This is a genomic window from Rufibacter latericius, assembly GCF_003721515.1.
Lineage (GTDB): Bacteria > Bacteroidota > Bacteroidia > Cytophagales > Hymenobacteraceae > Nibribacter > Nibribacter latericius.
Map to the genome: position 1 here is coordinate 230,687 of NZ_RJJD01000001.1, position 57,671 is coordinate 288,357.

Below are 57,671 nucleotides of genomic sequence, written 5' to 3' on the forward strand. Positions count from 1 at the left end.
CTCTCCTGTTTTGGACCCATTCTGTAGAAAACGGCAATAAAACGATTTACTGCTTGTACACCATCCCATCCTTCATCACGAAACTCACCTGCTGCAACAGCTTAATATCCTGCAAAGGGTTCCCGCTTACGGCAACAAAGTCGGCGAACTTGCCCTTTTCAATGGTGCCCAGTCTAGCTGACATACCCAATAGATCAGCGGCGTAGACGGTGGCGGCTTTAATGGCTTCCATGGCGGGCATGCCTGCTTCTACCATGTATTCAAATTCTTTCGCGTTCCTTCCGTGCATGAACACTCCGGCATCGGTGCCGAAGGCGATCTTCACGCCTTTTTTGTACGCTTTCGCGAAAGTGCCCTGTAACTGAGGTCCGATGGCCAAAGCTTTGGGTGTCACCAAGGCTGGGTAGTAGCCTTTGATCTTTGCTGAATCGGCCACTGATTTTCCGGCGGTGAGGGTGGGTACGTACCAGGTGCCATTCTTTTTCATCAGGTTCATGGTTTCCTCATCCATCAGGGTGCCGTGCTCTACTGAGGTCACGCCCGCCCGCACGGCTCGTTTCATTCCTTCAGCTCCGTGGGCGTGCACCGCCACTTTCAGGCCCAGATCATTAGCCGTTTGCACAATGGCCCTGATTTCCTCCTCGGTGAACTGCGGGGCAGAGCCGTCTTTGGCTACGCTCAACACTCCGCCCGTGGACGCTATTTTAATCAAATCGGCTCCGTTCTTGTATTGGTAGCGCACGGCTTTCCGGCATTCATCAGGGCCGTTGGCTACGCCATGCGCCGGACCCGGATCGCCCTGGAGGTCAGCTCGGTAGCCGTTGGTGGGATCCATATGGCCGCCAGTGGCCGAGATGGCTTTGCCTACCACAAACATCCTCGGACCTTTTACCAGCCCCTGGTTAATGGCGTTGCGCAACTGCACATTCACGCCGCTTCCGCCCAAATCCCGAACGGTGGTAAAGCCCGCCATCAGGGTTTTCTCGGCGTAGTTGATGGACCGGAATGCAATGGTCCCTTGATTTAAGGAAAGCGCCTCGGCGTAGGCGGTGGGGCTGGTTTCACTTTCAAAGTGCACGTGCATGTCCATGAATCCTGGCATCACGGTTCTGTTTTTCAGATCGATGACCTTGGCCCCGGCAGTTGGAGTGGTGTAGCCTTTCTCCACGCTTACGATCTGGTTTCCGTCAATGATGATCGTCATCTCTGTTTGGGGCTGGTTTTTTACGCCGTCAATCAGGTTGCCGCAGTGCAGATACGTTCTTTGGGCCAGGGCCTCCATACTAGAAAAAACTACCAACGCAAAGGCAGCCACCGAGTAGAAATATTTCTTCATAGGGTAATAATCAGGGTAGGTTTAGATAGCCTAAAGTACTAAAATTCAGGAGAACTAGAGCGAAACCTGCCACTGCCGTTCGTGGCTCTATTTTATGGCCATTTTACACAAGTCAGGGTAAAACCAATTCTTACCGGGCTTTGCTTATCCCCTTGAAAATGGTTATCTTGACTACATAAAACACAGAAATTCATGGACCTAGCATTTTGGTGGTTTTGGCTCATTGCGGGCATCCTGCTGCTGGTGGCGGAGATGTTGACCGGAACCTTTTACCTCCTGTGGCTGGGCATTGCTGCACTGGTAGCTGCCGTGCTGGCCTACTTTTTCCCGGAAAACCTGTGGCTCCCGCCAGTTGGGGCCAGCTCCAGCGCCTTGCTGCTCCTGCTTTTGACCAAACCCCTGACTGCCCGGGCAAGACTGGCCCGCGGATACCATGACCCTTCTCACCAGCTGGTTAACCTGCATGGCGAGGTGGTGGAGAAAATAGCTCCCGGCCGGTTGGGCATTGTGCGGGTTGGGAACGAGGTCTGGTCCGCTAAGGCGCAGGAAGAGTTGGACATGGGGCAACGGGTTCTGGTGGTAAGCCAGAGCAGCACCGTTCTACAGGTAGTGCCCATCAAATAACCTCTGCCAGCTTTCCTCTGGCCAGGCAAAACCGTCATTTACTCACTTACACAATCCATTTCCTACAATTATGACCACCTCTCTTATTATTCTGGCCGCTGTTATTGTGCTATTGGCGCTTTCTGTCCGCATTATTCCGCAGCAGCGGGTGGGTGTGGTAGAACGGTTGGGCAAATTTCAGCGCCTCATGCACCCGGGACTGAACCTGTTCATTCCCATTGTGGACCGGGTGCGGGTGTACCATGACCTGCGCATCCAGCAGACGAACGTTCCGCCACAGTCGGTGATCACCCGGGACAACGTACAGGTGCTCATTGACACCATTGTGTTCTACCAGGTAGTGGGTCCCGAACAGGCGACTTACGGCATCTTTGACTACGTACTGGGCGTGCGGAACATCACTACGGCCACCATGCGCCAGATCATCGGGAATCTGGAACTGGACGAGACGCTTTCGGGCCGCGAGCGGATTTCCGCGGAAATCAGGACGGCGCTGGATGAGGCCACCGAAAAATGGGGCGTACGCATTGAACGCGTGGAGGTCATCGACATAAAACCGCCGCTGGACATCCAGGAAGCCATGGACAAACAGATGAAAGCCGAACGGAACCGCCGCGCCACCATTCTGGAGGCCGAGGCTGCCAAACAAGACATGATCCTACGGGCCGAGGGAGATAGGGCCAGTAAAATACTTCGGGCCGAGGGGGAACGGGCTGCCATGGAATTGGATGCTTTAGGCCAGGCCAAAGCCATCTCTGACATCGCCGAGGCCGAGAAAGCCCGTATTCGGTTGCTGATTGAGGCAGGGTTGGATGAACGGGTCCTCACCTATCGGTCCTTTGAGGCTTTGGAGAAAATGTCTATGGGACCAGCCAATAAAATCTTCCTGCCTACTGCCGCGGTAGAAACCTTGGGCAATATCGGGGCAATCGGAGACATGCTGAGAAGCAGCAAAGAGAAACCTGATTCCAGCCTCGTTTCGTTAAAACCAGCCCAAAACGGAGACAAGGTTTCCTGAAATGAGAACGCCTCCCTGATCAACTCAGGGAGGCGTTCTCATTTTAAGCAAAGGTGAATTTACTTCTGGCTGGCCTTAAAGAGCTTCTGCTTTTCTTCCTTGGTCAGGCTTTCATACCCCGATACCGAAATTTTATCCAGGATCTGGTCAATCTCCAACTGCGAAGGATTGCCGGGAGTACCAATAGAAGAAGACATGGAAGAACCGGCCGAGGCCGTGTAAGGCCGATTGGGGTTTTTATAAGCTACTTTCAACGGAGAACGGCGCTGGAACAACCCTCTGAAGAAGCCCAGAAAAGCCTGCAAGGGTCGTCCCATGTCAGAGCCCCGCTGCAACTGGCGTACGTAGAAAAAGCCCAGGATAGCCCCGCCCAAGTGGGCAATGTTTCCCCCCGCGTTTCCGCCGGTTGCCCCTGAAATGGAGAGCAGCACCATCACCAAGGCAATGTATTTGATCCGGATAGGCCCGATCAGAATGAGGTTGAAGGTGTAGTTAGGCAACAAAGTGGCAGCAGCCACCATAATAGCGATTACGCTGCCCGAAGCCCCCATCATGAAAGACCCCTCGGCCCGCAACTGCAGGTACGGAATGGTGTTGTAGCTCAGCAGGTAAATGAGTCCGCCGGCTAAACCGCCCAGCACGTACAGGTTCACCAGCCGTTTGTCTCCCAGGTACTCCCTTATCAACATCCCAAACCAGTACAGGTTGAGCATGTTGAACAGGATGTGGAAGAACTCCAGATGGGTGAAGAAATAGGTGATGATGGTCCAGAACCGGAACGCGAAGAGCTGCAGGTTAGAGGGCATGCTCAGGAACGTCATCAGGTACCCGAACGTGCCACCCGAGCCACTCAACGTCATGACCGTGCGCAGGATAATGAGTACCGCAAACACCACCACATTGAGGAAAATGAGTTGGTGCAGCGCATTATTCCCCCGGCTGAACGCTGAACGGATATCGTCAAAAATACTGGTCATAGGTTAATAGAAGTTGTTGCGTTGCCGCTCCCAAAGTTTCAATAATATATACGCAAAAAGCATCCCGCCCAAATGCGCAAAGTGCGCCACGTTGTCGCCCGGGTTCCGGTTAAAGCCAGAGTACAACTCAAACGCCCCATACATAAGCACAAAGTACTTGGCCTTGATGGGAATAGGGAAAAATAGCAGCATGAGCTCGGTGTTAGGAAACAGCATGCCAAACGCCATCAGAATGCCAAACACCGCGCCCGAGGCTCCCAGCATGGGGCTGTTCAAAATCACCTCTGAGAGACGGGTCGCGTAGGCCTTGGCCTGCAGAATCAACTGGCCGTCAGTGGCGTTGCGGTTGAAATCAATCAGGAAAGACTCCAGGCTTCTTGGGTCTACCCCGGCTTTCTCCAGCAAATTCCGGAAATCAATAGGATCTGGGTTTTGCATGAACGCCGAGGCCCCTTCCAACACTTGGCTTATCTCATAGTAATGAACCGCCGAGTACAGAAAACTGGCCCCAAGCCCGGTGATCAGGTAAAAGGTAAGGAAGCGCATCTCGCCCCAGTACCTTTCCAGCATGGGTCCGAAGATAAACAAACTGAACATGTTGCTGAACAAGTGACCTAGGTTCCCGTGCATGAACATGTGGGTGACAAATTGATGCGGCCGGAAAGCCTCTGAGCGGATATCATGCAAGGCAAACAGTTCCGTAGGAAAAAGCCGATCGCTTAAAAAGAACATCAGCACGTTCAGAATAAGCAGGTTACGCACCATGGGCGTGATGGGTGGCATAGCAGGAGGTTAAGTATATATGGTTTAAAGGAAACGAAAAAGCCGGGCAAAACCATACCGCCCGGACTTTTTCTCCTTCTGTAACAGCGAACGAAAGTAATGGTTCTGATACAAACAGTACGGCAAAACACCCGCTATTGGTACCTTCGGCTGCCGAATTTATCTGCCTTCTGCCTGTTTTCTGGCCTAAATCCAGAAAAGCGCCTTAAAACTAGTTGCGAAGAAACAAGTCCTGAAGCTGTTCAGTTTGCAGAATCACCAGCGTCTTCTGGCCGCTGGGCGTGTAATTAGGTACCTGGCACCCAAACAGGCGATCTACCAGCGCGTTCATCTCCTGATCACTCAGGCGGCCGGTAAGCCGCGAAGCCACGCGTTTGGCCATGGCTCGGGCCAGGTTCTCCTGCCGGTCTACTTTCAGCGAACTCAGGTTGTTTTTGTATTGCTCCAGCAGCCCTTCTATCAGCTCTTTTTCATCGCGCAGCGGGATCTCCGCCGGAATGCCGTTTACCACCAGCGTATTGTTCCCGAAATCATTGAACACGAAGCCCAGCGCCGTGAATTCCTCAGACAACTCCATCACCAGCGAGAAATCGGCGGGCGAGAGTTGGAGGGTCTGTGGGAAGAGCAGTTGCTGCGAGGCACCAGTGCGTTTGCCCAGAGCCTGGCTGTATTTCTCATAAAGGATGCGTTCCTGCGCCGCCTGCTGGTCTACCACCATCAAACCAGACTTTACTTGTACCATCAAATACTTCTGGTGCACCTGCAGGGTCTTGGAGCCGCCGGTTACGCCCGCCTTGGCCGGTGCGAAAGAATCTTCCTCTTCCTCGGGGAACAGGGTAGTGTCTTCTGAGTTGGCGCGGGAAACCTCGCGGGTAGGGGCAAAATCTGAATAGCTCTCTCCCCTGCCACCGCCCGAAGCCCGGGAAGGAAAAGTAGTAGGTTGGTGGTGACTTGACGATGACCTGGGTGCCTGCGCGGGAGCGGTCTCAAAATCCATGGAGGCCGGGAATTTCATGGGCTGCAGCGGCATGTAGTTCACATCAGCCCCAAAGTCCAGCGACGGCGCGATGTTGTGCAATCCCAGGCTCTGTTTCACGGCCGCCCGCACAATGGCGTACACGGTTTTCTCGTCCTCGAACTTGATCTCGGTCTTGGTGGGGTGCACGTTAATGTCTATCGTTTCCGGCGCGATTTCCAGAAAAAGCACGTAAAACGGAAAACTGTCCTTTGGCAGCAGGCCTTCGAAGGCGGTGAGCACCGCGTGGTTCAGGTACTGGCTTTTAATGTAGCGGTTGTTCACGAAGAAAAACTGCTCTCCGCGGCTCTTGCGGGCAAACTCCGGTTTCCCGATGTAGCCTTTGACGGTCAGGAAGGGCGTGGTTTCCTCACAGGAGGCCATCTGCTCTTTATAGTCCTTCCCGAACATGCTCACAATGCGCTGGCTTAGTTTGCCGGCGGGCAGGTTCATGACCTCCACCTCGTTTTGGTACAAAGCGAAAGCGATCTCAGGGTTTGCGAGGGCCACGCGCTGGAACTCGTCCAGAATATGGCGCATCTCCACGGGGTTACTTTTCAGGAAGTTTCGGCGGGCGGGCACGTTGAAGAATAGGTTCTTCACGCTTACCACCGTTCCCTCGCCCATGGCCACAGGCTCCTGCTTGATGACCTCGTTTCCTTCAATGGTCAGGCAGGTGCCTAGTTCCGCCCCCCGGGCGCGGGTTTTCATCTCCACCTGGGCTACGGCTGCAATGGAAGCCATCGCCTCGCCCCGGAACCCCATCGTCTTGATGCGGAACAGGTCTTCGGTGGTTTTTATTTTAGAGGTGGCGTGGCGCTCAAAACACATGCGGGCATCGGTCTCCGTCATGCCTACGCCGTCGTCCACTACTTGAATGAGCTGTTTGCCTGCATCTTTGATAATCAAGGTTACGCTGCTGCTGCGCGCGTCTACGCTATTCTCCAACAACTCCTTTACCACGGAGGCCGGGCGCTGCACCACCTCGCCGGCGGCGATCTGGTTGGCCAGGTACTCGGGTAACAATCGGATAATATCTGCCATAAATCTTCCCTGCGTAGTGTGATTTGAACTGTCTTTGCACCGCTTTTCCCAAGGCCAAACCATGTGGCCCGGGTATTTTTTACCGCGCAAAAGCAAAATTTTCAGTAATATTACGAGCTTAAACGGCGGCCTAACCTCCCTCACCTTCTGGCTTTTCGCTTCTTTCCCGCTCCTTTTGCCCGGCCTTTTGGCGCGGGTTTTATGGAAACGGGCCTGAAACCGAATCATAGAGGGGGCGGCCCTGAACAAATCCGCTTTACAGCCGTTTTCACAGATTCCGGCCTAAAACGGATCAGAGCCAGCAAAGCCGCGGCTAGTTTTCCTCTGCGAAATTAGCCCTATGAAACAGTTATTCAAATTAAATTACGCGTTGCGAAATGCTAAAGCGATATAGCCTGTGGCTACTGACCGTAGTAATGGGCGCCTGGATGGCTTTATCGGGGTTCGGCCCTAAAGGCCGGGGCAACATTTCTGAACAGGAGCAACACTGGGTAGACAGTGTCTATCAATCCCTTACCCCTGACCAACGCCTTGGTCAGCTCTTCATGGTAGCGGCGTACTCCAACAAACCGCAGAGCCACATTCGGGAAATCGAAAACCTGATCACCCAATACGGCATTGGCGGCGTCATGTTCATGCAGGGCGGTCCCGTGCGCCAGGCTAAACTCACCAACCGCTACCAAAGCTTGGCCAAGGTTCCTTTACTGGTATCCACCGATGCCGAGTGGGGCCTGGACATGCGCTTGGACAGCAGCATGCACTTTGCCAAACAGATGACCTTGGGCGCGCTTCCCGATGACCGCTATGTGTACCTCATGGGCCGCGAGATCGCGCTCAAACTGAAGCGCCTGGGCATCCACGTAAGCTTCTCCCCGGTGATAGACGTAAACAGCAACCCCCGCAATCCCGTGATAGGGAACCGGTCTTTTGGCGAAAGCAAGGAAAAAGTGACGGCCCGCGGCATCGCTTATATTAAAGGGTTACAGGACCACGGCATCATTGCGGTAGCCAAGCACTTCCCCGGCCACGGCGACACCGACGCTGATTCCCATTTCACCTTGCCGGTCCTTTCCCACGACATGGCCCGCCTTACCGAGGTGGAGCTGTACCCCTTCAAACGCTCTTTTGATGCCGGCGTCATGGGCGTAATGGTGGCGCACCTGCACGTACCCAAGCTGGATTCCATCGCGAACCGCGCCGCCACTTTATCGCCTTATTTGGTAAACGACCTCTTAAAAGGCCAGATGCAGTACGAAGGTCTGGTGTTCACCGATGCCCTGAACATGAAAGGCGTGACCCGCTACCATGAGCCCGGCGAGGTAGACGCCCTGGCCTTGAAAGCCGGCAACGATGTGCTCTTGTTTTCCGAAAACGTGCCCAAAGCGTTCGCCAGCATCAAAAAAGCCATCGCGGACAGCACCATTTCTGAGCGGGATATTGAAATCAGGGTGAGAAAGATGCTGCACGCCAAATACTGGGCCGGCCTGAACCAATACACACCCATCAACCTGGAGAACCTTTCGCAGGATTTGAGCCGCCCGGTGAGTCAGGTGTTGCAGCAGCAGCTCTACGAGCAGGCGGTAACCGTTGTCGCCAACAAGAATGATCTGCTTCCGTTCCGGGTGCTGGACACTACTGAATTTGCCTCGGTTTCGGTTGGGGCCGGGTTGAACAACATCCTGACGCAGACCTTAGACAAATACGCGCCTTTCAAGAAGTTTGCGGTCACTAGCCGAATGGCCCCAGACAGCGTATACGCCAAAATCCAACGCGAACTAGCCGGTACCGATGTGGTGGTGGTGTCGCTGCACAACCTCAACAACAATCCCGGCAACAACTACAACCTATCTGGTAACGCCTTAGGGTTTATAAGGGAACTGCAGCGCGATCCTACCAAAAAGGTAGTGGTGCTGGTGATGGGCAATGCCTACAGCCTGAAGAACTTCGAGAACAGCGACTGGCTTGTGTGCGGCTACGAAGACAACGAGATCACCCGCAAGGTTATCCCGCAGGTATTGTTTGGAGCACTTCCCGCCGAAGGGAGGCTGCCCGTCACGGCTTCGCCGAAGTTCAAAGTAGGTACCGGCATCTCTACCCCTTCGCTCAACCGTCTGAGGTACTCGGTGCCCGAGAGTGTGGGCATGAACTCCGGCATCCTGCAGCAGATCGATAACATCGCGCTGGAGGCCATTGCCTACGCCGCCACGCCAGGTTGCCAGGTGCTGGTGGTGAAAGACGGCACGGTGGTGCTGGAGAAAGCCTACGGCTATTACACCTATGACCGTACCCAGCCGGTAACCGAGAAAACCATTTATGACCTGGCTTCCATCACAAAGGTAGCCGCCACGCTGCAGGCCGTGATGTTCCTGAAAGACCAAGGCCGCCTAAAACTGGATGATAAACTCATTACCTATTTACCCGAGCTCAAAGGTTCCAACAAAGCCAACCTCATCGTGCGTGACGTGTTGCTGCACCAGGCAGGCCTGGAGGCTTACGTCCCGTTTTACACAAAAACGTTGAAAGACGGCAAACTGAATCCGCTTTACTATGACAGCCTGCCCTCCGAGACTTACCATAACCTGGTGGTGCCCGGCGTGTACAGCAGCAAAAAACTGGAAGACGCGGTATGGAAGTGGATCGTGAAGTCTGATCTGGTGGGAAAACGCACCCCCAACGGTAAATTTGAGTACCGCTACTCAGACCTGGGACTGCACCTCATGAAACGCATTGTGGAGCGCACCCTGAACCAACCCCTCCCCGATTTCCTGGCCCAGAACTTCTACGCCCCCCTGGGCGCCAGTACGCTTACCTTTAACCCGCTGGATAAATTCCTGAAGGAGCAGATTGCCCCTACCGCCCCCGGTTCTTCGTTCAAGCCCGGCGTTCCGCTGCAAGGAACCGTGCATGACAGCAACGCAGCCATGTTAGGCGGCAAGGCCGGTCACGCGGGTCTTTTCTCCAATGCCAATGACCTGGCCATTCTCATGCAGATGGATTTGCAGAACGGCAAGTACGGCGGACAGCAGTATTTCAAATCACCGGTTGTGACCGAGTTTACCCAAAACGGCTCCAAAACCAGCCGCCGCGGCCTAGGGTGGGACAAACCAGATCCCGAGGGCAACGGCCCTACTTCTGACCTGGCACCTTTGAGCACGTTCGGGCACACGGGTTTCACCGGCACCGGCACCTGGGTAGACCCCGAGAACAACCTGATTTATATTTTCCTCTCTAACCGCGTCTATCCAGATTCTGAGAACGATAAACTTCTCAAATACAACATCCGCACCCGGATTCATGACGTAGTATATCAATCGTTAGAGCCGAAACCGTAACTTCGCGGCAAACACATACGCGCATGAAGATTGGAATTGTATGCTACCCTACGTTTGGCGGTAGCGGAGTGGTGGCCACAGAGTTGGGTAAAGCCTTGGCGCAGAAAGGGCATAAGGTGCATTTTATCACCTACAGCCAACCCGCCCGTCTGGACCACTTCAACGAGAACCTGTTTTACCACGAAGTCAACATTCCCAATTACCCGCTGTTCCAGTATCCGCCGTATGAACTGGCTTTGGCCAGCAAGATGGTAGACATCGTGCAGTATGAGAAACTGGACGTGTTGCACGTGCACTATGCCATTCCCCACGCTTCGGCAGCGTATATGGCTAAACAGATTCTGCTCACCAAAGGCATCCAGATTCCGGTTATCACTACCCTGCACGGCACCGATATCACCCTGGTGGGCAAAGACGCGTCTTACGAGCCGGTGGTGACCTTCAGCATCAACCAGTCAGACGCAGTCACCTCCGTGTCTGAAGACCTCAAGAAAGAAACCTACGAGTATTTCCCCATTGACAAGGAGATTGTGGTCATCCCCAACTTCATCAACCTGGAACGGTTCCAGAAACAGCGTAAAGACCATTTCAAGTCAGCCATTGCACCGTTCGGCGAGAAACTGCTGGTGCACACCTCCAACTTCAGGGGCGTGAAACGGATAGGCGACATCATTAAGATATTTGCCAAGGTACGCGAGCAGATGCCGTCAAAGCTGATTCTGGTAGGGGACGGACCGGAGCGCCCTAAAATGGAGAACCTCTGCCGCAAGCTGGGCATCTGGCCCGATGTGCGTTTCCTGGGCAAGCTGGAAGCCGTGGAAGAACTCCTTTCCATTGCCGATGTCTTCCTGATGCCCTCCGAGAAAGAGAGTTTCGGGTTGGCGGCTTTGGAAGCAATGGCCTGCGAGGTTCCCGTGATCTCTTCCAACGCCGGCGGATTGCCTGAGCTGAACGTGCACGGCGTAACTGGATTCGTGAGCAACGTGGGCGACGTGAAAGACATGGTCAAAAACACGCTCTTCCTCCTGCAAGACGATCAGTTGCCTACTTTCAAAGCCAACGCCCTGGCTCGTGCCAAGGAGTTTGAGATAGGCAAGATCGTGCCCATGTACGAGGAAGTCTACCAACAGGCCGCCGAGGCCGTGCGCACGCACGTTTAAAGAACCTTTTCCCTTTTAAGAAAGATATTCAAAAGCTGTTTCGGGGCTGTTTTACCTGAAACAGCCCCGAAACAGCGGTTACACTACGGCCATTAACGAGAACGCCATGCACTTTGAAAAACCACACCACTCAGAAGAGAACCCCTGGAAAACGTTAGAGTCTAAACCCATCTACAGCAATCCCTGGATCAGCGTGCGCGAGGAGCAGGTGATCAACCCGGGGGGTGGCAGGGGCATCTACGGCGTGGTTTCCATGAAAAACAAGGCAATCGGGATTATCCCGATCGATGACGAGGGCAATACCTGGCTCGTGGGACAGTACCGCTACACGGTGAACGAGTATTCCTGGGAGATTCCCATGGGCGGAGGTCCGGTTGGGATTGATCCGCTGGAATCCGCGAAGCGCGAGCTGAAGGAGGAAACCGGCTTCACTGCCGCCGAGTGGACGAACATAGGCCGCATCCATACCTCCAACTCGGTGACCGATGAGGAAGGCTTTATTTTCCTGGCCGAGGAACTGACCGCCGGCGAGACCGAGTTTGAAGAAACTGAAGATCTGAAAATCTGGAAGTTACCCCTGCACGAGGCGGTGCGCATGGCCATGGACAGCGAGATCACGGATGCCATCAGCATTGCCGGTCTGCTTAAAGCCGAGAAGATCCTTTTAACCCGCCGGCCTAAATAACCACCCCTAATTGGCACTAAGTCAAGGCAGAACGCGTTTGCCGTTTTGAAGCCGTTTTCCTGGAAACAGGGCCAAAACGGCTTTACGGTAGGCACGTGTGGTGCTTTTCTTATTAATTCGTAATTTTGGAAAAGATGAACAGGTTAAAAGGAATCGGCAAAAAGGCATATTCGGTGTGGTGTACCGCTTGGTTTGTATTACCGTTTCTCACCTCGTACCCTTTGTTCCGGGTGCTGATCGCCAAACCCAACCGCCTGAAGCATGCCCACCACCTGAACCGCCTTTGGTCCAAGTTCCAGCTGCGTATGTACCTGATGCCGGTGACGGTAAAAGGCCTGGAGCAACTGAACCCCAACCAGAAATACGTGTTCGCGCCGAACCACAGCTCGTACATTGACATCCCCATGATCCTGGCCGCCGTACCGGGCTTCCTCAATTTCGTGGGCAAGAAATCATTGACCAAAGTGCCGCTGTGGGGAAGGATCTATGACGCGCTGTACATCTCGGTGGACCGCGACAGCCCCATCAGCAGTGCCAAAGCCTATATTGCCAGCAAGCAAAGTCTGGAGGCGGGCCGCAGTATCGTGATTTTCCCCGAAGGCAAGATTTCGCCGGAATCGGGCCGCAAACTGTTGCCGTTCAAGGACGGTCCGTTCAAGCTGGCCATTGAGAAACAGGTGCCCATTGTGCCCATTACCATGCCGTACAACCACCTGTTCCTGCCCGATGTAAAGGGCAAACTCATCATCCGGTACCATCCGCTGGAGATGATTATCCATCCACCTATTTCCACTGAAGGATTGACCATGCAGGACCTGGAGTTCCTGAAAAACCAAACCTTCACCATCATTCAAGAGACCTTAGATCAGAAAAACCATGAGCACCAACATAGAAACCTTACGCCAGCTGGCGCACTTAGCCCGGCTTGAGTTTGACGAGACCAAAGAGCAGGAAATGCTCAAAGACCTGAACAACATCCTGGACTGGGTAGACCAACTGCGCCAGCTAGACACTCAAAATGTGGAACCTCTCATCCATATCTCCGAGGAGTTGAACGTGATGCGCGAAGATGCCGCCCAGAACACTGTGCGCCACGAAGATGCCTTAAAGCTGGCTCCGCGGAAAGATTCAGATTATTTCCGGGTTCCTAAAGTACTGGAGTAAGCCTGGATGAAGCTTTTTTCGTTCTGGCCCCAGGTGGAACCTGGCCGCCGATTCCTGTATTCCCTTCTTGTTCTATTAGCGCTGATTGCCGTCGCCTTTGGGGTGTACGGCTTTTTGCATGGGCAGCAAACCGTATTCCCGCTGGAGAAACAGGCTGAGCTATTCCCTGCTGAAGCCCATCTGGATTCTGCCACTCCCTTGCTCACGCCCATGCGGGTGGAGGTGAATGCCTACCTGGTCACGGAGCGCTACGCCATTGGCGACATGCAGCTTCCGCTGTGGGCCACCTTGGTCTATTTTGCGGGTTTGGCCGTGGCTCTCACCTTCTTCTGGACGCTAGCCAGCACCTTGAAACGGATTCCGTATTACGCAGCCGTAACGTTGGGCATGCTCTGGCTCTCTACCTTCAACCTGGATTTACTGGGCATTTTCTCAGAAACGAGCCGAATCCTGCTCATCATCGCCCTGGGTACTTTGGGTGCCGGGAGCTTCCTGTTTCAGGCATTCTGGACGCGGGTTTCTTTCCTGGGTCGGTTTCTGTTCTTCAGCATCCTGATCACAGTCATGTGCCTGGCACTTTTCCATTTCTCCCCGCTGCCGGCACCGCTTACCGCCTTACACGTGGTAAATTACAGCACCTTGGCCAGCTTTGTGGCAGCCGTCCTGTTCATGGTCTTGGTGGCCTACGAGAACCTGCACGGGTTGCTTTGGTTCAACACGCAGGCCCAGCAGCCGCAGCGCAGGTTTGGACTGGTGCAGTTTGTGCTCATCAGTGCCTTGTATCTGGGCAACCTGTTGCTGTTGTATCTGCGCCAGACGGGCATGATCCAATTTGAGTTCACCGGCCTGGATGCCCTGCTCGTGTTCCTGATCTCCGCTTTGGTAGGACTTTGGGGCCTGAAACAGCGGCAAGGGCAATACACCCGTTTTTTCCGGTTCGAGACGGAGGCAGCACCGCTGTACCTGGTACTGGCTTTGCTCACGTTCCTGAACCTGGGCTACGCGCTTATGATGGCCAATGACCCGTTGGTGCAAGCCTATAGAAGTGCCGTCATTCTGACCCATCTGGCCTACGGTGTGGCCTTCTTTATCTACGTCCTGGTGAATTTCGGGCCGTTGATCAAGCAGAAGTTACGGGTGTTCAAAGTAGTGTATGACCCACGCCAGTTGCCGTACTTCACCGTGTACCTGATGGGAACGGTGCTCCTGGTGGTTATGCTGATTCGGAGCCAGTACGCCTTATATTTTCAGCACCAGGCGGGTTACTTTAACTACTTGGGCGACCTCTACCGGCAAACGGAGGAGCAGCCGCTGCTGGCTGAGCAGTTCTACAACGAGGCTAGCATCCAGTCCCGAAACAACCAACGCTCCAGCTTCTCCTTAGCTGATATGTACCACCAAGGCGGCAGCCGTACCCTGGAGATGCACCGCTTGCAGGAAGCATTGGATAGAAGACCTTCACCGGAAGGCTACCTTCGCCTAGCCAATCTTTTCACGTCCTCGTCTGATCTGTTTGACCACTTGAAAGTGATGCAGGAAGCGGTAAAAGCTTTCCCTACCAACGCTCCGCTTCTCAACAACCTGGGGTTGCTGTACGGCACCACCGCCTTCACCGATTCGGCCGGCTTCTACCTAGATGCCGCCTTAGCCCAGAGCCAGGAACCTGAAGTCATTCAAGCAAACCAATTGGCATTCTTAGCTAGCCACAAATTCCCGAAGCAAGCGAAAGAGTTTGCCAGTCAATACGCCACAGGCACTTACGGCCCTTTACTCACGAACCGGCTAGCCATTTCACTGACGCTGGGAGGACCTAAACCGCAAAATCTTCCGGCCCTGCCGCAGGACAGTGCTCTGAGTACCCAAACCTTTGCGCACTTTTACAACCGTCAGCTTTTCGCGGACAGTCCTAAAGACAGCACTGCCACATTTTCTCGTTTGAACACCTTGCTCCGCCAAGAGGAAAACCAACCGTTCCTGGATGACCTGACTCTGACCAAAGCATTGTTGCTCAAGCAAGGCAATATTTCTGTACCTCAACCGGGGCAAGCCAAAACCGTCCTTGAGACCTTAGCGGCCAATAGCGGAGGTGCAGCCGGGTATTATTATGACATTTTGGGCCAGTGGATGATGCAGGGCAAACTGTACCCTTTGGCAGCCGACTATTTTCAGAAGGCCCGTCAGGCTGGCTACCGCGATGCCCACTTGCATGCGGTGATCGCCTCAGCTTTGGCAGGGAATTACGGGCAAGCCACCGAAGTTGCTTTAGGCGCTTCTGATTTCCCGGATGTAGGCCAGCGGAAAGCCGCTACCCAGATTGCCATTGTCACGCAAATGTCTGCGGAGCAAGCCGTCAACTCCCCTGATTCTCTCAAAGTACAGTTTCTGCAATTGAAAGCGGCAACGTTGCCCCTGGACCAGGTTGAGAAAGTTGCCAACGCCATCACCACCCCGGCTTTGGCGCCGGTAGCAGCTTTGCCGCTGGTGGCCCGGTATCTCCAGGAAAACAATTTCAACACGGCCCAGAACCTGCTGAGCATCCATTTTCCGGCTGATTTCGCGAAAAACGGCCTAAAATCGGAGGCGAATACGTTGCAAGCGGAACTGTGGTGGAGAACCCAGAAAGGGGAGCAGCTAAGCAACGAATTGTCCAGACTCTATTTCACCAAGGCAGAAGCGGGCACCAGACTTTATTACCAGGCTTTGCTGGCCCAGCGTAATAATAATGCCAAAGCCGCGACTAATCTATTCAACCAGCTCCTGCAGCGGGCACCGTGGTCTGAAAGTGGGCAATTGGCTGCCGCCGATTTCTTTGTAGCCCAGAAGCAGCCCATGCGGGCATATGACCTTCTGCTGGAAGGCATCGGGTACAATCCTACCTCGGTGGCGTTGCGAAAAGCGTACGTGAAAGTGGCCTTGAACCAAGGGCTGCGCGACTACGCCCTACAGGGTCTGGAGCAATTGCAACCTTTGGTAAGTCCTCAGGAATACCTTACTTTTAGAAAAGAAATAGAGCCCCAATTGCAGGCCAGCGAGGCGCTTCTGCAGGAATGGCAATAACCTCAGCCATATGAGCACCATCATCAAAACCGAAGATATTTCCAGGATGTACCAGATGGGGACTGAAACCATTCATGCCCTTCGGTCTATTTCCATTGAAATTAAAAGAGGCGAGTATGTGGCGTTCATGGGGCCATCGGGGTCGGGTAAATCCACGCTCATGAATATCGTGGGTTGCCTGGACACGCCTACCTCTGGCACGTACATCCTCAATGGAAACGATGTCAGCAACATGGCAGACAATGAGCTGGCTACGGTGCGTAACAAGGAGATTGGGTTCGTGTTCCAGACGTTCAACCTGCTGCCTCGCTCTTCTTCGTTAGACAATGTGGCGCTGCCGCTGGTGTATGCCGGTTACGGAAAATCTGAGCGCGAAGAACGGGCCATGGCTGCTTTAGACAGCGTAGGCCTGGGCTCCAGGGCCAAACACAAACCCAACGAACTCTCGGGCGGTCAGCGTCAACGTGTGGCCATCGCCCGTGCCCTGGTGAACGACCCAAGTATTATCCTGGCAGATGAACCCACCGGTAACCTGGACACCAAAACTTCCTACGAGATCATGGGGTTATTTGAGGCCCTGCACGCCAAAGGAAACACCATCATCATGGTTACCCACGAGGACGACATCGCGCATTATGCCCACCGTATTGTGCGCCTGCGTGACGGCCTCATTGAATCTGATGAACTAAACCAGAACATTACGGTTCCTGCCCTGAAAGCGGCCGCTTTGAATATCTCCGAATGAAAATCTACACCAAAACCGGTGATAAAGGTGAGACATCCCTTATTGGCGGTACCCGCGTAAAGAAATCACATCTGCGTATTGAGGCTTACGGCACCGTAGACGAGCTGAACTCCTTCATAGGGGTGGTCCGGGACCAGGAGGTAAACCAGAAACGCCAGCCACTTTTCTCCGAGATCCAGGACCGTTTGTTCACCATCGGGTCTACCTTGGCCACTGATCCGGTGAAAGAAGGAAAAGTCCACACCCCAGACCTGCACCAAAGTGACATTCAACTGCTGGAAGACCAGATGGACGTTTTAGACGAAATGTTACCCCCGCTGCGTAACTTCATTCTACCCGGTGGCCATCCGGCGGTCTCGTTCTGCCACGTAGCCCGTACTGTCTGTCGGCGGGCCGAGCGCCTGGTCATTGCCTTGCAGGAAGAGTCGCACGTAGATGACCTGGTGGTGCAGTACCTCAACCGGCTCTCAGATTTCCTCTTTGTGCTGAGCCGCGCCAACGGTTTTGAATTAGGAGTAAAAGAAATAACTTGGAAGCCTCGTATGTGAGGCTTTTTTTATTCAGAATTGCCAGAATTGCGTATAATCCTTAGTCATATCACCAAACCTATGCAAACCGAATCCATTTCTATCCATACCACCGTTACCACCGCTAGTCAATTAGCCGATCTTGACCTTGAGAACCTGCAGTTCGGGAAAGTTTTCGCCGATCACATGTTGGAGGTTGATTTCAAGGACGGTGCCTGGCAACAGCCACGAATTCTCCCCTACGGTCCCATTGAGTTGAGTCCGGCTACCGCCGCGCTGCACTATGGCCAAGCCATGTTTGAAGGGATGAAAGCCTATAAAACCCCTGAAGGGAAAGTGGTGCTGTTCCGGCCGCAGGACAACTGGGCCAGGATGAACAAATCGGCTGTTCGGTTGTGCATGCCGGAGATCCCCGAAGACATTTTCATGGATGGCCTGAAACAACTCGTCGCCCTGGATGCTGATTGGGTTCCGCAGCGCCCCGGTTATTCTTTGTACATCCGTCCGTTCATGTTCGGGTCTGAAGGGTTGTTGGGGGTTCGTCCGGCCACGGAATACAAGTTCATTATCTTCTGCAGCCCCGCCAGCGGCTATTACGCTGAGCCGGTGCGCGTGAAGATTGAAGAACACTACACCCGCGCCGTAGAAGGCGGATTTGGTTTCGCGAAAGCAGCTGGTAACTACGGAGGTTCTTTGCTGCCCGCCAAACTGGCCCACGAAGAAGGCTACCACCAAATAATCTGGACCGATGGCCGCGAGCACAACTACATAGAGGAATCTGGCACCATGAACGTGATGTTCGTGATTGACGGCACCTTGGTAACGCCAGCCCTAAGCACCTCCATCCTGGCTGGTATCACCCGCGACAGCGTGCTGCAACTGGCCCGCGACTGGGGCGTTCCCGTAGAAGAAAGACGCATCAAAGTGCAGGAGATCGCCGATGCCTACAAAGCTGGTAAACTGCAGGACGCCTTCGGGACCGGTACCGCTGCCACCATCGCCCACATTAAATCCATCACCTTCAGAGGAGAGGAAATGATGTTACCACCGGTGGCTGATCGTACGCTTTCAAACAAGATTGCCACTGAGCTGGATAACATCCGCTACGGATTGTCGCCTGATCCACATGGATGGGTAGTTCCCGTGGTGTAATCTTTGAGTTAAATTTCTTTGATCCGTTTCGGGGTTGTTTTCTGTAAAACGGCCTTGAAACGGATTTTTTTTGATGTTTGTGCATGCAGTTGGCTTGTTCTGGCGAAAGTCCGTTCTTTTCGTGAGTGCATGAATTTTAATGTTTCATAGCTAGGCTCCGAGCGTTCACAGCTGCGAGACCCCGCCTTCCGCCCTCGCGCTGTGCCAGCTTCCTTTGCTCCTTGCAGTCGCAATGCCTATCGGCACCGGAACCTGCCTAGGCGCTCACCCGAAAGTTTAGAAACAGAGGGGTGCAGGAGAAAGGCAATCCTTTTCTGTTCCTTATAATATGATAATATGGTTCAAGTCTGCGACCTGGACCTAAATGACCTGCGGTTAGCAAAGCTGTGAGGCAAGAGTCTCAAATATGCGTCCCTGTAATTTTACGATGCCTAATTATGCCCTTAGCCTTATCACCAATAACATAAACGGCACCTACTTTCTACAATAAAACATCGTTCATAGGCTACTCGGCTACCACTTTACCAACCTTTTCAGCCTTCTTTCCTTATAACTAGTATCTTTGCAAAAACGGCTAATTCCCCAAATTAAGATTAGCACATCCTGATATGACCCAAGAACAAATCAAAGAATTGAAAGGCCGGGTAGAGGCGTTGAGGAGGTATCTTTGACTACGATGCCAAGAAAGAACAAGTAACTGCCATTGAGGCCCAATCTGCTGCCCCTGATTTCTGGGACGATCCTAAAAAAGCCGAAACCGTTTTAAAAGAGGCCAAAAGCCTCAAAACCTGGACCGATGATTTTGAGAACACGTCCAAGGCGGTGGAAGACGTAGAAGTACTATTTGATTTCTATAAAGAGGGCGACGTCTCAGAGGAAGATATATCCACTGAGTTTAAGGCCGCTGAGGAAACTGTGGAGGGACTGGAATTCAAGCGGATGCTCAGCAACGAAGAAGATCAGTTAGGCGCTGTTTTGGAGGTAAACTCCGGGGCCGGTGGTACCGAAAGCCAGGACTGGGCCGAGATGCTCTACCGCATGTACCTCATGTGGGGCGAACGCAAAGGCTACACTGTCAAACAAATCGACTTTCAACCGGGCGAGGGCGCGGGCATCAAATCGGCGACCCTCCAGTTTGAGGGAGACTTCGCCTATGGTTACCTGAAGGCAGAGATTGGCGTGCACCGTTTGGTGCGCATCTCACCTTTTGACTCCGGCGGACGCCGACATACCTCTTTTGCCTCGGTGTTTGCCTACCCCATTGTGGATGACACCATTGAGATCACCGTAAATCCCGGCGATATTGAGTGGGACACTTACCGCGCCGGTGGAGCTGGTGGCCAGAACGTAAACAAAGTAGAAACGGCGGTACGGCTCCGGCACAAACCAACGGGCATCACTATTGCAGTGCAGATTGAGCGCTCGCAGCTCATGAACAAGGAACACGCCATTAGAATGCTGAAATCGCAGCTCTACCAGATTGAGATCAACAAGCGGAACGAGGAGCGCGACAAGGTGGAGAGCACCAAAAAACGCATCGATTTCGGTTCTCAGATCCGGAACTATGTGCTGCACCCGTACAAGCTTATCAAAGACATCAGAACCGGCGTTGAGCGCACTGATGTCCAAAACGTGCTAGACGGAGACTTGGATGACTATATAAAAGCGTTCCTGATGCAGGCCTAAAAGCCTCTTCTGACTTCCTTAAAACTGAAAAGCCTTTCCGCAGCAATTGCAGAAAGGCTTTTCAGTTTTAAGGAAGTTTTCGGGAAACTGGTTCAAAAACCCAATACTCCGGTAAAAGAACGAACCTTACTGAGCGGGCTTCTCAGGAGTGTTGGGTAGAGGCAGTACCTTATAGCGTTTCTTCAGCAGGTGGTACTTGGTAGAGGACTCATCTGCTTTAACCGAGGGCATGGGCTCCTGCTTGTTTTGGAACTTAGCCATGGGCATGTTGCTGTAAAACGGGGTTACTTCTTCCCGAGCCAAATCTTGGGGCTCCCTCCTATTCCAGAAACTTTCCCCTTTGTTTTGCCGGGGCAACTCAAATTTATGTCCAAATTTACCTTCCCGTTGTGGAGAAGAGAGCGGCGGCAACAAACCAGGGCTTTCTGATGTTTTGGTACTATCCGGTGATGTCTGCGCGAAGGCTGCCCCTGCCCAAAAGATCAGCACAAACATCCCTACAATTTTCTTTTCCATCTCTATGGATTTTTAAAGTCTCAGGGAAACAACCTTAATGTAAGTTTAGCATAGTAAACTGGTTGCATCCCGCTGAAGGTAGTTTCCTTCTAATATACGATTTTGGGGCTAAAAATGCTTAGTACGTCGCATCACCTACGGCAAGCCCAATCAGTACCAGTACAAAGAAAATGGCTCCTAACACCACCACTACAATCTCACCGCCGGAGAAAGCCGAAGACGTTTTGCCCTGTGGGTTTGCCTTCCGGAAAAAGTAGTTTCTGGCTTGTAGCACCGGAATCATAGGCACAAATGAAACGAGTGAGATCAGCCACATGGGATCTGGCAGGTTAGACAAAAGAGAAATCAACAGAAACGCCACAAACAACCACCCAGGAGAGTAACTCTGCTCATACCCCACTGACTTAGCCCGACCTAAGACATTCTTGTTCAATTCATACCCGAAGAAAATAACGAAGATGGATCGCCAGATGGGCATGATTTCCTCCCGCTCCTCCATCTCCTTGATGAAATACCAGTTCTTATACCACCAGTAAATCAGGTATAGGCTGAAGGAAAGAAAGCAAAGCATACTGAATTTCCAGACAGGTAGCACTTGATGGTATTCTTCAATTATATCCTGCTCTTCTTTACTGAAAGTAATGGTTGGGTTAGGAGACAGGTTTTCTTCGTTGGCGGGTAAATCTAATTCCATATAGAAGGTCAAATAATATATAAATGGTAGGTAGGATTGAAAACTTGGCTTGCCTATACAACCTGTAAGGAGAAGCCATCTTCAAAAATCGACTACTTCATTCCTGAGCAACGGAAAACCTTTTTTGATTGCTCTCCTTCGTTAAATACAAGGATTATAGAAGGTTAAAACCCGTTCTTCTAAAGTAGAATAATTTCCCTTCTCTACAAAACCGAACACCAACCCCAAGCCGGTTTCCTTTTCCTTTGGCGTTGAACCGTTCCCATTCCCAACATGTTCATAAGGGGCCGTTCCTTTGTCTCTGAAGGAACAGATCCTCAAAATCTTAGACATGAACCTGCATTCTTCGGCACCCCTGTTTTTCAGGGGGAAACCTATAGCATCTGCTTCCCAATGGCTTCTGCTTTTGGGCTTGTCGCTTCTCGCGCTTTTAGTACTGGGCGGGGCGGGGCAATCTACGGCCAAACAAGAAACCTTGGTGCTGAAATCTGAGCAGCTCCCTTTCCAGACGAAGGAGTTTTACATAGCCGATGTCATTGATGAACGGCAAAACCCCAAGGCCATGGGATCACTGGTAGCGGCGGTGACTCCGGCGTCCGTCTCAAAGCCCGTGGATTTCCAGGGAGGCAGCGTGCCGGCTATCAAGAAATACATCAACGAAAGCTTCTCCCATAACCCCAAAGCCCGTCCTATTCTCATGCGCCTGAAGGAATACCAGGTGACGGAAAAAACCGTGGCGGGCGGGCGTGTGGAAGGTCAGATCCAGATTTCGGCGGCGTTTGAGGTGCAGCGCGAAGGCAAAAAACTGCACTTATTCGATTACAAAAGCGGGGCCCGGTACGCCCGCCCGGCCACCAACCTCACCATGGTAGAGCCAACTCTTAGAAAGACCTTGTCTGAGTCCTTGCGTTATCTTACCGGCTGGATGGACAAGGAAGTTCCGCATAACGAGAAGCTGGCCCGAAAAATCCAGGTGCACTTTGAGGATTACAAGCAGCACTCAGACGATGATACCCTGTTCTATGACCCCGCCCGCCCTCTGAATTGGAGCGATTTCCAGGGAGGCTCCAGCCTAAGGGGCAATTATGCGGCGTCCATTTTCCCGGGTTTATCCAATGACATCCAGTCTACGGTAGAGAATGGGGTCATTCACATTCGGGTGGCTACTAAGCCCTATATTTTGCGCAGCCTGTCTAAGGTTCTGCCCGATGCCCGAAACGAGTACGCCCTCAACCACGAGCAGCGCCACTTTGACATCCTGAAACTGGTGTCTGAGCACTACAAGCAGCGGTTACGCCCCGAAAAGCTGAACCTGGAGGATTACGAAAGCATTATCCGGTATCAGTACCTGGAGGCGCTTTGGGAATTAGATCGCCTACAGAAACAATACGACGGGGAAACCAGCCACGGCCTCAACCGCATGGCCCAGGAAAAATGGAACCAGAAGATAGACCAGGAACTGCGTGAGTTTAAAGTAAAACCCTAATTCATAATTTAGTAGCCATAAAAAAGGTGGCCACTCTGCAACAGAGTGGCCACCTTTTTTATGACCGTTTTAAGGAAAACAGCCCCAAAGCGATTGCTTACCCGAAAATCTCTTCCAAGACCCCGGCCAGACGCACGCCACCTTTCAGGAGCTGGTCGTTCAGGGTCTGCACATAGTCAAAGTTGTAGCGGTAGCTCAGTTTTTCCTCGGGCTTGGTGATGCCTTTGTACAGCTGCTGCGCAATCTGGTACGATTCAAAAAACCAAACCGGAGCCAATTGCTTTTGCCAGGTCTTCACCTGGTCCTTAGAGGCGAAGTTGATGGCGGTGGCGTACTCAGTATAGCTCAGTTGCTGGTATTCTATCAATTGGGAATCCCAAAGGAGGTGCAGGTTGGTAGGCTGATTGAACCATTCCAGGCGCACCCGGTTTCCCCCTAAATCCTCCGGACGGCCAACGTGCATGGGTTGGTGTACATCGCCTACTATGTGAATCAAAAGACGCAGGTTCATTTGCTTTTTCTCGGGCGCCAAGTCTTTCTTTTTCAGCTCGGTAATCAGGTAGTTCAGGCGGGTATAGGCATCGGTGGCGGTATCGGCATGAAGATGCTTCTCTACCTGCTCAAAGCTGAGGCCTTCCTTCAGGTTCACGTAATGCCAGGTATCCAGATAGTTAAAATTGGGGTCAGATTTGATGAAATCGGGCCAGTTGCTGGCCATGGCGATGGACTCGTTGCCCAGTATTTTGCGGATGTTCTTCCTTGCTTTGTTAGAGATATGGCGATCAGCGATTTCGCCTACAATACGGTGACCAATCATACCCCAACCCATGGATTGGAACGGCAGGTAAAGAAGGAAACAAAGGAAAATCAGTTTTTTAAAAGCGTTCATGCAGGTGTTTGATGGTTGGCAAATGAAAGGTGCAAAAGTAGGCAAAAAAGCCGGCAGGCGAACTTTCCTTTCGGTTTCTGCTTTGTTTTCAGGAAAACGGCCGCTAAACGGGTTAGAACTCACGCACCGAGCACACCACACCCTGGGCCAAGCCAGGTTCCTTCATTAGCTGAATTACCTTCCGGGCTACTTCCTCAGGCGAAACCAAGGCTCCGGCGTCTTTGTAGTCCCTGAACTGCTGTACGCTGCTGAACTGGTTTACATCGGTTTCCCTGATCTGCTCCTGCATTTCAGTATCTATCAGTCCCGGCGACAAAGAGAACACCCGTACGCCGGTGCCCATCTGCTCCTGCTCCAGTTGCGCAGTCTGGGAAAGCATGTCTAGGGCGGCTTTGGAGGCACAGTAAGCCGCCCAGCCATCAATGGGTCTCTGTCCGGCTCCCGAGCTGATGTTCACGATCATTTTCTCGCAGTTCTGCCGGTGCTGATAGCTTTGCAGATACATGTTCATGAGCATGGCCGGCACAATCACGTTCACGTCAAACACGAACTCAAAATGCTCGCTTTGGCTCTGCCCGATGTACCCTATCTCGCCAATTACCCCGGCATTGTTCACCAACACTATTTTCTGTGCATCATCGAACGGAGAGAAGACTTTGTGGAGGTTGTGCTCCACCCCTGCTATGTCTGAAAAATCCAGCGGCTGATGCCGATACCTTGGGTGACTGATGGTGCTGTTGCGGGATACGCCCACTACGCAGTTGTTCTCGTCTTCTAACAAGGCCTCGGCAAGGGCTTTTCCCAACCCCCGGCTGGCTCCGGTGATGATGTAGTGGTTCATATGTTCAATTAGGAATTAGGGATGACAGAAAACCAATCTACCTCTGCATACGAAAGAATGGGATGGTAGAGTTGGGGTAAGGATATGGACATAGACCCTCGGGGTGTCCAGAGGAAATGCAAGTGTCTCCGCCAACTACGTTTCTACCCTATTTTCCATAAAACGGGCAAAAAACAGAAAGAGCCGCTTCTTGCAAGGAGCAGCTCTTTCTTGTTGTCATCCTGAAAGGATCTTGGTTGCAAACGGTATTAGCAGTTAAGTAAGGTATTCCTAGTTTGCCCACAAGATCCTTTCAGGATGACAAAGAAGGATGGGTTAAGGGAAAACTAAATCCTAGATTCCTAATCAAAGAATATACTGGCTCAGGTCACGGTTTTTGACCATGTCACGGAGGCGTTCCTCTACCAGTTCCGGCGTGATCATGAGGTGCGCGTTGGGTGGAATGGTATCCGGTACCTCAAACAGGATGTCGTTGAGCAGGCGGCTCATGACGGTTTGCAGCCGGCGGGCGCCTATGTTCTCTACCTCTGAGTTCACCTCAAAGGAGATCTCAGCAAGTTTATGCAGGGACTCATCGGTGAAGTTGAGTTCCACACCTTCGGCCCGAAGAAGCTCCTCGTACTGTTTGGTAAGCGCGTTTTTAGGGTACTTCAGAATCTGGTAGAAATCATCGGTGCTCAGGCTCTGCAGTTCCACTCTGATGGGGAAACGGCCCTGTAACTCAGGAATCAAATCTGAGGGCTTTGCCACGTGAAACGCCCCCGCCGCGATGAACAGGATATGATCGGTTTTGATGACGCCGTACTTGGTGTTAACGGTACTACCTTCCACAATGGGGAGCAAGTCACGCTGTACGCCTTCACGGCTCACGTCTGGACCACCCCCGCCTTTGTTGCTGGAACTGGCTACTTTGTCAATCTCGTCAATGAAGATGATGCCCGCGTTCTCGGCTTTCTGGATGGCCTCTTCTTTGACTTCGTCCATGTCAATGAGCTTGGCAGCTTCTTCCTCCAACAGGATTTTACGCGCCTCAGCGATGGTCACTTTCCGTTTCTTGGTTTTCTTGGGCATCATGTTCCCGATCATCTCCTGGATGTTCATCATGGACATCTCGTCCATGCCCGGGCTCACCACGCCCACGCCAGACGAAGGATGTTGCGATACCTTGATATCAATCTTACGGTCTTCCAACTCACCGTTCCTGATTTTCTCCCGGAACCGCTCGCGGGTGCGCTCGTTCAGTTCCTGGTCAGTGTCAGGGATATCAGCGGAAGACGACGTATGATTGCCGCCGAAACCTACCATGTCACGGCTGCCGGGTTGGTTGATAGGCGGAATAAGCGCATCCAAGATCACCTCCTCCACTACCAGAGCAGCCTGTTGTTTTACTTCTTCTTTTTTGCGGGTTTTCACCATGTTCACGGCCTGCTCTACCAGGTCACGCACCATGCTTTCCACGTCGCGGCCCACGTAGCCCACTTCGGTGAACTTGGAGGCCTCAACTTTGGTGAAGGGCGCATCGGCAATGCTGGCCAGGCGGCGGGCGATCTCGGTTTTACCTACCCCGGTGGCCCCAATCATGAGAATGTTGTTGGGAACAATCTCTTTCTGCATTTCGGGCGCGGCGTGCATCCGGCGCCAGCGGTTCCGCAACGCAATAGCTACGTTGCGTTTAGCGTCTTGCTGGCCAATAATATATTTATCTAACTCGGCTACAATCTGGCTAGGGGTTAAATACTTGGTTGGATCTAACATAAATATGGAGTGATTGAGAGAAGGAGTGCCTGCATGAATCAAAGCTGCTCCTTCTTTGAACTGAATTATCTTTCTTTAAAGCGGTGAAACACCGTTTGTTTCATTTAAACTGCTGTTGACGGGCTTTCACTTGCCTTAACGTCCTATGCAAAAAGTTGTTGGTTAGAACCCAACCAGCAGCCTAAGGTTTACGGCATCTTTGCCTAAAATAGCCTTAAAACGGCTAACACCTTCTCAAACCGTCAGTCCAGTTTCTTTTTCAGGAACCGGTTCAGGTCTGTGTTGAGGGTAAGGTAATTGCTGGCCCCGGCTACGTGGTACTTGGCGTAGGTGTACTCAAACCGAAACGCGTGCACTTTCACCGAGGCTCCAAAGGAAAATCCGGCCATGCCGCCTACGTTCTCCACCACCAATTCTTTCCGCCGGAGGTGGTTGTAGCCGCCCCGCACCTGAAAACCCGGCCCCAGGATAAACTCTCCACCCACCACAAAGTGCCGCGCCAGCTTATCCCCGAAGGTCTTTTCCTCTTTTACTTCCTGGTTGTTCTCGTCTATGGTACCAGGCTTGTCAGGGTCAAGGTACACGATGTCAAAGCGTTGCAATTGGTGCGCCGTCAGCGATAGCCGGAACGGGGCGTGTTCTGGTTTATAACTCGCCCCCAACTGGATGTCCAGCGGCACGTCCTCGCGTTCGCCGTTGGCATAGGTATTTACCATCACGCCAAGGTTTTTGATGGCTAAACCCACCACAAAATCCCGCTCAGGGTGCTTGAAAGTTCCACCCAGGTCTACTAACACCCCCAACGCCTGGTCACCGGCAATGCTGGAAACCGCTACTTTGGCCGTAGCACCCAGGGTAAAAACCTCAATGGTAGCCGCATGCGACAGCGACAACGCATAATCCCGGACCTTGAAACTTCCTTCCTCTACCCCGGCATCATTGGTCTGGGTAAACGAACCATAATCCAAGTACTGAATCCCGATGGCGTTGCGGCCCCAGCGGCTGCTCTCAAACGTGTAGTTCAGGTTGTTTTGGCTCACATCGGCCAGGTAGTTGAGGTAGGTAAGCCCAAGGTGGTTATTTGTTTTGCCGTGCATGAGCGCCGGGTTCGCCGCCACCGCGTTCACATCCTCCAAACCCGAGGAAACGTTCACCCCTCCCAACCCTGCTACGCGGGCATGCGTGGGCACGTCCAGGAACCGAAAAACAGAACGCCCTCCCACTTGGGCGGAAGCCAGCTGCCCAATGGCTACCAGCAAAAGACCCAATAGGAAAAGGCGTTTCTGCATCGTTTTTCAATAAACAGGCTTAAATCAGCTTTCGGCTTTGGCCGGAACGGCTTCCTCACGTACCCGCAGGTCCAGTGGTTTCTTCACTTTCTCCGGCAACAGGGCAAATTCCAACACCTCGTCTACGTAATCTACATAGTGGATATTGAGCCCCTCAATATAGTGCGCCGAGATCTCGTTCACATCTTTCCGGTTCTTGTAGCACAAGATCACATCTTTGATACCCGCGCGCTTGGCCGCCAAGATTTTCTCCTTGATGCCACCCACCGGCAACACCTTGCCACGAAGCGTGATCTCACCAGTCATGGCCAAATGCGACCGTACCTTGCGCTGAGTAAACACCGAGGCGATAGAAGTAAAGATAGCGATTCCGGCACTTGGTCCATCTTTTGGTACGGCCCCTTCGGGGAAGTGGATGTGCAGGTCGTATTGGTCGAAGAGACGGTAGTCGATGCCTAGTTCCTCAGCGTGGGCCCGCAGGTAAGAAACCGCCGTGATGGCTGATTCCTTCATCACATCGCCCAACTGGCCCGACAAGGTCAGTTTGCCTTTGCCACGGCTCAGCAACGACTCAATAAACAGGATATCACCGCCCACCGAGGTCCAGGCCAGACCTGTTACCACCCCTGCGGTTTCGTTGTCCTGGTACAGTTCCTTGTCGAAAATCTCCGGACCCAGGATACGCACCACGTCTTTTGGCTCCAACTTGGCTGGCCACTCCTCCTCCATCGCCTTAGATTTAGCAATGTTCCGAATCACCGCGCCCAACTTGCGCTCCAGGTTCCGCACACCCGACTCGCGGGAATAGTCTTCAATCACTTTCTGGATAGCGGCCGTAGAAAACGCCACATCCTTGGGTTGCAAGCCATGATCTTCCTTCTGCTTCGGGATCAAATGACGTTTCGCGATTTCGGTTTTCTCCTCCACCGTGTAGCCCGTCACTTCAATGATCTCCATCCGGTCACGCAGAGCTGGGTGAATGGTCTCCAGGGAGTTGGCCGTGGCGATGAACAGGACTTTAGACAAGTCATATTCCACCTCCAGGTAATTGTCCACGAAGGTGTGGTTCTGCTCCGGGTCCAGTACCTCTAGCAAAGCCGAAGATGGATCTCCGCGGAAATCAGAGGTCAATTTATCTACCTCATCCAGGATCATCACCGGGTTAGACGAAGACACTTTCTTGATCTGGCTGATGATACGGCCCGGCATAGCGCCCACGTAAGTTTTACGGTGCCCTCTTATCTCGGCTTCATCACGTACGCCTCCTAGGGCAATGCGCACGTATTTCCGACCCAATGCTTTGGCTACCGAACGGCCCAGGGAAGTTTTACCCACGCCCGGAGGTCCGTACAAGCACAGGATAGGCGCCTTCATGTCGTTTTTCAACTTGAGCACGGCCAGGTACTCTAGAATCCGCTCTTTTACCTTTTCCAGACCGTAATGATCGGCATCCAGGATCTTTTTGGTGCGCTTTAGGTTGAAGTTATCTTTGGTATAGTCGTTCCAAGGCAAATCAAGGAGGAATTCACAGTAATTCAAAGAAATGGGGTACTCGGCGGCCTGCGGATTCAGGCGGCTAAGTTTATCGAGCTCCTTGCTGAAGTGCTTGGCGACGGTCTCGGGCCATTTCTTTTTAGCGGCCGTAGCGCGCATCTTCTCCACTTCCTGCTCTGGGCCGTCCATGCCCAGTTCATCCTGAAGCACTTTGATTTGCTGGCGCAGGAAATAGTCACGCTGCTGCTCGTCAATATCTGTGTGCACCTTGGAGTGGATTTCCTGCTTGATTTCCAGCATCTGGATTTCGCGCATCATCAACTGCAGCAAGGTGGTGCCCCGCTCTACGCCATCGTTGATCTCCAGCAGCTTTTGCTTCTGAGCTACTTCGGCGTTGATGTTAGAAGACAGAAAATGGGTCAGAAACGAAGGGCTATCGATGTTGTCCAACGCCACCTGAGCCTCCTGGGGAATCTCAGGGTTCAGTTTTAGGATTTTAGCGGCCGCCTCCTGCAATGACTCCACCAAGGCCTTTACCTCTTTGCTTTTCTGTTTAGGAAAAGTCTCAGGGCAATAAGAGACTTTGGCCACCATGAACGGCTCTTCCTGGGTTACTTCCTCAATCTGGAAGCGGCTCTGGCCCTGGATGATGATGGTGGTATTGCCGTCTGGCAGCACCAACATTTTCAGAATCTTGGCCATGGTGCCCACCTGGAATAAATCGTCTGGCGAGGGATCTTCGGCTGACATGTTCTTTTGAGCCACTACGCCCACCGTTTTATCGCCGCGGTAGGCTTTACGCACCAGCCGCACCGACTTTTTCCGGCTCACGGTTATGGGAAGCACCACTCCCGGAAACAAAACGGTGTTTCTGACTGGCAATAGAGCAAGTGTATCTGGGTTATTTTTTTCAGCGCCCTCCGCGTCGTCCAGTTCCGAGGTGATGATGGAGATGATGTCTCCATTGCCATCGTCAGATAAATCGGACAACATGAGCTGCTGTAGTAGGTTCTCTTGGGTATTGTTCATACGTCGTGTCTCAGAGGATGCCAAATTGGCAGCAATCCTCCCGTCGGTTCTGTTGTTTGTCTTTAATATATATACTTGTCAAGACCTGTGCCAATATATCACCTGTTTTCTATAGAATAGGGATAATTTCACCCCAGAAAAAGCTACATTTGGAACTGCATATTGAAATAATGCTTTTCAGATGCCCCTTCTGTTATGTTGCGTACTGGATCTTTTCTGATTTTCCTGCTCTCTCTGTTCCTGAGCTTATCTGCTACGGGCCAAAACAAACCCGCCTTGCGCCTGAAACAACGGCCTGTTACTGACTCACTTCGGAAAAAAGCTCCCGAAGCCGAGGTGGTGCTGAATTTCCCCAACATCAACCGCACTCCCTATTACTATCAAAAATCCAAGTACGAGGCCATTCTTAAACTGGAAAAGAAGAAGGACTGGAACAAGGTGCTTCCGCTGCTGGCCGAGTACGTGGGCAACTTCGGGATTGATAATTTCTATAAAGATACGAAACTTCTCTGGCGTTTGGGGCAACTCTATGAGCGCTTAGGCCAGCGCGAGAAAGCCGTGGCGTACTACCGCCTGGTTCTGAAACACCACCGCACCGACATCAGGCAGGTACAGCAATACTATGACTCCCTGGAGCAGAAAAACAAAGATCTATATGTGCCCCTACAGTATTACTATGAACTGGTGGAGTACCGCAAATCAGTGGCTACGTTCAAGCCGCCGCGTGGGGTGTACACCAACATGGGCGACGCTATCAACTCCAAGGCCGAAGATTACGGCCCCGCAGTTAGATCAGACGAGGAACTGTTCATCTACACCTCCCGCCGTAAGGGCGTGAAAGCCACCGGCACCGACGAAGACCTGTACTTTTCCCGTTTCGAGAACGGTTTCTGGCACGAAGGCGAATCCTTTGGCAAACCCATCAACAGCATTTATAACGAAGGCTCCGCTTGCCTCAGCCGCGACGGCAACACCCTGTACTTTGCCCGCTGCGAAAGCCCCGACGGGATGGGCAACTGCGACCTATACTCGGCCACTCGCCAAGCCGATGGTTCCTGGGGTCAGCTCAAAAATCTGGGAGCCAACGTGAACAGCAAATCATGGGACTCGCAACCCACCTTATCACCACAGGAAGACACGCTCTACTTTGCCTCTGACCGGTTGGGAGGGTTTGGTATGAGTGACATCTATTTCACCCATAAACAAAAAAGTGGTCAGTGGGCGCCGGCGCAGAACCTAGGCCCCATCATCAATACCCGCGAGAGTGAGGTGAGCCCATATTTCCACCCTTTGTACCAGGTGCTGTACTTCAGCTCGCGCGGGCAGTTGCTTAACTTTGGGGATTTTGACATCTACAAGGCCTACCGCATCAAGGGCAACTGGCAGGAGCCCCGCAACATCGGGCCGCTGGTGAACGGCAAAGGAAGCGAGTACTACTTCACCATCAACGCCAACTCTACCAACCTGTACTACGCCCGCTCTGAACCCACCGACCTCAAGAACCTGGACCTGTATTCGTTCCCACTTCCGATGGAGGCCCACCCCTTAGCGGTGACTAAGCTCACCGGCGTTTTGATGGATTCTGTCACAAACAGGCCCCTAAACGGCATCATCTCTATCATTGACCTGGACAACGGCATTGAAGTAGCCTCCAAATACCTGCGTGAGGACGGTTCCTTTGACTTTGACCTCATTGACAACAGCCGCTACATGATGCTCATCCAGAGCTCCGATTTTTTCTCCATTGAAAAGGAAATCAACCTGAAGGAAGACACCGTGATGAAGATCATGACCAGCCTCATTGACTACAGCATCCCGCTCATCTTCAAAAACCTGGAGTTTGACGAAGGCAAGGCCGAGATTAAAGATGCCATGAAACCCACCTTGGACCGCATTGTGCTGTTTCTGGTAGACCACCCGCAGGTACGCCTCAGCATTGAAGGCCACACCGACAGCAGCGGTGACCCCGATGCCAACCTTGAACTCTCCCAATGGCGGGCCGTCTCCATCCAAAAGTACTTGGAAAGCAAAGGCAACCTAGCCTCGGGCCGCATTGATGCTGTAGGCAAAGGCAGCTCAGAACCCATCAAGCCGGAACTCACCATTGAAGACCGTGCCGTGAACCGCCGGGTAGAATTCAAGCTGATTAAACCCAAAGACGCAGGAACCGGCGACGGAGATTGGTAAGAGAATTATTTAACGAGTTTATATCCTGTACGTTTTAGGGGTATTTTCTAGAAAACGGTACTATAATAAAACAGCCCTATTCCTTGAAGGAGTAGGGCTGATTAGCGTTTAGTAATTGCTTTTTTGAGGTTATTCTGCTCTGCTAATGTAAGCTGAGGCTGTTGTCTCACTGAAGTTGCAAACTTCAGATCATGGAAGGTCCAAGTTGCAAACTTCAGATCATGGAAGGTCCAAGTCGCAGACTTGAACCATGGTAAAATTTACCCAAGAAAAAAATATCAGCAGAAGAAGTCATCCCCCTACCTCCTTAACAGGAGGACGTGCTCTTTGGGTACGCTTTTTCAAAATGGGAAGCAAAACGGAATAGAACCAATCTTGAACCGTAGAAAGAACACATTATTCCCTTTTAAAACAGTAATTAAATCTAAACAACCTCTAAGACCAACAAACAAAAAAGTGTTTCAAGGCCATTTTAGAGAAAACAGCCCTGAAACACTTTTCGTGAATATCGCCATCAAAGCTTGATGGTATTCCCTTTCTTATTCCATTTTGGCAACGGCGGAATTGCCGGAGTTCTGTCTTCTGGCCGTATGGCATCCTTCTTCAGGTTTTTACCACCTACATTCACAATGAACCCGATGCTGAAAACAGAGTTGCCGGCGGTCATGAAATCGCGGTTTTTCAACCCGAAATTGCTGCCGCTGGTGTACTGCAACTGAATGGAAGGAGTCAAAGACATGCGGGTGTAGAAGATGGGCTCAAAGAAGATGTTATCCTCGGTGGGCTGCTTGATGTCGTTCCGGACGAACTCACTCATGTTGAGGTAACTCAAACGGAGGGCGGTGCCGTAGTTAAGGAAATGCTCATTCCCGAACAGTTTGAGCATGCGTTTTTTCTTGGAGGAGTAGTTTACTTGCAGGAAGACTTTGTTGAAGGAAGTCTCCTGGCGGTCATAGGTGGTGAGTCCTTCGGAGGATTTGTCTTTGAAGGTGCGGTCGCTGCTGCCGCGGCCAAGGCCTGCGTATACTTCCAGCACCCGGTTCTGGTTCGGCCCGAAGGTGGTGAAGTAGCCTCCACCGGCCTCCAATAGGTTATGGCGGAAATCCTTCTTGCTGTTATTGTTGTTCATCATAGCTCCGCTGAGCAGCACGCCCACATGGTCTGTGACGGCATAGGCAGAGTTGAAACTGGCATTCCCTTTCAAGGTGATGTGCCCACTGGTACTCAATTCCCCTTTAGACGTTAACATAGGCGTATTTGGCACATTGGGCATGTACACAGAGGAACAGCTTGTGGCTCCCAAACTTACCAATAAACCCACTACCCGTAAAAAGCTTTTTCTCATAAAGTAATCCTAAAATTTACATTCAACTGTCTCTTCGCGCGTTCTCCAATCCTGCTCCTCTGCGAGACAAAACAGCAACATTCAATCAACAAAACTTCCCTGGCTCAATTGCAAATACCTGTTGCTTGCCTATTACCGGGAAGTCTAACCTGGTTCCAATATACTTAAATGCAATACTCCCCTTCACCCAAAGCAAGCCCCGGCATTTGCCTCTGGGCTTTCGGCCTATTTCTGTAAAAGGATACCGAAAACAGCCTCTACCCCTACCCTGTCACTTGTTAAATTCTTTGCAGCCCTTAGAGAGAAAGCGTTTGCTGGGATTCTCCCGAACGGCAGAGCACTGAGCGCTTCTTGCCGGCAATCTCCAGGTTCAGGATATTGGTCTGATCATCGAACACCTCCATCAGCAAAGCGTTCTGTACCCAAACCTGGCCAACCGGTGCTTTCCCCGCTGGAATCTCCAGGTGAACCCAGATGGCATCGGCTTCTTCCTGGGCTCCTATGAACCGTTGGGCAGCCCGCGTGCCCTTCACCGTGGAGATGGCCAGGTGCGTTTGCAGGTACTCAGCCATTAACTTATTTACCCGCTCAGAACGGTCTAACCGAACGGTGGTTTTGTGCCGACGGGTCAGGGCCTCTTCCAAGTCATCGGCGAAAAGCCGCACCGAGAGTTCGTAGGTCTGGTTTCTAGGGTTATAGCGAGCCTCTGTGATGCTGGTGTGGAACTCATGGGCCCACCCCGCTAGGGGCAGGAAGGTTCCTAGAAAAAGGACCAGCCAAAACGAGATACCCACAACTCTTTTCATAATCGTTCTCATACTACTCTCCCTACAAACAGAGAAAGACGCAGTTATCTTGCGTCTTCTCCGGCAATTTTTTATCAACAGAATCTGTACTCAGATGTTAACTACTTGAACAGCAACTTAAAGAAGTCGTTAAAGATAGCGAATCCCATCAAGCCCAACAAAAGAACCATGCCTACTTTCTGGGCATTCTCCAGGAACTTGTCTGAAGGCTTACGGCCCGAGATGATCTCGTACGTCAGGAACATCACGTGGCCGCCGTCCAGGGCCGGAATAGGCAGGAAGTTCATGAAGGCCAGCACCATGGACAGCATGGCCGTGATGGCCCAGAAGTTCACCCAAGAGAAGTTACCGCCAAAGATTTGGGCAATGCCTATAGGGCCGCTCAACGCTTTGGAAGGGGAAACTTCGGCCCGGAAAATCTTGGCGAAACCTTTGATGTTGGTGGTGATCACCGAAAAGGCCTTCTCTGCGCCAACCGGGATAGAAGCCAGCAACCCGTACTCGCGGGTAGCACGGGGCAATAACGGATCTGGGTAAAACCCGATGGTTCCGTCCTCGTCAACCGTCAATTTAAGGGTTTTGGGCTGGCCTGCGCGTTCAATCTGAAGGACGATGGTTTTGCCTTTGTTTTTCTGCAACTCCTGAGTAGCCTCATGGTAGAACTGGATAGGCTGGTTCCCGATTTTGGTGATACGGTCACCTGGCTGCAGCCCGGCAGCAGCGGCCGGGGTTTTCGCCTTGATGGCTTTCACCGCGAAAGGCTCCCGCGCGTTGATGAAGCCTACCTTGTCGTTGTCTGCTAGTTTATCAATCAGGTTAGAAGGTACGGGAACAACTACTTGCTGTCCGCTGCGGTCTACCGTGTAAGAACCATTCTGGCCCAGCAACACATCGGGGCTGTACACGTCGTTGAACTCCACCAGCGGCTTTCCGTTGATGCCTACAATCTTGTCGCCGTCCCGTAGGCCCATCTGTTTGCCTATTTCGTTGGTGACAATGCCGTACTGTACGTCTTTGGCCAACAAATAGCTCTCACCATAGATATAGGTCAGGGCCGCGAAGATGAGGATACCGGTGATCACGTTGAAGATAATTCCGCCCATCATCACAATGAGGCGTTGCCAGGCTGGTTTTGCCCGGAACTCCCAAGGTTCTGGTTCCTGGTTCAGGGTGGCTGTGTCCAATGACTCATCAATCATCCCCGAGATTTTCACAAAACCGCCCAGCGGAATCATGCCAATCATGTACTCGGTCTCTCCTACCTGTTTGCCCACCAGTTTGGGCGGAAACCCGATAGCGTATTTCTCCACACGCATTCCAAACCATTTGGCCGTGAGCATGTGGCCTAATTCATGTATCCCTACCAAGATGGTCAGGCCCAGAATCAACTGGCCGGCCATTACTAATGCTTCCATCTACTATGTTTATAAGTTCTATACAAAGGCTTTTGCAAAGAGCTGCCTCTGTATTTTATCTGTCGAAAATTTGGGGTAAAGATTACGCCTGCATGAGGCTTAACGCTACCTGACGGGCCTCTTTATCGGTTTGCACGAAGTCATCCAAAGAAGGCTCGGCAATATACGCAACTTTAGCGAGACAGTCAGAGATGAGGTCAGACATCTCCAAAAAGCCTACCTCTTCGCGTAGAAAGGCCGCCACTGCCACTTCATTGGCCGCATTCAGAATACAAGGCGCGTTACCGCCCCTTTCCATGGCCTCGAAGGCTAAGCTAAGGTTCCGGAATGTCTCCAGGTCTGGCTTCTCGAAGGTAAGCTGCGGATAGTCCAGGAAATTAAACCTGGGGAATGATGATTTCAAGCGGTGCGGATAATGTAAGGCATACTGGATAGGCAGTTTCATATCTGGCAGGCCCATCTGGGCCTTCAGGGAACCGTCTTCGAACTGAACGAGCGAATGCACAATAGATTGCGGGTGCACCACTACTTCTATCTGATCGTTCCGCAGCCCGAAGAGCCATTTCGCCTCAATCACCTCCAGGCCTTTGTTCATAAGGGACGCCGAGTCAATAGTGATTTTGGCGCCCATTTCCCAGTTAGGATGCTTCAGGGCCTGCGCTTTGGTGACAGTTTGCAAAAACGAGCGGTCTTTCCCCCGGAACGGTCCACCCGATGCCGTTAAAACGATTTTCTCTATTGGGTTATGGAACTCGCCCGCCAGGCACTGGAAAATAGCGCTGTGCTCTGAGTCTACGGGATAGATGTTCACGCCTTTTTCCCGAGCCAGTTGTGTGATCAGTTGCCCGGCCACCACCAGGGTTTCTTTGTTCGCCAAGGCGATGGCTTTGCCCGCCTCAATGGCTTTGATGGTGGGCTGCAAGCCCGCATAGCCCACCATAGCAGTGAGCACGATGTCCACGGTATCCATCTGTACCACGCTGTTCACCGCGTTCATGCCGGCATACACCTTGATAGGATAGGTTTCCAGCGCATCGCGCACGTCCTCGTACAGGTCTTCCTGCGTGATGACAACAGCGTTAGGCTGAAAAGCGATGGCTTGGGCAATCAATAGATTGGCATTGGAATGGGCAGTGAGCACCTCCACCTCAAACGCCTGCGGCTGTGCCTGTATCACCTCCAGCGCCTGCGTGCCTATGGAGCCCGTAGAGCCAAGAATGGCTACTCGTTTCTTCATGTAATCTCTTTAACGCCGTTTTGGGGCGGTTAATACAAAAATAGGTTAAAAACCGGAGTATGCGGCGGCAAACCGGTTGAATAAGCTTCCGGTTGAGCTTATATCTACCTCGAAAGCCTTTTACTTCGGTTTAGAGGTTTCTTTTCTTATTCTGTCTTAAAAACGCAAGGGCCCTCTCCAGCACTACATCAGTTCTAGGTTCTGGCTTTTCTTTGCTGAAGTCAATCAGGATGTTCGGAGTATAGGTTTCCCGGGGCGAGCCGTTGAGGTGAAACAGCTTCTCCACCGGAAAAGAAAAGCTGATACGGGTGTTGGGCATTTGATAAGAGTAAATGGCACCGTTCAACCCGGCCATCTTAGTCCCGATGGTGGTGGCCCGTTTCATGCCATCAAACGCGATGACTATGCCCTCTCCCACGCTGCCCGTCCAGTGCCCGGCCAAGACAGCCATGGGTTTCCTATAGATTTTTCCTTTTGGTGATACCATCTCCACCCAACTGCGCTTCACCCCGTATTGCCGTTCCTCAGCGGTAAGTTCATGCTTCTGGTAGAACTGCTCCTTGGTGATGAACCTCCCCAGAATGGCCCGGGCTACGGTGGTGTTTCCGCCGCTGGGCGTCTCCCGCAAATCCAGGATGAGGGCACTGGTCTGTTCCAAAGATGCCAAAACGCTGTCAAAAGCTTGAATCAGGCTGTTATCACCCAGGTAATTATTGATTTTGATGTACCCAATCCCGTTCAGGTTTCGGCCTTCCACTTTGGCAGGGTACTTAATGTCCTCCAGCCACATGGTAGGAACATCGGGCTGAAACGTACGCAGTTGCCCCTTTTCCCGCACCGTAATTTTACGAGGCTGCACATGGTTTCCCGCCAGAAGCATGCGTAAAGCATAGTTCCTAGCCTCGAGATCCACGTTTTGCAGGGATTTTCCTAAAAACGGCTTTAAAGCGTCTGCCACTGCCACTTCGTTCACTGAGACAATTTCCATTCCCGCCCGAAAGCCTGCAGTCTCAGCCCCCGAACCTCTCCTCACTTCCAACACCACCGGTTTCCCTTGCACGAACTCCGCCCAGATGTCGGTACCGGAAGGAACCAACCGGGGCGACAGACGGGTGTTGGTGTTCAAAGAAGCATGGTGGTCATACAGTTCGTTGAAGGCCCGCTCCAGCAAAGACACAAACTGCCCACGGGCAGAAATAGTGTCCAACTGACGGAGGTAAATCTCCCGAACTTTCTCCCAATCGGTCTGCTTCTTATCAAAGTAACAATAGTCTTCCTGGATGGTTTTCCAGAAGTAAGTAAAATCTGCTTCGTACTGTTCTTTGGTGAGCGCAGGATCTTGAGCGAAGACCAGCGTCGTGGAAAAAAACCATAACCAAACAAAAAGGGCCTTTTTCATGCCGGACACGAAGATCACGGTTGTACTACTTCCAAGAGGCCGTCTGCCAGGGTGCGGTCATTGCTCAGGCGGGGCACTTTGTTCTGGCCGCCCAGCTTGCCTTGCCGCTTCATGTACTGCTGGAAGGCATCTGCCGGCAAAGCGGTCACTTTCAGGTTGGCCAGGATGTTGCCCGAGATCAGGTCATCATAATAGCTGTTGCGGCGGCGCAGGTGCCAATTCAGGGCTTTGGCGAAGCGCTCCGGGTCATGCGGCGGGGTGTCATAGGCGATAAACCACTCGTGGTACGAGGCGCCCTCGCCCTGACTCACGTAAGGAGCCACGGTGAACTCGGTCACGGCCACCTCGGGGAACTCCTTCATGGCATCGTGCAAGGCTCCTTCCACTTCCTCGCCTATCACGTGCTCGCCAAACGCGGAGATAAAATGCTTGAGTCTGCCGCTTACCACCAGTTTATGCGGAAACAGCGAAGTAAATTTCACCGTGTCCCCGATGGAGTAACCCCAAAGTCCGGCGTTGCTGTTGATGATGAGCGCGTAATTTACCCCGGTCTTCACCTCGGCTAAGCTAAGTCTACGCGGGTTGGGCTGGTGGTATTCCTCTGCGGGGATGAACTCGTAGTAAATGCCACTGTCGGCGAGTAAAAGTAGGCTTGGGTCATCCTGGGCGTTTTGGAAGGCGATGAAGCCCTCGGAGGCCGGGAAGGTCTCAATGGAATCAATCTTCCGGCCGATGCTCTCGTACAGTTTGGCCTTGTAGGGAGCAAAATTCACGCCTCCGTAGACAAACAGGTTGAAGTCAGGAAAAACGTCTTTGATCTGCTTGCCGGTACGCGACATGATTTTGTCAAAGTACATCTGCACCCACGGCGGAATACCCGAGATGAGTGTCATGCGCTCCTGCAAAGTCTCGTTCACGATGGCGTCCAGCTTGGTTTCCCAGTCCTCAATGCAATTGGTCTCGTAACTGGGCAGTTGGTTTGTGCGCAAATACCCCGGCACATGGTGGTTCACAATACCCGATAACCGACCGGTGTTAATGCCAGCCACTTGCTCCAGCACCGGACTGCCACTCAGGAAAATCAGCTTCCCGTCCAGGAACTGGGCGCGGCCAGTTTCGTGAATATAATTGAGCAGTGCATTCTTGGCCCCGTTGATGTGGTTTGGGATGGAATCTTGGGTGATGGGGATGTACTTGGTGCCGGAAGTAGTGCCCGATGTTTTGGCAAAATATAGCGGAAGGCCGGGCCAGAGCACATCTTTCTCGCCTCGCTTCAGGCAATCAAAATACGGGCGCAGGGCCTCGTAGTCGCGGATGGGTACGGCTTGGGCAAAATCCTTGGGGGTTTGGATGTCCTTGAAGAAGTGGTCTTTCCCGAAAGCGGTGTTCGCGGCTTTCCGGATGATCGTCTGAAATACCTGTTCCTGGGCTTGGGCGGGCCTTTCCATCCAGCTTTGCTGCTGTGAATGCACCCATGCCGCCAACGGTTTACTCAAGAACGCTTTTATACCCATGTAGATGCTTTGTTAGTGAGAACCAATGCCAAAAAAAAAGCCGGAAAACAAAGCAAAGCTCCGTAATTCCCACAACTGAAATCGGGTAAATATAGCAATCTTACTCAAGTTCTTTTCCACCACCTTTCCACTTGCCTTTTGAAGGCGTTTTCTGAAAAGCTGGCTTAAAACAGAAACTTACGACCGGTACATTCCTGGATTTTCGTTTCGGCCCACACTTAGCCATAAGGGTCAGTTTCCTGGTTGACACCCCTCTTTTATAACCCAAAGCCGAATTTTTTAGTATTTTAAGGTTAAACATTTCCAAACTCACAAAGCTATGGCAAATAACACAGGTACAGGCGTCTGGGAAGGCGGCCTGAAAGACGGTAAAGGAACGGTATCTACCCAAAGCGGCACCCTGGACGCCCGCTACTCCTTCGGCTCCCGTTTTGAAGAAGATGTTACCGGCACCAATCCCGAGGAACTCGTGGGTGCGGCCCACGCCGGCTGTTTCTCTATGTTCCTGAGCAGCCTTCTGGAAGGTGCAGGCAAGAAAGCTACCTCGGTAAGAACCCAAGCCAAAGTACACCTGGGCCAAGACAACGGCCCTTACATCAGAAAAATTGACCTGACCACCGAAGTAGAAGCCTCGGGCCTCTCTAACGATGAGCTGCAGGAACTGGCCCAGAAAGCCAAAGAAGGCTGCCCTATTTCAAGAGCCCTGGCCTCTGTACCTGAGATGACCCTGACTGCAACGCTGAAAGGCGCCTAGGCCAAAATTCGGGTTTCCGGCCGGTATTAAATTTTCACTATCTTTGCCCAATACTTTTATTGCATGAGATCATTGGCTAGAGTTGGGTTGCGGCCGTCGCGTGACCACAAAATTTCTTTCGGGGTGCAGTTGGCCCTGGTTTTACTGTGGATGACCTACGGGTTGTTTCTTATTTTCACGGAACCCACAACCTCTACCAACGACCGGCACTTCATCCACTATGTCTTCCTGATTCTGGCTTTTGGCTACTTGCTTTTCATTCTGGCGCAGAACACGTCATTGTTCGGCCAACAGTCATATCTGGAGATCACCCCGGCTTACGTGGTGGAGAAAAGAGGGCACTTCAAGAAGAAAGTAGCCATTCACCTGCAGGATGTGCTGGGCATCAGCCTGAACAACGCTCAGGCCCGTTTTGCCATGCGCGACGGCAGCAAGTGCCTGGTGAACCTCAAACTGATCAGTACCCGCAAAGGGCAGCAGGTAGCGAAAGCCAAACTTCTGGAGGTCGCCGATAAACACGCTATTCCGGTGACAGATACGTCTGTTCCAACCCGTAGATAAAAAAGAAAAGATTTAGGCTTTCTTTACTGAAAACGGGCATAAAACAGAAGCGGCCATTCTTTGCAGAATGGCCGCTTCTGTTTTATGCCCGTTTCTCGGGTACTTCTAAAGAATCTTAGTTGAGGTTAGGTTGCGGAGTAAGGCGCAGGTAAGGCTTCACCACCACGTGTCCTTTCGGGAACTTGGCTTCTACTTCTTCCTGCTTCACCGACGGTAAAATCACGCAATCCTGCCCGTTTTCCCAGTTAGCCGGCGTAGCCACGCTGTGGTTCGCGGTTAACTGCAAAGAATCAATCACGCGCAAAATCTCGGCGAAATTACGACCAGTAGAGGCCGGATACGTGAAGATCAGCTTCACTTTCTTGTCTGGCCCGATGATGAACACCGAACGCACCGTGAAGGTATCGCTGGCGTTGGGGTGAATCATGTCATACAGGTCAGACACTTTTCTGTCTGCATCCGCGATGATGGGGAAGTTGACCGTGGTGTTCTGGGTTTCGTTGATGTCCTGAATCCAGCCGTGGTGCGAGTCAATGGGGTCTACGCTCAGCGCCGCCACTTTCACGCCCCGCCGATCAAACTCATCTTTGATGCGGGCAACCGCGCCCAGTTCCGTTGTACAAACCGGAGTATAGTCCCGCGGATGCGAGAACAATACCGCCCAGCCATCGCCAATCCATTCGTGGAAGTGAATGGTGCCTTCTGAAGTTTCTGCCGTGAAATCAGGAGCGATGTCGCCTAATCGTAATGCCATGGTCTTGCTTTTTGATTTGAAAATTAGATACCAATTGATTTCTCCATCCTCTCCTGCCAGACAAGTTAAATCACGTCAAAACAGCAGCAGAGTTCAAGAAACTCTATAGATGAAGTAGACAAATAAAGAGACCAATTGCTGCAAATCCAACTAATCAGCTAGAAATTTGTGAAGGTTCAAAGAAAATGCCTCTAAAAGCAAAATATTTATAGCCTGAAAATAAATGATATGGTATGCATTGTTTGAAAGAATTATGAAGCAAAAACAAGCATTGCAGTGTCTCAACTAGAACCAGTCACCTTGCGCCAATCGGAGGAACGGTTCAAGTGGCAGTGGCCTACGTCAGCGATGAAACAGAGAACGTCAGTGGGGTGGTACGAAGAGGTGAAGAAAAGACTGTCTGAGCGTCAGTTAGTATCTTTTCTTCTTGATTCTTTTGGTTAGGTTGAGCATCAAGGATCAACTTGACAAACGCGGGCAGAGCGCGACTTCAGCCTTGGGCTTGGTAAGATAGGAATGAAAGGTAAAGGCTCCTTAAGAGAATAAATCAGCAGAAGAAGTCATCCCCCTACCCCCTTCGAAGGGGGACATGCGGTTAGGAAGCGCTTAGGAGGTCGTTGGTGAGAACACCAACGACGGAGACGTGGCAGCACCTTGGCCCATTAGGGTAGCATTTGTTCTTTGCGGAGAAAACGTTGGAGACAAGGCAGTGCCTGGCCTCTACAGAAACAACAAACATAGGGAACGCCATAATCTGCGTGTATAAACATCCCCTAAAGTGCGCTTTGGAAAGGCTGTTAGCTAGGAAAATCCTAAAAGCAAGAGGAAACAGCTGTTGGAATTTTAGATTGAAACCCGCAACAGCGTGGTTGATCTGGTGAAAAGAAACTGCCGTTTCAGTACTGCTTTCTGTAAAACAGCCCTAAAACGGCAGAAACCTATATCTATAAAATTCTTTAAATCTGATTCGCTTCTTCCTCTACCACCAACGCCGTTACTTTAGAGAAATCGGCCAGGTAGGTAGTGTCCAGAATATCACAGGTAGCGTCACGCACGCGTTTCATGAGCAAACGAATCTCACAGGTAGCTTCATCCACGCATTCCTCGCATTTGCGGTAATACAGGTGGCTCACACAGTGCACAGGGGCCAATGGTCCATCTACCATCCGGATGACGTTGCCTACGGAAATCTGCGCTGGGTCTTTGACCAGGGTGTAGCCGCCGTTCTTGCCGCGGGTGCTCTGCACAATCTGCTGCACCTTCAAATCCACCAGAATGGCTTCCAGGAACTTGCGCGGAATACGCTCGGCGGCGGCAATCTCAGAGATGAGCACCAGACCGCGGTCATGCTGCTTCGCCAAATAAAGAAGTGCTTTGAGGGCGTACTTGGCCTTTTTTGAAATCATATAGGGGTAGAGAAAACGCGTTATTAAACCGCCTTCACCTTGAACTTCTTCTGTAGCTCCTGAATGGAAGCCTTGAATTTTTTATCGGTATCGATCAGGTCTGAAACCGTCTGCACCGAGTGAATCACTGTTGAATGGTCGCGGCCCCCAAAATGGTACCCGATGGACTTAAGCGAATGGCTGGTGTACTCCTTCGCGAAATACATGGCCACTTGGCGTGCCGTCACAATCTCTTTCTTGCGGGTTTTAGCTTTCAGTGAATCTAAACTCACCTGGAAATACTCAGCTACGGTTTTCTGGATAAAATCCAGGTTCACCTCGGTCTCCACATCCTCAATGATGTGTTTCAGGGCCGCTTTCGCTAATTCCAGGTCAATCTCTTTGCGGTTCAAGGAGGACTGTGCAATTAACGAAATTAATACCCCTTCCAGTTCCCTTACGTTGGTATCCACGCTGTAGGCGAGGTACTCAATCACGTTATCGGGGATGTGGATACCATCTGACTGCATCTTTTTGTAGATGATGGCCATACGGGTCTCAAAGTCGGGGCTTTGCAAATCGGCGGTCAAACCCCACTTGAATCGGGACAACAGACGTTCTTCCAGGCCTTTAAGATCGCGCGGAGGACAGTCTGAGGTCATTACAATCTGCTTGCCGCTTTGGTGCAGGTGGTTGAAGATGTGGAAGAACATCTCCTGGGTTTTCTCCTTGCCGCTCAGGAACTGCACATCGTCAATGATGAGGATGTCTACCAGCAGGTAGAAGTTGGCAAAATCCTGCACGTTGTTCGTCTTCAAAGACTCAATGAATTGGTTCACGAATTTCTCTGAGGACACATACAGCACAAACTTGTCTGGATTATTGCTCTTGATGTGGTTGCCAATGGCCTGAACCAGGTGGGTTTTGCCCAATCCTACGCCGCCATATACCATTAGAGGGTTGAAGGAGGTGGTACCGGGCTTGTTAGCGACCGCATATCCCGCTGAACGGGCTAGGCGGTTGCAGTCGCCTTCAATATAGTTCTCAAACGTGTAGCTCTGGTTCAGCTGCGAGTTGAAGAAGTGCCGGTCAATGGCTTTCGACTCAAACGGGTTCTTCAGGAAGCTACGCTCAGGGCTATAGGAATTAGCCACGGCCGTAGGCACCTTCTTGGTAGGGATGTTGACTGTCTGAGGCTTGCTGTGGTCGTTGCCCTGGTCTACAATGATGGAGTACTCCAGACGGCCTTCTGAGCCCAACTCCTGGAACACCACTTTCTTCAGGAGACCCACATAGTGCTCCTCCAGCCACTCATAGAAGAATTGGCTGGGCACCTGTATTGTGAGTACGTTTCCGGCCAAAGACAAAGGGACGATCGGCTCGAACCACGTCTTGTAGCTCTGCTCGCCAATGTTGTCTTTGATAACCTGTAAACAGTTATGCCAGACGGTTGTACAGTCTTTTACCATTAACATCGCTTCTTCCAATCCCGCTTTAGTTGAGTGACGAATTTTTCAGGGGGTTACAAAAATGGGAAAAAACTTGAGAGAAAAAAACTTGAAGATTACGAAAAATTGACACGGTCATTCAGAGGCAGCACAGAAGCCGTAGAAGCCGTTTTTGCCTTGTTTTTTCGATCGAAGGTAAAATCTATGCGGCCCAGGTTGATCCCTGACCAGCCCACCTGGTTTACCAACGTCACGTGGCCGTTGGAATGGGTGAATTTCTCAGGCTCGTCCAGGAACGTGTGGGTGTGCCCGCCTATGATCAAATCAATGCCGGTGACTTGCTGGGCCAGCTTTCGGTCGCTAATCTTATCGTACTCATAGGTGTAACCAAGGTGCGAAAGACAGATCACTAAATCTACGTTCTCCTTTTCGCGCAGGGTTTGCACCATGCTTTGAGCCGTTGCCACCGGGTCCAGGTACTTCGTGCCGGCGTAGTGGTTGTCAGCTACCAAACCCGCCAACTGGATACCAATCCCGAACACCCCAATGCGGACGCCTTCCTTCACAAACACTTTATAAGGCCTAAAACGGTCTTTGAGGATGGTGTCTGAGAAATCATAGTTGGCGATCAGGAACGGGAAACCGGCGTGCGGCAGTTGTTTCTGCAGCCCTTCCAGGCCGTTGTCAAAGTCGTGGTTGCCCAGGGTAGCAGCGTCATAGCCCATTTGGGTCATGAGTTTGTACTCCAGTTCGCCCCCGAAGAAGTTGAAATAAGGCGTTCCCTGCCAGATATCACCGGCATCCAGCAATAACACATTGGGCTCCTGTGACCTGATCTGCTTCACCAAAGTAGCCCGACGGGCCATGCCGCCCATGCCGCCGTTCTTGCGGCCATCGTTGGGGAACGGGTCAATGCGGGAGTGCATGTCATTGGTGTGCAAAATAGTAAGCTTGATTGGCGCAGAAGCGGCATTCCCGATACTGGGAAGCCCTAACACCGCCAGGCCAGCCGTCCCGGCCAGGGTATTCTTTATAAAATCACGACGATTCATTGTCTTTGAAGATATTAGATGCTGGATATTAGATTTTAGACCGCTATTAAGGAATCTAAATTCTAGTATCTAACATCTATTGTCTAACATCTAATTTAGCACTTTCACGCGGCCGTCTTTGCGAGAGACCACGGGTTTGCCTTGGGCCGTAAGTTGTTTGATATGGTTCATGATGGCATCTCGGGCCAGCAAACCGGTTTTCTCTGTTTTAAGGGCCTTTTTCAGGAAACCCATGTTGTCGCCGCCATTGGCCAGGTAGTCTGAGATGGCCAGGGTATAGGTTTTAGTTAGATCCAAAGGCTTGCCCCCGATGACAATGGTTTCGGCTTTCCCGTTGCGCAGGGTATAGGTGGAGTTAGCGACGAAGAGGATTTTGGTGCGGGCCGCAAAGTCAAAGAGTTCCTGCACGGTCTCGCCCGAGAGCGTGAGCACCAGCATTTCGTTTTCAAAGGGCATCATCTCGAAGACATCGCCCACGGTCACTGGGCCTTTATCCAGAGGATTACGCAGGCCTCCGTTGGTCATGCCGCCCATGTCAATCGGCTTGCCGTACACAGCCATGGTTTGGGTACGGCTCAGATCAGCCACGAAATTCCCCAGCGGTGATTCAATCTCGCCCCGATCAATCGCCTCGGGTGACTGCCCGATTACCTCGTTCATGGTTTGGTCTACCCGCGTGCGGTAAGGCGAGATGGTATGCTCAGCGGTGGAGTCGGCCGGAACCTGGGTATTGACGGGAATATCGGTGATCTGGGAAAGGCTGGCGGAGGGCGTTAATTCCTTTTGGCAACCCACCAGCGTAAGGGCGATTCCCATACTGAGGGTAAGGCGACGGGAACGCCAATATGAAAATAATGACATGTTAAAATACTGATTTTAACAAAGGTACGGGGGCTGGTCTAAAAAATCTAACGGCGTTTCTGCGGTGGCTTGGGCATCCTTTGGCTAAAACAGGCTTAAAAACGACTTTCCCCGTCTGACGGACTCTGCTTTAACCACTTGACTTTTAATCTGTTTATCGTTAAACTTGTTTCACTTCTTTTAAAAGCTCAATGGAATAGGTTCACAAGCACAGGTATCAAATATGCTTCAATTCATCAGGATTCCTCTTCTTCCCTTCGGGCACCGTCAACATCAGCAGTTACCAAAAGGTTGCCCTTCCTACCCCCTTGATGACAAGGAAGATAAAAACACCGGTACTTCCTTAAAAGCTTCTTTTTTCCAGAGGAGAACGTTGTTTCAGTACTTAACGCAACAACGAGTCACGACCAACCCGCCCACCGAAACAGTTCTAACAGTGGCGCGTACTACACAATCCTTGAGATCCTCTACTCTCCCGAGATTATCTGTGTAGTAAGAAAACAAATGTTCGTTTTAGCTGTTTCCTTAACTCTTTCTCACCGGAGAAAGGATTAGGACCTTAGCTATTTTTATCACCCACAATCCATCCATAACCATCACTGCCATGAGCACGTCCTATTTACAGTACAGTAAATTCATCCTTTTAAAAGTTAGTTTTGATGCAGCCTTGTTTGAAAAAGAGTTTAGAAAATGCCTTCGTCTGTTGCTCACCCATGAAATACGGGAACTAAAGCGCTGGTGCCGGGCCACTTTCCCTAAGAGTTTCAGGGGTATCATGGGCCGTTGCTTCCGGTATTTCTGGCGGACCAAAGCCACTGGGGTTGTTACCTCCAAAACAGCGAATCCCCTTACGTAGTCTTTTTTTTAAAATAACCTTATACTTCCCCCCGCGGCATCCCCGCGGCAACTCTTTCAAAAGAGTGGCCGCGGGGATGCCGCTTTTAGGCCGGTTTCCTAAAAAACACCCCCAAAACCCAAATCACACCCCAGCCCTTGTCTTTTCTCTTTTAAGTTGCCCATGCTCCGCTTGGGTGCACGGTTTCCTGTTTTACCGTATCTTGCAGGACTCAACTTAAAGGCCCTTCCATGGAAACCGAAAACAAACTTCCTGCCCACGCCAATGTTCCGCTTGCCAACAAGGTGCTGCTGGTGCGCCCCACCCGATTCGGGTCAAACCCTGAGACTGCGGCCACCAACAGTTTCCAGCAGGAAGTTCCGGCCGGTGCCGCCGCGCAGGTGCAGCAGAAAGCCCTGGATGAGTTCAACCAGTTTTTGCTGAAACTTTGGGCGGCCCGCATTGATGCCGTGGTGTTGGATGATGTGGAAGACCCCGCCACCCCAGACGCCGTTTTCCCCAACAACTGGATTTCATTCCATAAAGGCGGCAAAGTGGTGTTGTACCCCATGCTCTCCCCTACCCGCCGGCTAGAGCGCCACCCAGATCTGCTTACCCAATTGCAGGAAGAGCACGGCCTGGTATTCAAGGAAGTCATTGACCTCACTCCTTTTGAGAACGAAGGCAAGTTTCTGGAAGGAACGGGCAGTCTGGTCCTGGACCGTCAACACAAGATCGCCTACGCCTGTCTTTCAGAGCGCACGCACCTGGAGCCGCTGCAGGCCTTCTGCGAGAAACTTGATTTCCGGCCGGTGGTGTTCCATGCCGTTGACGCGAATAACCTGCCCATTTACCACACCAACGTGATCATGAGCATCGGGGCCGATTTTGCACTGGTGTGCCTGGAAGCCATCCCCGACGAAGAGGAACAGGGACTTCTGTTAGAGGCCTTGGTAGACACGGGTAAGGAGATCATCGATCTTTCCTTGGCCCAGGTGAAGAAAATGGCTGGCAACATGCTGCAGGTGCGCAACAAAGCCGGCGAACCAGTGTTGGTGATGTCAGACAAAGGCTATAAGGCCCTGCGCAAAGACCAATTCGAGGCGCTAAACCAGCTTACCAAAATGGTACGGTCAGACCTCCGCACCATTGAGGCCCACGGCGGCGGAAGCGCCCGCTGCATGCTGGCCGAGATTTTTGTTTAATTGTTAGTTGTTCCTTGCTGATTGTTTTATAAACAGCAATCAGCAATCCTGTTTAAAGCTTGTTCTGGGCGCTGGCGCTTTGGTAGTCTGGAAGCATGGCTTGGTGCTGGTACCAAAACAATTAAAGGTTCAAAATCGCTTGCTTCAGCTTCTGGGCGTCTGACGTGGCGTTTCCCCCAATGGTATTGTTGAAAAAGCACCACACCGTTTTCTCATCCAGAAGCCAGTCCTGGGCCATGTAACTGAATCGCTCCAGTTCCTCATCTGGGTAAGCGCCGCGGTACAACTGCTCATGGCCGTGCAAACGCATGTACACCGTATCTGTGGTGGCAGCGGCCAGAGCGGGCCATTTCTTTCCGGCACTGATCACCACCAACGAGATATTGAACTCCTCCAGCAGTTCCAGCACTTCCTCGGTGTGCCAGGACGCGTGCCGCACTTCCAAGGCAAAAACGGTGGAGGGGTAGAGATTGCGCAGAAGCGTGAAAAAATGTTTGGCTATGAGCTCATTGAAATGAAAAGATCCCGGTAACTGCACCAACACCGGGCCCAGCCGATCGCCCATAAGCAGGAACCGATCCATCCACTTGCGCAGCGGGTTTTCAATGTTCTGCAGGCGGTTTTCGTGGGTGATGGAGCGGTGCAGCTTAGGCGCAAACTTAAAATGGGCAGGCGTAGTTTCCAGCCATTTCAGGATGGTTTTCTCCATGGTGAAATGGTAGAAACTGCTGTTGACCTCGGTACAATTGAAGTGCTCGGCATAAAACGGCAACATCTCCGCCGATTTCAGGTCTTCTGGGTAAAAGATGCCGCGCCAGGCATAACTCCAGCCCGAGGTTCCGATGTAGAGGTGATCTTGTGCGATGTCCATGCTGCATACAGACGCAGAACTGTGCATGGAGGTTTATTTGCACTTTGAAGTTTACATTGACGGCTTGCTTTCCTGATTAGCTTGTGCAGGCGGAGAACCGTTGTTTACTAAAAGCTACCCTGTGTACGTAGTTCGCTTGAGCTGGCGTGGAGCCGTTTTTTTACGTGGGTGCATAAGCTTTATTGTTGCATCGCTGGGCTCCGAGCGCTCACGCCCGCGCGGCCCCGCCTTCCTCCCTCGCGCTGCGCCAGGTTCCTTTGCTCCTTTCAGTCGCAATGCATAGCGGTACCCGAACCTGACAAGGCGCTCAACCCAAAGGCTGGAAAAGGAAATACGTAACGACAGCGTTGCATCCTCACACTCCCACATGGTTCAAATCTGTGACTTGGCCCTACCATGGCCTCAAGTTTGTAACTGCCGTGAGGCGGAGGCCTCATGGGGCTTTTCCCGAAACCAATGGTACGCAAGATTAAATAAAACCTAACCTGCTCCTGTGGTTTACAAAAGGCACAACCATTGAACAAAATCACCTTTCCCGATTAAGGCGGCTGTGGGACGATGGCGTTTGCTGGGGGGAAGAACATGCCGGTCTCAGCACTCTTCAGGCGTTTGATTGAATACTTACGCACACAATCCTGTTTCTGCTTTGTTTTCCTAAAAACAGCCTTTAAACCGCCATCGTATTTCCGTTGGATGCCGTAAAACAGTTCGGGCAAAAAGCTATCTTTACCACATCATACGCCTGCCTTCTCTATGACGAACCCAACCTCTTCTGAGGCATTATTCCCGGAGTTTGACCCTATCACGGCCGAGCAATGGATTGCCAAAATAAAACAAGACCTCAAAGGCGCCGACCTCGCTGACCTGCACTGGCAGAGTTACGAAGACATCACGGTCGCCCCTTTTTATACCAAAAACAGTGTGCCGCCCAGCGGAACCCTCAACACCACTCCGGGGCAGTTCCCGTACCTGCGCACCGCTAAAACCGACAAGAACAGTTGGCTGAACCTCCAGCCCGTTTACACCTCGGGCAACGGCCGTGAAGCCGTAGACAAAGCCGTGGACGCCCTCACCCGCGGAGCCGATGGCATCCACTTCATCATGGAAAACGGCTCCCACTTTGACGCCGATTACCTGATTGAGCACATTGATCTGACCAAGGTACCGGTCTCGTATACCTTTTCTACCGAGGCTGCCAATTTCCTGCATCACCTTATCACGGGCTTGTACCGCAGGCGAATTTCCCTGGCAACGCTTAACGGTTTCCTGAAGTGCTCTCCCATCCTGTCATCTGAAAGTTACAAGCAGTTAGACATGGAACATGCCATGCACCTGCTGGAACAGACCCTGGATGCGCCTAATTTCTACGCACTCACCATCAACGGATCGCATTTCAGCAACAAGGGCGCTACCCTGGTGCAGGAACTGGCCATCACGCTGGCCATTGCCGTGTGCTACACCAACAGCCTCACCCAGGAAGGACTGCCGGCCGAGAGTATTTTCCGGAACATGCAATTCCACCTTACCGCAGGCACTAACTACTTTTTTGAGATCGCCAAATTCCGGGCAATCCGGTTGCTGTGGGCGAAGGTGGTGGAAGCCTATGAGGTACCCACCCAGGCGGCCGCGGCCCTCCGCATCCACGCTTCTACCTCGCGCTGGCACCAAACCACCCTTGACCCGCACACCAACCTGCTGCGCCACACCACTGAGATGATGAGTGCTATTATGGGTGGCGTGAACTCGGTGGAAGTGGAGCCCTTTGACTCCACGTACCGGCAGTCAAATGCGTTCAGCGAGCGCATTGCCCGAAATATTCCTATCATCCTGAAGGAAGAAGCCTACCTGGACCAAGCCATTGACCCTGCGGCCGGCTCTTACTACCTGGAGTACCTTACCCGCCAAATCGCCTTGAAAGCCTGGGCTCTGTTTCAGGAAATTGAGGCGTTGGGCGGCTTTATTCCGGCGTCTAACGCAGGTTTTATCCAGGAACTGATCAAAGAGACCAGCAACCAGAAATTCAAGGACATCGCCAGCGGCAAAGAGGTGCTGGTGGGCACCAACAAGTTCCCCAACCCCAAGGAGCAGCACGAGTATGACCCCGAGCAGCTGATCCAGAGCAAACAGTTTGATAATACCCGCGCGGCGTACTCGTACGAAGTCATGCGCCTGGCCACCGAACTGTATTTCAGGAAGAAAAACCGTCGGCCACATGCCGTGGTGGTGCACATGGGCAAAGCCATTCAGGAACACATCCATGCCTCTTTTGCCCGGGAGTTCTTTACCTGTTCAGGCTTCACCACGCAGGTCCTCAAGTATGAAGATGTCTCGGAGGCCATTGCCGGCGTGCGAACCCTGGATGCGCAGGTGATTGTCATGGCAGCGCCAGAAAACCAGTTCAATGAATTCTCCGAGGCTTTCGCCAAAGGCATGCGTGCCGACCGCCGTCAAGGTCCGGCCTTGATCCTAGCCGATGACCCCATGCACCTGAAAGAAGAGCTTCGGGCCAACGGCTTTGACGAGTTCCTTTTCCAGGGCTGCGACATCAAGGAAATCATTTCCCGCATCCAGGAGCGATTGGGGGTGTAAGCACCTGGCTTTCGTTCTAAATCTTGCTGCCTGTATAAAGCCTGTTTCGGGGCTATTTTCTAAAAAATAGCCCCGAAACAGGAAATCACCGATTCAACCTAAAAAGGCTCCTATTCTTTCTCATTCTACTTTCACCAATCTCTCCTTCACCCATCCTATGGAAAACCACACCGTCATCGCCTCTATTGAAAATCCTGTTGAAGCCGCCAAAAAAGGCTTAGACGGTCAGGTAACCGCCTGGAACGCCGGCAACCTGGAAGAAGCGATGGATTTCTACTGGAACTCGCCGGAGATGCTCTGGATCAGTAAGAACGGGGTTGAGAAAGGCTGGCAACCGGTGCTGGAGATGTTCCAACAAGACTTCAAGGATCGCAGCACCATGGGCACCTACACGTATGAACCGTTGCACCTGGAGACAATGGGCAAAGAAGCAGCCCTTTACGTATTCCGCTGGAAGATTGAACTGGACGGCAAACGCCTGATGGGCAGCGTTTCCTCGCAGGTTTGGAAGAAGATGAACGGGAAATGGGTGATTACCTCAGAGCATGCTTCTTAAAGAGTCCTTTAAAGAGTCCTGAGTCTTGAGTTCTGAGCCTTGAGTTGCTCAGAATGTCTCCCCAACCGTCATCCTGAAAGGAATTGGTGGGCGAACTAAATAGGCCAGGTTATGGAACAGCTTAGAAATATTTCAAAAGGAATGGAAGGATTGATCAAACCAACAAACCCGAAGAGGAGCTTCTATGCTTAGTTACTCAGATGCCGTCCGCCCACCAGCCCCTTTCAGGATGACAAAAGTGAGGAAGTAGAAAGGAAAGATTAGAACAATCTTCAAGTACAGTTAAGTGCTACTTGATACATGATACAAACCACATGAAACCAGATTTCACCAAGATACCATTTACGTTTTCGGGCTCAGAATTAGGAAAGGAGCCCGAAACGAAGCCAAGTACCTGGAAGACCGCTGAGCGATTACCGCTTCAGAACTTCTATACCAAGGAAGACACGGCGGCCTTTGAGCACCTGGATTTTGCCGCTGGCTTGCCGCCGTATTTGCGCGGGCCCTACAGCACCATGTACGTCAAGAACCCTTGGACCATCAGGCAGTACGCCGGTTTCAGCACCGCCGAGGAATCCAACGCCTTTTACCGCCGCAACCTGGCTGGCGGGCAGAAAGGGCTATCGGTGGCGTTTGATTTGGCTACGCACCGGGGCTATGACTCAGACCACCCGCGGGTAGTGGGTGATGTAGGAAAAGCAGGTGTGGCTATTGACTCTATCCTGGACATGAAGGTTCTGTTCGATCAGATTCCGCTGGACCAGATGAGCGTGTCCATGACCATGAACGGAGCCGTGTTGCCTATTCTGGCGTTCTACATTGTGGCGGCAGAAGAGCAGGGCGTCAAGCCGGAGCAGTTGAGCGGCACCATCCAGAATGACATTCTGAAGGAGTTCATGGTGCGCAACACGTACATCTATCCGCCGGAGCCCAGCATGAAGATCATCGCGGATATCTTCGCCTACACCTCCCGGCACATGCCCAAGTTTAACTCCATTTCCATCTCGGGCTACCACATGCAGGAAGCCGGCGCCACGGCCGATTTGGAGTTGGCCTACACCTTAGCCGATGGTTTGGAATACGTGCGCACCGGTTTGGCCGCAGGCATGGATATTGACACCTTCGCGCCGCGGTTGTCGTTCTTTTGGGCCATCGGCATGAACCATTTCATGGAAATTGCCAAAATGCGCGCCGCCCGTATGCTGTGGGCCAAACTGATCAAACAGTTCAACCCCAAAAGCGATAAATCCTTGGCCTTGCGCACGCACTGTCAAACCAGCGGCTGGAGTTTGACCGAGCAGGACCCGTTCAACAACGTGGCCCGCACCACTGTGGAAGCCCTGGCCGCTGCCTTAGGTGGAACGCAAAGTTTGCATACCAACGCCCTGGATGAAGCCATTGCCTTGCCCACAGATTTCTCGGCGCGCATTGCCCGCAACACCCAGATTTACCTGCAGCAGGAAACGCACATCACCAAGACCGTGGATCCGTGGGGTGGCTCATATTATGTGGAGGCCCTCACCCACCAACTCGCGCACCGCGCCTGGGACCTGATTCAGGAAGTAGAACGCCTGGGCGGTATGGCCAAAGCTATTGAAACCGGTTTGCCCAAGATGCGCATTGAGGAAGCCGCCGCTAGAAAGCAGGCGCGCATTGATGCCGGCAAAGACGTGATTGTGGGCGTGAACAAGTACAAACCCGAGCAAGAGGAGCACCTGGAGATTCTGGACATTGACAACACCGCTGTTCGTGAATCACAGTTCGCCCGTTTAGCCAAACTTCGCGAAAATCGGGATGAAAACGCTGTGTTTGCTGCCATGGACGCGCTCACCAATGCTGCTGAGACAGGCGAAGGCAACTTGTTGGAGCTGGCCATCAACGCCGCCCGCGTGCGCTGCAGCCTGGGCGAGATTTCGTATGCCTTAGAAAAAGTATTCGGCCGCCACCGGGCCACCATCAGATCCATATCCGGCGTGTACAGTTCAGAAATATCAGACGACGAGAATTTCGGCAAAGCCCAGGCGCTCGCCGATCAGTTTGCGGAACAGGAAGGCCGCCGACCCAGAATCATGGTGGCGAAAATGGGTCAGGACGGCCACGACCGTGGTTCCAAAGTAATTGCCACTTCCTTCGCGGATTTAGGCTTTGACGTGGATTTAGGTCCGCTGTTCCAGACGCCAGAGGAAGTGGCCCTGCAAGCCGCCGAGAACGACGTGCACGTGGTAGGCGTTAGCAGTCTAGCCGCCGGTCATAAAACCCTTATCCCGGCTTTGATCTCAGAATTGAAAAAATTAGGCCGCGAGGATATTCTGGTGATTGCCGGCGGCGTGATTCCGGCGCAAGATTACCAGTTCCTATATGATGCAGGGGTATCCGGGGTTTTCGGGCCGGGCACCGTGATCAGCGTGGCGGCGCAGGAGATTCTGGAGAAGTTGCTGAAGGGGTAAGTACCGAAACTTTTCATCTAAAGGAGTTTACCCGACTCGCTTAAAAATTCCAGGGGGTGGTAGTTATTACCACCCCTTTTTTGTTAAATTCCATAAATCAAACTCATTCCCCACGCATAAATGACTTTCAAACCTTAGGAACCACTTTGTCCTTAAAAGCGGATTCCCGGGTAGTTTTCCTAAAATAAGCTATAAACAAATTCTATACTCTAATGGAAGCCTTTACTCCAGATGTTATTGTCAGTCCCTCTAAACGGGTCAGGGACATGGTATTTAGTGAGGAAGCCACGGCTGAAAGCCTCATCAGGGAAACAGGGCTGCCACCTGCTACTACTGACATCCGCTTTCAACTCAAGGATGTTTACATCAAACGGAAAAGGGAAATTGGCAGGGGTGAGATTTATGTGGTCACGGTTATTGCGGATGACGCCTCTACGGAGCCGTTGCAGTTGGAGACCAGGGTCTTTGAACATGTAAAAAACAAAACCCATCTAAACCTCGGCCCCACCGGTCTCACCTGCTACCGGAACACCCCGGGTAAAATCCCGCGCTTCCTGGACTACCGCATCATGGTCATGGAATTTGACGGCGGTGCCCGAGATTTAGGGGCCGTTTTAACCGAAGTACAGGGAAACCAGCAGTTCCAGGAATTCAAAAATTCTATTTCTGGAATCACCAACTTAGGCGCCCCGCAAATTGCGTTGATCTCCGGGGCCACGGATTTTGCCCTTGCCTTGACGGCCAAGCTCTTGAAAGGCAACAAAGATGACCAGTTGTTCCTGGTACAGGGTTCTTTTGATAACACGTTTGATGCATTGGGCGTAACCGAAGGACTCATCACGCAAACCAATCAATTCGTAGAGGTCATCTATCAGGTACAAGCTATTTAGGCCCCTTTCCCCGGCATTGAGGAAGATGCTGGGGATTTTGGTTTTAGTAACCTGCTTTCCGTCCCTTTTCCAGAAAACAACCCCAAAACGTCTCTTCAGATTTTTCTACTTTTTCTTCCCTCCTCCTTTAAACCTTCATTCCTGGGATTTGTCTAAGCCTGCGTTGGTTCCACACTACGCAACCCTTTACACAACTTACAAGCAAACCTAGTATGAAGAAATTCTTATTGACGCTGGGGCTGGTGTCCTCCTTCGCGGGAGTTGCCATGGCTCAGGGTCGCACCCAGCCCGCCGATTCTACGCGCCGGGTAGCCGGGGCAGCCGGTATGGCAGGCACTGCCAACCAAAAGGCCAAACCCAAGCCGTATGCCGATGTCATCACCGACAAAGCCCAATCTAAATCAGGTTTTTTCAAGACCCACAAAGTAGAAGACAAGTACTTCTTTGAACTGGCAGATTCAGTTTTAGGCCGCGAGATTCTGGTGGTGAACCGGATTTCCAAGGCCGGTGCCGAGGTTCGGGCCGCATCCGGGTACGCGGGTGACCAGATCGGTTCTTCGGTGATCATGTTTGAGAAAGGGCCGGATGACCGTATTTTCATGCGGAAAATCTCTTACGCCACCTACAGCCCAGACAGCACCAAGTCTATGTACCAATCGGTGCAGCGCTCTAACGTGCAGGCTATTGTGGCTGCCTTCAACGTAGCCGCTTATAGCCCCGGCAACAAAGGCAGCGTGATTGATGTCACTGATTATATCAAAGGCGAAAACGAGATCTTCTCGTTCAGTAACGCAGCGGGCAAAACCCGTATCCGGTTAGGTAACTTCATCCCAGACCGCAGCTACATCCAGAACGTGCGCAGCTTCCCGCAGAACGTGGAAGTGACCACCGTGAAAACGTACGTGCTTACCCCTCCTACCACTGGTTTCGGGGCGGCTCCGGCAGGTGCTGGCGCAGCTAACTCTAACCTGAACGGTTCTTCTACCATCGAGGTAAACACCTCTATGGTCGTTCTTCCTAAGAAACCAATGCAGCCGCGTTACTTTGACCCGCGCGTAGGTTTCTTCACCGTTGGCTACACAGACTTTGATGCCAATCCGCAGGGCGTGAAGGAAATCCAGATGGTGAAACGCTGGAGACTGGAGCCCAAGGAAAAGGACATGGCCAAGTACAAGCGCGGCGAGCTGGTAGAGCCTAAAGAGCCGATCGTGTTCTACATTGACCCGGCTACGCCGAAGAAATGGGTACCGTATCTGATTGCC

At 52.0% G+C, this 57,671-nt stretch carries 46 protein-coding genes (1 of these 46 cut by a window edge); 23 read left to right on the forward strand and 23 right to left on the reverse strand.

All coding sequences use genetic code 11. The annotated features are described in order from the left end of the window. Nucleotides 1–46: 46 nt before the first annotated feature. Nucleotides 47–1,336: a metal-dependent hydrolase family protein gene (locus EFB08_RS00910; protein ID WP_123125032.1), complete on the reverse strand. Its 1,290-nt coding sequence runs from the start codon at nt 1,334–1,336 to the stop codon at nt 47–49. A gap of 192 nt (nt 1,337–1,528) precedes the next feature. On the opposite strand from EFB08_RS00910, the gene EFB08_RS00915 reads away from it, so the two are divergent. Both EFB08_RS00915 and EFB08_RS00920 read left to right on the forward strand, forming a co-directional pair. Next, nucleotides 1,529–1,960 (forward strand): NfeD family protein, encoded by a 432-nt coding sequence (locus EFB08_RS00915; RefSeq protein WP_123125033.1) that lies wholly within the window; start codon nt 1,529–1,531, stop codon nt 1,958–1,960. Between the two features lie 70 nt (nt 1,961–2,030). Next, complete coding sequence (locus EFB08_RS00920) at nt 2,031–2,978, forward strand: SPFH domain-containing protein (RefSeq protein ID WP_123125034.1); 948 nt, start codon at nt 2,031–2,033, stop codon at nt 2,976–2,978. Nucleotides 2,979–3,037: 59 nt separating this feature from the next. Here EFB08_RS00920 and EFB08_RS00925 read toward each other — a convergent pair whose 3' ends face one another. The 3 genes from EFB08_RS00925 to mutL form a co-directional block, all read right to left on the reverse strand. Then, nucleotides 3,038–3,955 (reverse strand): rhomboid family intramembrane serine protease, encoded by a 918-nt coding sequence (locus EFB08_RS00925; protein WP_123125035.1) that lies wholly within the window; start codon nt 3,953–3,955, stop codon nt 3,038–3,040. A gap of 3 nt (nt 3,956–3,958) precedes the next feature. Continuing rightward, the gene (locus tag EFB08_RS00930; protein WP_123125036.1) at nt 3,959–4,738 is read right to left on the reverse strand and encodes a rhomboid family intramembrane serine protease; all 780 of its coding nucleotides are present in this window, start codon (nt 4,736–4,738) and stop codon (nt 3,959–3,961) included. A 211-nt stretch (nt 4,739–4,949) separates the two neighbouring features. Next, the gene (gene mutL, locus EFB08_RS00935; RefSeq protein WP_123125586.1) at nt 4,950–6,797 is read right to left on the reverse strand and encodes a DNA mismatch repair endonuclease MutL; all 1,848 of its coding nucleotides are present in this window, start codon (nt 6,795–6,797) and stop codon (nt 4,950–4,952) included. A gap of 377 nt (nt 6,798–7,174) precedes the next feature. Between mutL and EFB08_RS00940 the strand changes: the two genes are divergently transcribed. The 10 genes from EFB08_RS00940 to prfB all read left to right on the forward strand — a co-directional run bounded on the left by EFB08_RS00940 (nt 7,175) and on the right by prfB (nt 20,305). Beyond that, the gene (locus EFB08_RS00940) at nt 7,175–10,129 is read left to right on the forward strand and encodes a glycoside hydrolase family 3 N-terminal domain-containing protein (RefSeq protein WP_227006157.1); all 2,955 of its coding nucleotides are present in this window, start codon (nt 7,175–7,177) and stop codon (nt 10,127–10,129) included. Nucleotides 10,130–10,152: 23 nt separating this feature from the next. Further along, nucleotides 10,153–11,289 carry an N-acetyl-alpha-D-glucosaminyl L-malate synthase BshA gene (gene bshA, locus EFB08_RS00945; protein ID WP_123125038.1) on the forward strand — a complete coding sequence of 379 codons (1,137 nt, stop codon included), beginning with the start codon at nt 10,153–10,155 and terminating at the stop codon, nt 11,287–11,289. A gap of 106 nt (nt 11,290–11,395) precedes the next feature. Beyond that, entirely contained in the window at nt 11,396–11,974 is a 579-nt protein-coding gene (locus EFB08_RS00950; protein WP_123125039.1) for an NUDIX domain-containing protein, read from the forward strand. Nucleotides 11,975–12,108: 134 nt separating this feature from the next. After that, the gene (locus tag EFB08_RS00955) at nt 12,109–12,903 is read left to right on the forward strand and encodes a lysophospholipid acyltransferase family protein (protein ID WP_123125040.1); all 795 of its coding nucleotides are present in this window, start codon (nt 12,109–12,111) and stop codon (nt 12,901–12,903) included. Continuing rightward, nucleotides 12,851–13,138, forward strand: a complete 288-nt coding sequence (gene gatC / locus EFB08_RS00960) for an Asp-tRNA(Asn)/Glu-tRNA(Gln) amidotransferase subunit GatC (protein ID WP_123125041.1) — start codon at nt 12,851–12,853, stop codon at nt 13,136–13,138. Before EFB08_RS00955 ends, gatC begins: the two co-directional genes overlap by 53 nt. Before the next feature lie 6 nt (nt 13,139–13,144). Further along, nucleotides 13,145–16,195 (forward strand): Bax inhibitor 1 family protein, encoded by a 3,051-nt coding sequence (locus EFB08_RS00965; protein WP_123125042.1) that lies wholly within the window; start codon nt 13,145–13,147, stop codon nt 16,193–16,195. A gap of 10 nt (nt 16,196–16,205) precedes the next feature. Continuing rightward, nucleotides 16,206–16,940 (forward strand): ABC transporter ATP-binding protein, encoded by a 735-nt coding sequence (locus EFB08_RS00970; protein ID WP_123125043.1) that lies wholly within the window; start codon nt 16,206–16,208, stop codon nt 16,938–16,940. Continuing rightward, nucleotides 16,937–17,488, forward strand: coding sequence for a cob(I)yrinic acid a,c-diamide adenosyltransferase (locus tag EFB08_RS00975; protein ID WP_123125044.1), 552 nt, complete (start codon nt 16,937–16,939; stop codon nt 17,486–17,488). Before EFB08_RS00970 ends, EFB08_RS00975 begins: the two co-directional genes overlap by 4 nt. A gap of 60 nt (nt 17,489–17,548) precedes the next feature. Continuing rightward, nucleotides 17,549–18,619: a branched-chain amino acid aminotransferase gene (locus EFB08_RS00980; RefSeq protein WP_123125045.1), complete on the forward strand. Its 1,071-nt coding sequence runs from the start codon at nt 17,549–17,551 to the stop codon at nt 18,617–18,619. Nucleotides 18,620–19,227: 608 nt separating this feature from the next. Continuing rightward, nucleotides 19,228–20,305, forward strand: a protein-coding gene (gene prfB, locus EFB08_RS00985; RefSeq protein ID WP_123125046.1) for a peptide chain release factor 2 whose coding sequence is annotated in 2 segments (ribosomal slippage) — nt 19,228–19,287 and nt 19,289–20,305 — 1,077 coding nt in all. Because the reading frame shifts where the segments join, the coding sequence is not laid out codon by codon here. Nucleotides 20,306–20,431: 126 nt separating this feature from the next. On the opposite strand, the gene EFB08_RS00990 is transcribed toward prfB, so the two are convergent. Next, nucleotides 20,432–20,821 (reverse strand): hypothetical protein, encoded by a 390-nt coding sequence (locus EFB08_RS00990; protein WP_123125047.1) that lies wholly within the window; start codon nt 20,819–20,821, stop codon nt 20,432–20,434. A 118-nt stretch (nt 20,822–20,939) separates the two neighbouring features. Next, entirely contained in the window at nt 20,940–21,515 is a 576-nt protein-coding gene (locus tag EFB08_RS00995; RefSeq protein ID WP_123125048.1) for a hypothetical protein, read from the reverse strand. 331 nt (nt 21,516–21,846) lie between these two features. Here EFB08_RS00995 and EFB08_RS01005 point away from each other — a divergent pair, with 331 nt between their 5' ends. Next, nucleotides 21,847–23,001, forward strand: a complete 1,155-nt coding sequence (locus EFB08_RS01005) for a hypothetical protein (protein WP_123125050.1) — start codon at nt 21,847–21,849, stop codon at nt 22,999–23,001. Between the two features lie 97 nt (nt 23,002–23,098). Here the strand turns inward: EFB08_RS01005 and EFB08_RS01010 are convergent, their stop codons facing one another. The 5 genes from EFB08_RS01010 to lon all read right to left on the reverse strand — a co-directional run bounded on the left by EFB08_RS01010 (nt 23,099) and on the right by lon (nt 30,298). Further along, entirely contained in the window at nt 23,099–23,890 is a 792-nt protein-coding gene (locus tag EFB08_RS01010) for a S1/P1 nuclease (RefSeq protein ID WP_123125587.1), read from the reverse strand. Nucleotides 23,891–24,002: 112 nt separating this feature from the next. Next, on the reverse strand, nt 24,003–24,731 hold the full coding sequence (locus EFB08_RS01015) for an SDR family NAD(P)-dependent oxidoreductase (RefSeq protein ID WP_123125051.1): 729 nt from the start codon (nt 24,729–24,731) through the stop codon (nt 24,003–24,005). Nucleotides 24,732–25,076: 345 nt separating this feature from the next. Continuing rightward, a complete protein-coding gene (gene hslU / locus EFB08_RS01020) occupies nt 25,077–26,486 on the reverse strand; it encodes an ATP-dependent protease ATPase subunit HslU (RefSeq protein WP_123125052.1) in 1,410 nt (469 codons plus the stop codon). Between the two features lie 242 nt (nt 26,487–26,728). Then, nucleotides 26,729–27,775: a type IX secretion system protein PorQ gene (gene porQ, locus EFB08_RS01025; RefSeq protein WP_123125053.1), complete on the reverse strand. Its 1,047-nt coding sequence runs from the start codon at nt 27,773–27,775 to the stop codon at nt 26,729–26,731. A 24-nt stretch (nt 27,776–27,799) separates the two neighbouring features. After that, the gene (gene lon, locus EFB08_RS01030) at nt 27,800–30,298 is read right to left on the reverse strand and encodes an endopeptidase La (RefSeq protein ID WP_123125054.1); all 2,499 of its coding nucleotides are present in this window, start codon (nt 30,296–30,298) and stop codon (nt 27,800–27,802) included. Nucleotides 30,299–30,493: 195 nt separating this feature from the next. Here lon and EFB08_RS01035 point away from each other — a divergent pair, with 195 nt between their 5' ends. Then, the gene (locus EFB08_RS01035; RefSeq protein ID WP_123125055.1) at nt 30,494–32,485 is read left to right on the forward strand and encodes an OmpA family protein; all 1,992 of its coding nucleotides are present in this window, start codon (nt 30,494–30,496) and stop codon (nt 32,483–32,485) included. Nucleotides 32,486–32,999: 514 nt separating this feature from the next. Here the strand turns inward: EFB08_RS01035 and EFB08_RS01045 are convergent. From EFB08_RS01045 to EFB08_RS01070, 6 genes are all read right to left on the reverse strand, one after another. Further along, nucleotides 33,000–33,830, reverse strand: a complete 831-nt coding sequence (locus EFB08_RS01045) for a hypothetical protein (RefSeq protein WP_227006158.1) — start codon at nt 33,828–33,830, stop codon at nt 33,000–33,002. 296 nt (nt 33,831–34,126) lie between these two features. After that, on the reverse strand, nt 34,127–34,636 hold the full coding sequence (locus tag EFB08_RS01050) for a DUF6702 family protein (RefSeq protein WP_123125057.1): 510 nt from the start codon (nt 34,634–34,636) through the stop codon (nt 34,127–34,129). 101 nt (nt 34,637–34,737) lie between these two features. After that, nucleotides 34,738–36,051 (reverse strand): RIP metalloprotease RseP, encoded by a 1,314-nt coding sequence (rseP, locus tag EFB08_RS01055; RefSeq protein WP_123125058.1) that lies wholly within the window; start codon nt 36,049–36,051, stop codon nt 34,738–34,740. Between the two features lie 82 nt (nt 36,052–36,133). Next, entirely contained in the window at nt 36,134–37,288 is a 1,155-nt protein-coding gene (locus EFB08_RS01060) for a 1-deoxy-D-xylulose-5-phosphate reductoisomerase (RefSeq protein ID WP_123125059.1), read from the reverse strand. Between the two features lie 130 nt (nt 37,289–37,418). Next, a complete protein-coding gene (locus tag EFB08_RS01065; protein ID WP_125077617.1) occupies nt 37,419–38,687 on the reverse strand; it encodes a S41 family peptidase in 1,269 nt (422 codons plus the stop codon). Nucleotides 38,688–38,701: 14 nt separating this feature from the next. After that, the gene (locus tag EFB08_RS01070) at nt 38,702–40,201 is read right to left on the reverse strand and encodes a GH3 auxin-responsive promoter family protein (protein ID WP_123125061.1); all 1,500 of its coding nucleotides are present in this window, start codon (nt 40,199–40,201) and stop codon (nt 38,702–38,704) included. 319 nt (nt 40,202–40,520) lie between these two features. Here EFB08_RS01070 and EFB08_RS01075 point away from each other — a divergent pair, with 319 nt between their 5' ends. Further along, nucleotides 40,521–40,955: an OsmC family peroxiredoxin gene (locus tag EFB08_RS01075; RefSeq protein ID WP_123125062.1), complete on the forward strand. Its 435-nt coding sequence runs from the start codon at nt 40,521–40,523 to the stop codon at nt 40,953–40,955. Between the two features lie 63 nt (nt 40,956–41,018). Further along, nucleotides 41,019–41,516: a hypothetical protein gene (locus EFB08_RS01080; protein ID WP_125077618.1), complete on the forward strand. Its 498-nt coding sequence runs from the start codon at nt 41,019–41,021 to the stop codon at nt 41,514–41,516. Between the two features lie 115 nt (nt 41,517–41,631). On the opposite strand, the gene EFB08_RS01085 is transcribed toward EFB08_RS01080, so the two are convergent. The 5 genes from EFB08_RS01085 to EFB08_RS01105 all read right to left on the reverse strand — a co-directional run bounded on the left by EFB08_RS01085 (nt 41,632) and on the right by EFB08_RS01105 (nt 47,016). Then, nucleotides 41,632–42,270 carry a peroxiredoxin gene (locus tag EFB08_RS01085; RefSeq protein WP_123125064.1) on the reverse strand — a complete coding sequence of 213 codons (639 nt, stop codon included), beginning with the start codon at nt 42,268–42,270 and terminating at the stop codon, nt 41,632–41,634. A 956-nt stretch (nt 42,271–43,226) separates the two neighbouring features. Continuing rightward, nucleotides 43,227–43,676 carry an RrF2 family transcriptional regulator gene (locus EFB08_RS01090; protein ID WP_123125065.1) on the reverse strand — a complete coding sequence of 150 codons (450 nt, stop codon included), beginning with the start codon at nt 43,674–43,676 and terminating at the stop codon, nt 43,227–43,229. A 23-nt stretch (nt 43,677–43,699) separates the two neighbouring features. After that, on the reverse strand, nt 43,700–45,124 hold the full coding sequence (gene dnaA, locus EFB08_RS01095; protein WP_123125066.1) for a chromosomal replication initiator protein DnaA: 1,425 nt from the start codon (nt 45,122–45,124) through the stop codon (nt 43,700–43,702). A 95-nt stretch (nt 45,125–45,219) separates the two neighbouring features. Then, nucleotides 45,220–46,155, reverse strand: a complete 936-nt coding sequence (locus EFB08_RS01100) for a bifunctional metallophosphatase/5'-nucleotidase (protein ID WP_123125067.1) — start codon at nt 46,153–46,155, stop codon at nt 45,220–45,222. 90 nt (nt 46,156–46,245) lie between these two features. Beyond that, nucleotides 46,246–47,016, reverse strand: a complete 771-nt coding sequence (locus EFB08_RS01105) for a 5'-nucleotidase C-terminal domain-containing protein (RefSeq protein WP_227006159.1) — start codon at nt 47,014–47,016, stop codon at nt 46,246–46,248. Nucleotides 47,017–47,620: 604 nt separating this feature from the next. On the opposite strand from EFB08_RS01105, the gene EFB08_RS01110 reads away from it, so the two are divergent. Beyond that, entirely contained in the window at nt 47,621–47,872 is a 252-nt protein-coding gene (locus tag EFB08_RS01110) for a hypothetical protein (RefSeq protein ID WP_123125069.1), read from the forward strand. A gap of 230 nt (nt 47,873–48,102) precedes the next feature. Next, complete coding sequence (gene ctlX, locus EFB08_RS01115) at nt 48,103–49,056, forward strand: citrulline utilization hydrolase CtlX (protein ID WP_123125070.1); 954 nt, start codon at nt 48,103–48,105, stop codon at nt 49,054–49,056. Between the two features lie 121 nt (nt 49,057–49,177). On the opposite strand, the gene EFB08_RS01120 is transcribed toward ctlX, so the two are convergent. Then, entirely contained in the window at nt 49,178–49,954 is a 777-nt protein-coding gene (locus tag EFB08_RS01120; protein ID WP_123125071.1) for a DUF72 domain-containing protein, read from the reverse strand. A 726-nt stretch (nt 49,955–50,680) separates the two neighbouring features. Here EFB08_RS01120 and EFB08_RS01125 point away from each other — a divergent pair. The 5 genes from EFB08_RS01125 to EFB08_RS01145 form a co-directional block, all read left to right on the forward strand. After that, the gene (locus EFB08_RS01125) at nt 50,681–52,516 is read left to right on the forward strand and encodes a methylmalonyl-CoA mutase subunit beta (protein ID WP_123125072.1); all 1,836 of its coding nucleotides are present in this window, start codon (nt 50,681–50,683) and stop codon (nt 52,514–52,516) included. A 157-nt stretch (nt 52,517–52,673) separates the two neighbouring features. Then, the gene (locus EFB08_RS01130; protein WP_123125073.1) at nt 52,674–53,072 is read left to right on the forward strand and encodes a YybH family protein; all 399 of its coding nucleotides are present in this window, start codon (nt 52,674–52,676) and stop codon (nt 53,070–53,072) included. A 314-nt stretch (nt 53,073–53,386) separates the two neighbouring features. Beyond that, entirely contained in the window at nt 53,387–55,519 is a 2,133-nt protein-coding gene (gene scpA / locus EFB08_RS01135; RefSeq protein WP_123125074.1) for a methylmalonyl-CoA mutase, read from the forward strand. A gap of 212 nt (nt 55,520–55,731) precedes the next feature. Next, nucleotides 55,732–56,409 carry a hypothetical protein gene (locus tag EFB08_RS01140; protein WP_123125075.1) on the forward strand — a complete coding sequence of 226 codons (678 nt, stop codon included), beginning with the start codon at nt 55,732–55,734 and terminating at the stop codon, nt 56,407–56,409. 212 nt (nt 56,410–56,621) lie between these two features. Then, nucleotides 56,622–57,671: the beginning of a zinc-dependent metalloprotease gene (locus EFB08_RS01145; protein WP_123125076.1), read on the forward strand. 1,521 nt of this gene lie beyond the right edge of the window; only the first 1,050 of its 2,571 coding nucleotides appear in the window; it begins with the start codon at nt 56,622–56,624; its stop codon lies beyond the right edge, outside the window.

What these genes read in the sequence shown, in the direction of transcription:
- EFB08_RS00910 (WP_123125032.1), bottom strand. Translation starts at nt 1,336, where the DNA reads ATGAAGAAATATTTCTACTCGGTGGCTGCCTTTGCGTTGGTAGTTTTT.
- EFB08_RS00915 (WP_123125033.1), top strand. Translation starts at nt 1,529, where the DNA reads ATGGACCTAGCATTTTGGTGGTTTTGGCTCATTGCGGGCATCCTGCTG.
- EFB08_RS00920 (WP_123125034.1), top strand. Translation starts at nt 2,031, where the DNA reads ATGACCACCTCTCTTATTATTCTGGCCGCTGTTATTGTGCTATTGGCG.
- EFB08_RS00925 (WP_123125035.1), bottom strand. Translation starts at nt 3,955, where the DNA reads ATGACCAGTATTTTTGACGATATCCGTTCAGCGTTCAGCCGGGGGAAT.
- EFB08_RS00930 (WP_123125036.1), bottom strand. Translation starts at nt 4,738, where the DNA reads ATGCCACCCATCACGCCCATGGTGCGTAACCTGCTTATTCTGAACGTG.
- mutL (WP_123125586.1), bottom strand. Translation starts at nt 6,797, where the DNA reads ATGGCAGATATTATCCGATTGTTACCCGAGTACCTGGCCAACCAGATC.
- EFB08_RS00940 (WP_227006157.1), top strand. Translation starts at nt 7,175, where the DNA reads ATGCTAAAGCGATATAGCCTGTGGCTACTGACCGTAGTAATGGGCGCC.
- bshA (WP_123125038.1), top strand. Translation starts at nt 10,153, where the DNA reads ATGAAGATTGGAATTGTATGCTACCCTACGTTTGGCGGTAGCGGAGTG.
- EFB08_RS00950 (WP_123125039.1), top strand. Translation starts at nt 11,396, where the DNA reads ATGCACTTTGAAAAACCACACCACTCAGAAGAGAACCCCTGGAAAACG.
- EFB08_RS00955 (WP_123125040.1), top strand. Translation starts at nt 12,109, where the DNA reads ATGAACAGGTTAAAAGGAATCGGCAAAAAGGCATATTCGGTGTGGTGT.
- gatC (WP_123125041.1), top strand. Translation starts at nt 12,851, where the DNA reads ATGAGCACCAACATAGAAACCTTACGCCAGCTGGCGCACTTAGCCCGG.
- EFB08_RS00965 (WP_123125042.1), top strand. Translation starts at nt 13,145, where the DNA reads ATGAAGCTTTTTTCGTTCTGGCCCCAGGTGGAACCTGGCCGCCGATTC.
- EFB08_RS00970 (WP_123125043.1), top strand. Translation starts at nt 16,206, where the DNA reads ATGAGCACCATCATCAAAACCGAAGATATTTCCAGGATGTACCAGATG.
- EFB08_RS00975 (WP_123125044.1), top strand. Translation starts at nt 16,937, where the DNA reads ATGAAAATCTACACCAAAACCGGTGATAAAGGTGAGACATCCCTTATT.
- EFB08_RS00980 (WP_123125045.1), top strand. Translation starts at nt 17,549, where the DNA reads ATGCAAACCGAATCCATTTCTATCCATACCACCGTTACCACCGCTAGT.
- EFB08_RS00990 (WP_123125047.1), bottom strand. Translation starts at nt 20,821, where the DNA reads ATGGAAAAGAAAATTGTAGGGATGTTTGTGCTGATCTTTTGGGCAGGG.
- EFB08_RS00995 (WP_123125048.1), bottom strand. Translation starts at nt 21,515, where the DNA reads ATGGAATTAGATTTACCCGCCAACGAAGAAAACCTGTCTCCTAACCCA.
- EFB08_RS01005 (WP_123125050.1), top strand. Translation starts at nt 21,847, where the DNA reads ATGAACCTGCATTCTTCGGCACCCCTGTTTTTCAGGGGGAAACCTATA.
- EFB08_RS01010 (WP_123125587.1), bottom strand. Translation starts at nt 23,890, where the DNA reads ATGAACGCTTTTAAAAAACTGATTTTCCTTTGTTTCCTTCTTTACCTG.
- EFB08_RS01015 (WP_123125051.1), bottom strand. Translation starts at nt 24,731, where the DNA reads ATGAACCACTACATCATCACCGGAGCCAGCCGGGGGTTGGGAAAAGCC.
- hslU (WP_123125052.1), bottom strand. Translation starts at nt 26,486, where the DNA reads ATGTTAGATCCAACCAAGTATTTAACCCCTAGCCAGATTGTAGCCGAG.
- porQ (WP_123125053.1), bottom strand. Translation starts at nt 27,775, where the DNA reads ATGCAGAAACGCCTTTTCCTATTGGGTCTTTTGCTGGTAGCCATTGGG.
- lon (WP_123125054.1), bottom strand. Translation starts at nt 30,298, where the DNA reads ATGAACAATACCCAAGAGAACCTACTACAGCAGCTCATGTTGTCCGAT.
- EFB08_RS01035 (WP_123125055.1), top strand. Translation starts at nt 30,494, where the DNA reads ATGTTGCGTACTGGATCTTTTCTGATTTTCCTGCTCTCTCTGTTCCTG.
- EFB08_RS01045 (WP_227006158.1), bottom strand. Translation starts at nt 33,830, where the DNA reads ATGAGAAAAAGCTTTTTACGGGTAGTGGGTTTATTGGTAAGTTTGGGA.
- EFB08_RS01050 (WP_123125057.1), bottom strand. Translation starts at nt 34,636, where the DNA reads ATGAAAAGAGTTGTGGGTATCTCGTTTTGGCTGGTCCTTTTTCTAGGA.
- rseP (WP_123125058.1), bottom strand. Translation starts at nt 36,051, where the DNA reads ATGGAAGCATTAGTAATGGCCGGCCAGTTGATTCTGGGCCTGACCATC.
- EFB08_RS01060 (WP_123125059.1), bottom strand. Translation starts at nt 37,288, where the DNA reads ATGAAGAAACGAGTAGCCATTCTTGGCTCTACGGGCTCCATAGGCACG.
- EFB08_RS01065 (WP_125077617.1), bottom strand. Translation starts at nt 38,687, where the DNA reads ATGAAAAAGGCCCTTTTTGTTTGGTTATGGTTTTTTTCCACGACGCTG.
- EFB08_RS01070 (WP_123125061.1), bottom strand. Translation starts at nt 40,201, where the DNA reads ATGGGTATAAAAGCGTTCTTGAGTAAACCGTTGGCGGCATGGGTGCAT.
- EFB08_RS01075 (WP_123125062.1), top strand. Translation starts at nt 40,521, where the DNA reads ATGGCAAATAACACAGGTACAGGCGTCTGGGAAGGCGGCCTGAAAGAC.
- EFB08_RS01080 (WP_125077618.1), top strand. Translation starts at nt 41,019, where the DNA reads ATGAGATCATTGGCTAGAGTTGGGTTGCGGCCGTCGCGTGACCACAAA.
- EFB08_RS01085 (WP_123125064.1), bottom strand. Translation starts at nt 42,270, where the DNA reads ATGGCATTACGATTAGGCGACATCGCTCCTGATTTCACGGCAGAAACT.
- EFB08_RS01090 (WP_123125065.1), bottom strand. Translation starts at nt 43,676, where the DNA reads ATGATTTCAAAAAAGGCCAAGTACGCCCTCAAAGCACTTCTTTATTTG.
- dnaA (WP_123125066.1), bottom strand. Translation starts at nt 45,124, where the DNA reads ATGGTAAAAGACTGTACAACCGTCTGGCATAACTGTTTACAGGTTATC.
- EFB08_RS01100 (WP_123125067.1), bottom strand. Translation starts at nt 46,155, where the DNA reads ATGAATCGTCGTGATTTTATAAAGAATACCCTGGCCGGGACGGCTGGC.
- EFB08_RS01105 (WP_227006159.1), bottom strand. Translation starts at nt 47,016, where the DNA reads ATGTCATTATTTTCATATTGGCGTTCCCGTCGCCTTACCCTCAGTATG.
- EFB08_RS01110 (WP_123125069.1), top strand. Translation starts at nt 47,621, where the DNA reads ATGAGCACGTCCTATTTACAGTACAGTAAATTCATCCTTTTAAAAGTT.
- ctlX (WP_123125070.1), top strand. Translation starts at nt 48,103, where the DNA reads ATGGAAACCGAAAACAAACTTCCTGCCCACGCCAATGTTCCGCTTGCC.
- EFB08_RS01120 (WP_123125071.1), bottom strand. Translation starts at nt 49,954, where the DNA reads ATGCACAGTTCTGCGTCTGTATGCAGCATGGACATCGCACAAGATCAC.
- EFB08_RS01125 (WP_123125072.1), top strand. Translation starts at nt 50,681, where the DNA reads ATGACGAACCCAACCTCTTCTGAGGCATTATTCCCGGAGTTTGACCCT.
- EFB08_RS01130 (WP_123125073.1), top strand. Translation starts at nt 52,674, where the DNA reads ATGGAAAACCACACCGTCATCGCCTCTATTGAAAATCCTGTTGAAGCC.
- scpA (WP_123125074.1), top strand. Translation starts at nt 53,387, where the DNA reads ATGAAACCAGATTTCACCAAGATACCATTTACGTTTTCGGGCTCAGAA.
- EFB08_RS01140 (WP_123125075.1), top strand. Translation starts at nt 55,732, where the DNA reads ATGGAAGCCTTTACTCCAGATGTTATTGTCAGTCCCTCTAAACGGGTC.